Genomic DNA, 57671 nt, shown 5'->3' with positions numbered 1-57671 from the left:
CAGATACAGCCAGCCTTCATCTGTACGTAAGTCAGTGATATCTCCTGCCCATTTTTGATTCGGGCCGCTGGCGATAACGTCTCGCCTCAGCAGATTTTCAGACACTGGCAGGTCGTGCTCCCGGTAGCTGACCGGACTGAACTTCCAGGCAGCTTTTGCCCGCAGCCCCTGACGGCGCAGACTGGCAGCAATGGTTTTCACGTTATAGTGTGGCAGTTCATCTGTCAGTCGTGGGGCACCATACCACTGTTTGGCACTATTGAACGCCTTGCTGACGGCAGCATCGCAGACAAGTCGGAACTGCTGACGCGAGTTGACCTGATGACGGCACACCAAGCGATTTTGTCGTACTTTCATTACCACGCGATTCTGTCACAGTCGCTAATTACCAAGGGAAATTGACGGCTAATCAATAACCGTGCTGTGACAGAGCCTACTACAGCCTCGGTTGAAATTTATACGACATTTCAACTTAATAGAAAGCTGAATGATCCCGAATCTGGCACCATGTTTTTGCTTTGAGATGTTCCTATACGTCTGGGAATATAGAAAAATCAGTGAGTTGATGAAAATTTGAAGTACCTCAAGGTACTACCATACATGAAATTCGCGTCAGGTCCCCACCACCAAAAGTAGACGGACCACTGCCCTGCCCAATAAGATATCATGATAATAATTTCACTGTTCACATATCTTTTATTTCTGTTATGACTATCTGTTATTAATAGGCTCTATTTATTACTCCAGCTTTATAGTAAACAATCACGATGAAATCTTTCCTAACAAAAAGTAACAAAAAAACTTTATGAATTAACTAATTTTTTAACCCGGCAGAAAAAACCAGTCTAGATATATTTTTAAGTAATATTTACCTTTAATTTTTTGACGGTGATCACAGTTGTTCATTGAGCTAATAAACTCCACGTAAAAACGGATGAAAATAAAGAACCCAGAGTAAATAAAACAACAAAAAAAACATAACACATTGAATTTAATTAATTTAAATAGAAATTAGTTTCTATTTAAAAGTAGCAAACACAAATCCTTCAAGCTATCCTCTGTTATTTAAAAAATATATTTAACGCCTCATCTTGTATTGTTTATTTTTTCTGTTAACACTTAGTTCGGCTTTATAGACAAACCTTAATTTCATTTTTGTTGAAACAGCCTTTTATTACACAGGGTGTGTAGTGATAAATACCCAAAAAAATCTATATCAAGGAGAGTACACAATGAAATACCTACTGCCTTCTGCAGCCGCTGGGCTGTTGCTGCTTGCTGCCCAACCTACAATGGCTGCAAATACGGGAGGTTATGCCACCACGGACGGCGGCGACATTTCCGGTGCGGTGAAAAAGACAGCGCGTTCTCTACAAGAGATCGTCGATATCATTGAAGCTGCGAAAAAAGACTCAAGCGGTAAAGAGGTTAAAGGTGGGGCCTACCCGCTCGTCATTACCTACAACGGTAATGAAGATGCGCTAATCAAAGCCGCCGAAGCTAACATCTGCGGCCAGTGGAGCAAAGATCCACGCGGAGTGGAAATCAAAGAGTTCACCAAGGGGATCACCATCCTTGGAACCAACGGTTCTTCCGCTAACTTCGGTATCTGGATTGTAAACTCTTCCAACGTTGTCGTGCGTAACATGCGCTTCGGCTATATGCCCGGTGGCGCAAAAGATGGCGATGCCATCCGTATTGATAACTCCCCAAACACCTGGATCGATCACAACGAGATCTTCGCCAAAAACTTCGAATGCGCCGGTACGCCAGACAACGACACCACGTTTGAATCGGCTGTCGATATCAAGAAAGGGTCAACTAACGTCACAGTGTCATACAACTACATCCATGGCATTAAAAAGGTAGGATTGAGCGGCTCAAGCAATACGGATACAGGCCGTAACCTAACTTACCATCACAATATTTACAGCGATGTTAACTCACGTCTGCCGCTACAGCGTGGTGGTCAAGTGCATGCGTACAACAACCTGTATGACGGCATCAAAAGTTCAGGCTTTAACGTCCGTCAGAAAGGGATTGCGCTGATCGAAAGCAACTGGTTCGAAAATGCGCTCAACCCGGTGACCGCACGTAATGATGAATCCAACTTCGGCACTTGGGAACTCCGTAACAACAACATTACCAGTCCGTCTGATTTTACCAAATACAACATCACTTGGGGTAAACCATCCACACCACACATCAATGCGGATGACTGGAAGAGCACTGGCAAATTCCCTGCTCTCCCGTATAGCTACTCCCCGGTTTCCGCACAGTGCGTGAAGGATAAACTGGCAAGCTACGCTGGCGTAGGTAAAAACCTGGCAGTACTGACAGCCGCTAACTGTAAATAAGTGCATTAAACCCGGCACATTCACCCTGCGCCGGGTTCTCTCTGAGCGAGTCATTTAGGCTCGCTCATTTTTTAAGGAACCTGTGCAAGATTGCCAACACGACCTTCACAGTAACAGACTTCATACTCATCACTATTCTAACAATCATAAGGTATGGTCGATGAGATCTATTTTCCTATCGCGTACCGATGCGCGATATAGCAATTAGTAATAATTATTTTTTAACAAACTAAAATTCAACATAGAATTAACGCATCACGTAAATAATATTGACCACGCTTGTGATAGTATATTTTGACTTAAGATGAATTTTTACGCGCGTTGTAACAATTACCATCAGAAAAATCGCAAACTAAAATCCAATAAATAACGAAACCAGAATGAAATTATCGTCAACTCTAAAAACAACCCACTGATTTTCTAGTCTTTTAAAAGAATAGCATTTTCTATAAAACTCCAACTATTAAACCATCAGTATTACAAAATGTTTCACCACTAATACATTTAACATTTCACCCTTGAACTGATCTTATTTTTTGACCACACTCCCCTTGGTTTTTCATCAAGATTGAGATTCATTTTTGTTGAAAAATTTGTATACCCTAAATAATTCGAATTTCAGGACAAACGTTAACGTTTGAACAATGCAGAGCGTTGGCCCGCCAGAGCGAGGCCCACGCAAGTTGGCCGACGAGTAGTGCAGCCAACGCACATGCAATTTGAAGTATAACGGGTATATCTGTTACATCGGGCATATGGAGCAATAAATGCCTATGAAATTATATTCCAAGGAGACATTCATAATGAAATACCTATTGCCTACGGCAGCCGCCGGATTATTACTGTTCGCCGCTCAGCCAACCATGGCCGCAAATACAGGCGGTTATGCCACCACGGACGGTGGAGACACTTCAGGGGCCGTAAAAAAGACCGCACGCTCTCTGAAAGAAATTGTGGATATCATTGAAGCCGCAAAAGTGGATTCAAAAGGCAAGCAAGTCAAAGGCGGTGCCTATCCGCTTATCATCACCTATAACGGTAATGAAGACTCGCTCATCAAAGCAGCCGAAAACAATATCTGCGGTCAGTGGAGTAAGGACGCACGCGGTGTAGAAATCAAAGAGTTTACCAAAGGGATCACTATTCAGGGCACCAATGGCTCATCCGCCAACTTCGGGATCTGGATTATCAATTCATCCAACGTTGTTGTACGTAATATGCGCTTTGGCTACATGCCGGGCGGTGCGCAAGACGGCGATGCCATTCGTATTGATAACTCGCCGAACGTCTGGATTGACCACAATGAGATCTTTGCCAAAAACTTTGAATGTAAAGGCACACCAGACAACGACACCACGTTTGAATCGGCCGTCGATATCAAGAAAGGGTCAACTAACGTCACAGTGTCATACAACTACATCCATGGCATTAAAAAGGTAGGATTGAGCGGCTCAAGCAATACGGATACAGGCCGTAACCTGACTTACCATCACAATATCTATCGCGATGTTAACTCACGTCTGCCGCTGCAGCGTGGCGGTCTGGTTCATGCGTACAATAACCTGTATGACGGCATCACCGGTTCAGGCTTTAACGTTCGTCAGAAAGGGATTGCGCTGATCGAAAGCAACTGGTTTGAAAATGCGCTGAACCCAGTGACCGCACGTAACGACAGCTCCAACTTCGGTACCTGGGAGTTGCGTAACAACAACATCACCAAACCGGCAGACTTCTCCAAATACAAAATCACCTGGGGCAAGCCTTCCTCTCCTCATATCAATGCGGATGACTGGAAAAGCACCGGTAAGTTCCCTTCCATCTCTTATAAATACACCCCGGTTTCTGCACAGTGCGTGAAGGATAAACTGGCAAGCTATGCTGGCGTAGGCAAAAACCTGGCGGTACTGACAGCATCTGACTGTAAATAAACGCGATCAGGCTTCCGCCTTCCCCGTCATATGAATGACAGGAGGCAATGCCCTGCAACCGTGTCTCTTCACACTGAGCAACGGTTTTACCCGAGCGAGCGCTAATAGCTCGCTCATTTTTATGTAAAACTACATGTAGGTGTGGTAAGCATTTCTTAAAGAGATATAACTTATAGATCAGACTAATTATTTAATTAATCGCATTATTTCTTCATAAAAAAATGACCATTAAGGATTAAGGAATAAAGAAAACAGTGGCTCACCAACACGGGATTAATTAATAACTTGATCAACATCAACTATTTTTACACTTCCATCTCAATGAAGAAACCTTAATTATTTATTGATATATACCCTAAATAATTCGAGTTGCATGAAGGCGGAAAGCAAGAGAATTCCGATGAACTTACTCAAGTAAGCGATTCGGGTGAGTGAACGCAGCCAACGCGCATGCGGCTTGAAATATGACGAGTATAGTTCACAGTTACCATCACGTTACAAACCCTTTCATTACGCAATAAAAAACAAAATATCATTTTATTTTTAATAAAATACTCTACATAATGATTTCAAAAAAAATGAAAAAATCCGCCATTTAAAATAGAAACTTATTAACCATCAATATGATGGACGTTATTCACGCGATATATTTAATATCTAAATATTGAATTATTTTATTTTTATGGTAAGAATTAATTGGGTCTTCAATAAACTTTGTTTTCATTTTTATTGAAACACCCCAGTAATATAATCTGGGTTATGTGGATCATTTATACCCAAAAAAAATTCAATTCCAAGGAGAGTACCTTAATGAAATACCTACTGCCTTCTGCAGCCGCTGGGCTGTTATTACTTGCGGCCCAACCGACGATGGCGGCAAATACGGGCGGTTACGCCACCACTGACGGTGGTGACGTTGCCGGTGCCGTGAAAAAAACGGCACATTCCATGCAGGACATCATTGATCTCATCGAAGCCGCGAAGCTGGATTCCAATGGTAAGAAAGTCAAGGGTGGCGCTTACCCGCTCGTCATCACCTATGACGGTAATGAAGATGCGCTGATCAAAGCCGCAGAGAACGACATCTGCGGTCAGTGGAAGAAAGATGCACGTGGTGTGGAAATCAAAGAGTTTACCAAAGGGATTACCATCCTCGGCACCAACGGTTCTTCCGCTAACTTCGGGATCTGGCTGACGAAATCATCCGATGTCGTCATCCGTAACATGCGCTTTGGCTATATGCCGGGCGGCGCTCAGGACGGCGATGCGATTCGTATCGATAACACCCCGAACGTCTGGATTGACCACAACGAGATCTTCGCGAAAAACTTTGAATGCGCAGGTACAAAAGACGGTGATACCACATTCGAATCCGCGATTGATATCAAGAAAGCCTCTACCAACGTGACGGTATCGTACAACTACATTCACGGCATCAAAAAGGTGGGACTGAGCGGCTTCAGCAGCAGTGATACAGGCCGTGACCTGACTTACCATCACAATATTTATGACGATGTTAACGCTCGCCTCCCACTGCAACGTGGCGGTAAGGTTCATGCCTACAACAACCTGTACACTGGCATCACCAGCTCTGGCCTGAACGTGCGCCAGAAAGGGATTGCATTGATCGAACGTAACTGGTTCGAAAATGCGAAAAACCCGGTGACCTCACGTTACGACGGCTCCAACTTCGGTACCTGGGAGCTGCGTAATAACAACATCATGAGCCCAGCCGACTTCGCGAAATACAACATCACCTGGGATAAAGACTCCAAGGACTACGTGAACGCGGAAGATTGGAAGAGCACCGACACATTCCCTTCTGTTCCGTACAGCTACTCTACTGTTTCCCCACAGTGCGTGAAGGATAAACTGGCAAACTATGCCGGTGTAGGTAAAAACCTTGCCGTACTGACAGCAGCAAGCTGTAACTAATTACGACGTGTAAATCGTGAAGGGTAAATAAGCGAACGTCAGGCTCCGACCCTCATTATCCTGTGCTAACAGGAGCCTGCAAGCAAGCTTAACGCCCACCGGCTTACTGTTTGGTCGCAGATGAGCGAGCCATCAAGGCTCGCTCATTTTTATCGTTAATATTCAAGGAAATGAAATGAAACGTTCTCTTCTGTTCGCCGCACTGTTCAGCACTGGATTAGTATTCGGTGTCGGCATACCGATGGCTACCGCCGCCACACCGGCCGCACCAGAGTTGAAAGGATTCGGGACCGATACCGTCGCAGGTAGCGGTGGGCGTATTATTCGCGTCACAACACTGGCCTCTTCCGGTGCCGGTTCACTCCGCGAAGCTCTGGCCGTCAAAGGGCCACGCATTATTGTTTTTGAGGTTGGCGGAATTATCGATCTGAATAAAAGCGACCTCAGATTAACGGAACCGTTTGTCACCATCGCTGGCCAGACGGCCCCCTCTCCCGGCATTACCATCATTCGCGGTGGAATGGGCATTAGCACGCATGATGTGCTCATGCAGCATATCCGTTTTCGCATCGGTGATGCCGGTACGGGTAAAAAAAGCGGCTTTGAACGCGATGTTTCAATCAACGGTAAAGATGCCTACAACGTTGTGATCGACCATTCGAGCTTCGCGTGGGGTACAGACGAAAATCTGTCTATTTCTGGCCCACGCTACGACGGGCCGCAAGGCACCGCACACCGTATCACGCTCTCGAATAACATCATCGCTGAAGGCCTATATGACTCAGCCCACACCAAAGGCATCCACTCAATGGGCACGCTGGTTCACGATAACGTGACCGACGTGGCGATTGTGGGCAACCTGTACGCCCACAACAATGAGCGCAACGCCTGGTTCAAGGCCGGCTCAACGGGCGTCATGGTCAATAACCTAATCTATAACCCTGGCATTTGGGGGATTCGCGTTGGCGGAGTCAAGGAAGAATGGGAAGGAAAAACCATGCCCGCCAGCCCACGCGTCTCCGTTGCGGGTAACGTAATACATTACGGCACCAATACCAAAGCCGGTTTAGGACTCGTAGGCAGTAACAGCTCCGGCGATGTCTGGATGTCGGATAATCTCGCTTACGACACCAACGGAAAAGCCGCACCGCAAACCTCGGGCAGCGGGATTAATCTACTTAAGGTATCCTCTATTTGGCCTTCAGGCTTAACGTCAGCGCCTGCCAGCGCTACCACCAATCAGGTTCTGCAAAGTGCAGGCGCACGACCCAAAGATCGTGATACCGTCGATAAGCGCATCGTGGATAACTTCAAACAGCGCAAAGGCAGTTTCGTGAACAGCCAGGAAGAGGTTGGTGGCTATCCCGTGGCAACGGCAACCTACCGTCAGTTGAACGTGCCGAGCACCGGCGTGGATGCCTGGCTACAGCAGATGGCAAAAGCGCTCGAATAACGCAGCCGTTAGCACTTGAAGATCGAAAAAGGCCACATCAGTGGCCTTTTTCGTACTCTCAGCTCCAGTCTATCTCACCAATCAGGGCAGCACTTTCGCGGACTGAATCATAATAGGCGTGGTAGGCACATTCTGGTAAGGCCCGACGTTCTTCGTTGGCACCTGAGAGATCTTATCCACAACGTCCATACCTTTCACAACCTTACCGAACACGGCGTAGCCAAAATCACGTTGGCCGTGATCAAGGAATGCATTGTCTGCGACGTTGATAAAGAACTGGCTAGTCGCGCTATCCTTTTCTGCGGTACGCGCCATCGCAATCGTTCCGCGCTGGTTACGCAAGCCGTTGTCGGCTTCATTTTTGATCGGCGCATTCGTCGCTTTTTGGCTCATTTCGCCAGAAAAGCCACCGCCCTGCACCATAAAACCAGGGATGACACGGTGAAATGTCGTTCCGTTATAAAAACCATTGTTAACGTACTCGACAAAATTCTTTACCGAAACTGGTGCTTTTTGGTTATCTAAAGACAGTTCGATATTGCCCGCAGACGTCGTCAACAACACACGTGTGGTGGTGTTGGAAGCCGCAAAGGCCGAAGAGAATGCCGTTAGAGAAAGAAGGGCTGCCGCAGCAACCAGAGTACGTTTAAGCATGAGAATTCCTTTTTGAAGAGGCTGACTACAGAAAGCGTGATAATTGTAAGTATCCGCCCCCTTCAACGCTACCCATTTACCTTTTTTTACGTATAAAAGTCTGTTCGTAACCAACTATGAGCAAAAACCTGTACGAAAGATATAAAAAAGGCCGATTGCTCAGCCTCATCTCTGTAGAGAATGCATGGAAGACGACAACTCGTTATTTTTTAGGTAAGGCTATCTTTCAGATCGAACAAAAAACAATTCATATAAAACAAAAGCTATTCTTGACTTAGGGTATGCTCCTCAATCCAGTCAAAATTGATATCTTCTCCCAGCCCCGGACGTTGCGGCAGATGCACAAAGCCCTCGTCATCCATCGGATCGACAATGGAATTCAGATAAGCCGCAGGCTCGTCGTAATCGAGGAAAGGATGCAGCAGACCGCGCTCATACCAGCGGCAGTTTTTGATCGCCCCAACGACGTTGAGGTTTGGCGCGCCGTTGCCATGAATTTCACAATCCATCCCGAAGGATTCCGCCAGGCTAGCGACCTTCAGACACGGCCAGAGACCGCCCACGCCCTGCACACCTGCGCGTAAAATGTCACATGCACCTTCTTTCACCCAGTCAGCACGGCTGAAGTACTTACCTGACAGACTTTCCGGCCCGATGACATCGATATCCAGGCTCTTGGTCAGCCAGCTATAGGACGCCATGCTCTGTTCTTCCATCGGTTCTTCAAACCAGGTGAAATCGAGCTTTTGCAATTCACGACCGATATACAGCGCATCGCTGCGGCTGTACCAGTGGTAGCCATCCAGCATCAGGCAGATGTCCGAGCCGACGGCTTCACGTACTGCGGCACAGGCTTTCACGTCAATCTTCGGGCTGGGTGCGAACGATACTGGCGGCATCCAGGTGTGCAACTTGATGGCTTTATAGCCGCGCTGCACCAGCTTTTCTGCAAACTGGCCGTATTCCTCTGGCGTCGATAAGCCACCTTCCAGCTCATCGCCACACATGGTGCTGCCGTAGGCTGGGACTTTTTCACGGTAGCCGCCAAGCAGTTTATGCACCGGCATGTTCAGTACGCGACCTTGCAGATCCCACAGTGCGGATTCCACAATCGACAGCGCGCGATCGGTCAGTTGGTTGGCGCTACCGCGTTGCCAATGCACCAGATCCTGCCAGAGGCGTTCACGGTCGAACGGGTTCTGCCCAATCAGCACCTTGCGGAAGAAAGCATTAACAATATGAGGACGAACCACTTCCGGCGGCGCGAAAGCGTAACCTTTTTGGCCGTCATCTGCCGTGATGGTTAACAGCGCCATCCTGGCTTGATTTTCAGGTCCCGGGTGTGAATGACCCGCACTATCGGAAGCCCGGCGTGTGGGATAAGTAAAGACGGTGACATCAATTGATTCTATTTTCACGTTATTACCTGCTTTGATGTTTAACACAGCTCATGTACAAGATTTGCGAATGTAAGCCATATAAATAATTAAAGAATAACGCCACTGACTGTGTTGGGAGGAGTAGATAAAAAGCGCCTATCGCTCTCTGGTACGACCTTATCAGTCGATCACCGCAACAGAATAGAAATAGTGTGCCAATTAAAAAAAATGGTATTTTATTTTCAATAATAAAAGGTTGTTACGCCGTTAGTCATTAGGCAATTTCCTCCATATGACGAAATTATGTCGCCAATAATTGTGCAATCGCACATAAAGCTGTGAGCATTATCGATAATTAGCAGCATATTTTATTTAACTTATTGATAAATAATAAACATGTTATTTATTTTTTCTTTCCATACCCGTATCAATGAACGAGTGCAGCTTTCAGCGTTGGCCGTGCGTCAGCGGATGGCCTGCCACAGCGCAAAATGATTTTCCGTCAACCGTGGAATACCAACTAAATCGGGATCGCTGGCGGCCTCATCCTCTCTGACTTAACGGCCTTCATCGTTCAGCACCAGCGGGGTGATCTGGTCGCCATCATCGTCTACGAACAGATCGACAGTATTCAGGTCATAGTCGCGACGCGGAGGCTCTTCTGCATCCTTCATCTTGGTGCAACTGAAGATAAGCGCACCACCGTCAAGGATGACGTAAACCTTCTGTTTTATTAGGTAAGTTTCACGGATAGCGATGAAAACCCACGCGATAATGGGGCAGCACTGCGGCCCCTATTACTATCAGACGTCCGTCAGGCGTTTACGATCGACTTTACCGCTGCCGGTTTTCGGCAGCTTATCAAGCACCACAATGCGCCCCGGCACCATGTACGCCGGTAAAAACTGGTGCAGCTGTTTGCGCAGCGCCAGCTTGGTCATCTCTGAGCTGGGTTTATACTCCACGTAGCCGACCAGCACCGCGTCATCCCCTTCCCCCTGAAGTTTCACGGCCGCATCCTGTACCTGTTCGATCCGCTTCAACTGCGCCTCGATCTCTCCTAGTTCGATGCGAAATCCCCGTAATTTCACCTGATCGTCGAAACGACCAAGATACTGATAACGATCGTCCGTCAGCAGCCGGACTTTATCACCAGTGCGGTACATTCTCTGCCCAGATTCCACTTGCTGAATAAAACGATCCTGTGTCAGATCGTCACGCTGCCAGTATCCGCTGCTCAGCGCGTCACCAAGAATGCACAGTTCCCCCACCATCCCTTCCACCAGCGGATGACGATCGTCATCGATCACCAGATGCTGATAGCCCGCCAGCGTGTTCCCCAGCGCAACCGTATGCTGATTCTCTAACGCTGTGCCATCGATCTGCGCCATCTGCGACCAAATCGTCGCCTCTGTTGGCCCATAGCAATTCCACAGCGTCCTGCAACGGCTGACCAGACGCTGCGCCAGTCGCAGATCCAGCGCTTCACCGCCGCACAGCGCCACCAGATCGGGTTTACCCTGCCAGCCTGCTTTGAACATCATGCGCCAAAACGCGGGCGTGGCCTGCAAGACATTGATGTCTGGTCGAGCCTGTAAATACGCCGCGACCGCCTGCGGATCTTTGTATTCCTCATGCGTGGTCAGGTGCAACACGCCGCCGACCCACAGCGGCGCAAACACTTCCAGCATGGAGATATCGAACGCCAGCGTGGTAATCAGCAGCCAGTTGGCTTGATCCGTTAAAGCCAGCCGCTCAGTGCTGGCATGAATAAAGGTTTGCAGTGCCCGTTGACCAATCACAACACCTTTCGGTTTCCCCGTAGAACCGGAGGTAAACATCATGTAGGCCGCCGTTTCCGCGCCCCCCGTCCGTGCCACCTGTACGCTTGCGGTGGCATCGCTGGCGGCATACGGTAAATCGCCGAGGTTCAGGATCGGGCAGTCAAACGCCAGCGAACCGCCGGTGTAGCTGTCCTGCAAGACTGCGGCCAGTACCGCTTCCTGCTGAATCGCCTGTAGGCGTTCCCCCGGAAAATCCGGCTCCAGCGGCACAAACGCCACCTGAGAAAACAGGCAGGCCAGCAGCGCCGCCACGGTGTCAGGCTGACGGCTAAGGTGCAACCCCACACGCTGACCAGCCGTGATGCCCTGTGCAGCCAGTACCTGTTGAATCAGCGCTACGCGTTGCAACAGTTCCCGATAGCTGATGTCACGTTCCTGAAAGCGAATGGCTACACGGTCCTGCCGTTCTTCCTGAGTAAGACGCGCCAGCAGTTCATCGTGCAGGGTGGGCGTCGTCGTCCTGTGAGGTAGCGGTGCCACCCGCGGACTGAGGCGAATCTGCGCCAGATGCTCCCAACGCTGTGCCAGCAGCCCATCGAGTAGCTGCGTGAGATGGCGGGCAATACGCTGTAGCTGATGGTTATCGAACTGTCCGTCAGGTGCCGTCAGAATCAATCGATCGTTATGCACCAGTACGATCAGCGCCACGCTTTGCGCCGCTTTTTGTACAACCACAGGTAACGATGCCATTTCCCCCACGATCAGCAGGCTGCTAAACAGCGCATGCTGCGTGTCGGCTGCCGGAATCCCTGGTGACGACTGCGGATCGCACGACGATCCCACTGCTGCGATCCACTCGCTAACAAGACGATCGCGCTGATGAAAATATGCGATCAGCGGTCTTACGTGGTCAGGAAGATCGCACGTGACGAGCGCGGCACACACCTGCTCTTCACCGCTGTATTTGTACAGCAGCCAGCTCCATGCCGCGCTCACCAGCGACGTAGGGTATTGTCGGAGCAGTTCACTGCTGTGGCGCTGTTCACCATGCGCGGCACCTACCCGCTGCCCAAAGGCCGTGGGCTGTTGGATATCCGCCAGCGGGTTCTCCACTGCTTCATCGTTCCCTGTCATGACAGCGTTTCCTCATTGGCGGTCACCTTCGACTGTGCCAGATATCCGCTCAGCGCCTGCGGTGACGAGTAACGCTGCAAGAGCGCCACACTCACCGGATGCGCTAACGCGCGGCTCAATGTCTGTGCCAGCGCAATACGCTGGAGCGAATCAACACCACTTTCACACAGCGTCTGCGACCAGAGGCCAGATTCACTGCGTCTCAGCGCCTGCGCCCACACGCGCAGCAGCGCTTGGGCTGACGGCGTATCAGGCGAACCAGCGCGGCTATCCTGCATGGCAGCCTGCCTCATCGACGTATCCGCCACCTTATTATGTCCGACAATCTCGGCGGGCTGCTGCGGCACGCTATTCACCAGCGCCACCACTTCATCATGCCAGCGCATCAGCACCCGACGTGCCTGCGCGCTATCCAGCACATCGGCATCAAACTCGAAGCGCAGCAGCATGCAGCCCGTCTGCTCACGCACCACCAGATTCAGCGGCATCTCGACTTTTTCATAAGCAGCGGAGAATTCGGGAGATAACCGATGCGGTTCGTCAGCACGTTCACCTTGTTCCTCCTTTGCTCCGGGATAGTTTTCATAAACGAACAGGCTATTGAACAGACGCGGACGTCCGGCTGTCAGGGCAATCAGCGATTGCGTGGCATGCTGATTCAGCGCCATCAGCTCATTCTGCAACTGCACCAGATGCTCTTGCAGCGACATCGGCTGCTGCCAGCTCAGCGCCAGCGGCAGGCTGTTGATGTAGAGACCCACGCTACTCGCCACGTCCTCTACCGGACTTTCCCTGCCCGACAGCACGTTCCCGACAATGCTGACCGCATCACCGGTTGACCGCGCCAGCAGCCGGTGCCAGGCATATTGCGCAATAATGCTGTGGGTGACGCCCACCTCGCGGGCAAACGCGGTTAGCGTCGCCTGATCCTGTTCGCTCAGGCTCACACCGGTGACCTGCGGTTCAACCTGCGTCAGATGCTGGCTGAGATCGATACGTTTCCCCGCCGCCGCAAACAGCCCAGCCACATCGTTCGTCTGTGTCAGCAGCGGCTGCCGCAGTTGCCAGAAAGCCTCGACGGCAGGCTGCTGTGCAACAGCGTGTAGCGCATAATCGACATAGGCGCGATCCACCTGAATCGCTGACGCTTCACCGTGCATCAATGCTTGCCCGTTCATCAACAACTGATAGTCACGGTGCACCGCACCCAGTAGCTGCGGGCCACTCCAGCCATCAATCACGCTGTGGTGGCAGCTCAGCAGTACCCGATAATCCTGATCGCCCAAACGGAAACAGGCAATGCGCAACAGCGGTGGCTGCGACAAATCAAATCCGTTACGTAAATCCTGCTGCCGATAGCGCTCGATGACCGCGTGCGGATCGGCCTCCTGCGCCACATCCTGATAGTGGAAAGGCAGGTCTGCCTGCGCCACAATCACCTGCACGCTGGCACACTCGCTTTCCAGCGCGGCACGCAGCGCCGGGAACCGCTGAATTTGACGCCGCCATGCCTGACGATAGCCTTCCACATCCAGCGCCTGCGCATAGCGAATCGGCGTTTGCAGATGATAGGCATCATCCTGCGGACAGCGCAGGCGGTGGTACAGCATCGACTGCTGGAGCGATGACAGCGGCAACAGCGTGTCGATGTCATAACGCTGCGACAGACTGTCGAGCTGTGGCTGGCTCAGGTTGACCGCCGGGAAATCGCTGGGAGTAAAAGCGGTGCCGTAGTGTAGCTGTGCCAGACAGGCTGCCGTCAGCGTACGAATATTTTCCGTCAGCCGCAGCATCAGGCGTTCACTGTCACGCTGGTTGAGGCAGCCGACCTGACGCAGCGTTAACTGCCCACCAGCAATACCACCGTGGAGACTGATCACCTCTGCCGGTTTATTCTCCGCCGAAACACAGCAGCCCGGCGCGACGTCTACCGGACGCCACGTGCTAGCAGCCTGAACCGACAGCCCGAGATAGTTGAACACAATCGGCGACAGCGTCAGAGAATCACCCTGAGGATGGTAGTAGCGCAGCGGATTAAATCCGACGCCTTTATCCGGCACCTGACGCAGCTTCTCTTTGCTGGATTTGATCAGAGAAGCCCAATCGGATCGATCTTCCAGACATACCGGATAGGTACTGGTAAACCAGCCAACCGTGCGGCTGACATCCAGCGTCGGATCGATCGCCTCGCGCCCATGCCCTTCCAGCATGATGCGTGCTTTGTCGCCCCAGCCGAGATCGTTTAACGTGCGAGTTAGCGCCGCTAACAGCAGATCGCTCACTTCGGTATTAAAGGCACGATTGGCCTCACTCACCAGTTGGCCTGTGGTTTCCGCATCCAGCGTCAGAATCGCGGCGCTGGCATAGCCTTGTGGATCTTTCGCCGCCAGCAGCGCCGTCTGATCCACGCCGTCTTCCTGCGTCTGCCAGTACGCCAGCTGTTCCGCATGCTGTGTGGCGTAGTGATGCAGCGCCGTGCCCCACTGGCGATAGCTCGACGTTTTCGGTGCCAGCGCTTCACCGAGATACAACCGCTCCAGATCGTCAACCAGAATGCGCCAGGATACGGCGTCAATCACCAGATGGTGGAAAGCGAGGAACACCGCCGTGTCCGCCTGCGGATGGTGACGCACCAGCGCGCAGGCCATCGTTTTACCCTGCGCCGGATCGAAGTCACGCTGCAACGCGGTAAACGCCTGTTGCAGGCCGTCGTCGCCAAGCTGACGATAATCCAGCGTCGGTAGCGCAGGGCAAGACACTTCCGTCAGATAGCGCTGCCCATCGGCATCACAGGCCAGACGCAACGCGTCATGTTGTGCCATCAGCGCCTGCAACATCGTGGTCAGGCGTTCGGTATCCACGTCCGGCAGTTGAATCATCGCCGCCTGATTCCAGTGCTCTGGGCGTGCCAGCGGCTGTTCCATAAACCAGCGCTGAATCGGCAGCAGCGCAAATTCACCTTCCAGCGTGCCCTGCTCCGCGACAATGCGTGTCTCACGGTTATTCTGTGCCAGCACGCGGCACAGACGCCGCACGCTTTTCGCCTCGAAAACATCCTTCACCGTGCAGGCGTAACCCGCGCTGCGCAGGCGCGTCGTCAGTTGAATACTGAGGATGGAATCGCCGCCCAAACGGAAAAAATCATCCTCCACGCCCAGCGGCGTATTCAGCACGCTGCGCCAAATCGCCAGTACATCCGCCTCCAGCGGGTTATCGGCTTCCCCGTCGCCTTCGCTGGCTTCCAGCACTGGCGGCAGTTGTTTCGTATCGAGTTTGCCGTTTGGCGTCAGCGGCATGACTTCCAGCAAAATCAGCCGGAACGGCACCATGTACTCCGGCAGGTGCTTCGCGACATCAATCAGGACAGCGGCAGGTTCCGGCGTGCTGCTGTCGGCTTTCACCGTGCCATAGGCGACCAGCGCCGGACGGTTCCCCACTTGTGCAACGATGACTTTAACCTGTTTCAGGGACGGACATACCGCCGACAGCTGCGCCTCGATTTCACCCGGTTCAATGCGGTAGCCGCGCAGCTTGATCTGCTCATCAATACGGCCACAGTATTCATAGTCGCCGTTGTTCAGCAGTCTGGCCTTGTCGCCCGTGCGATAAATGCGCAGCGTCGCCGTGCCGTGTTCGACATTATTCACGTCATTCAGCGTGATGTGTTCAAAGCGGCTGGCCGTCATTTGTGGCTGGTTGAGGTAGCCACGCGCCAGCCCAAGCCCCGCAAGACACAGCTCTCCCGGTACGCCCGCCGGACACAGTTGCCCAGCCGCATCCAGAATCAGCGCCTGAATATGAGTAAGCGGTTTACCGATAGTGACAGGCTGGCCTTTGCGCAGACGGGTACTCAACGCCGTGACAGTACACTCCGTCGGCCCGTACATGTTGTACAGCGCCACCTTATCGGCCCAGTTTTCCACCACCGCGTTCGGGCAGGCTTCACCGCCCATGCCAATCGCCTGAATGCCGTTAACCTGCTGTGGATCGAGAATCGACATCAGCGCCGTTGGCAAGATCAGATGCGTCGCGCCCGCCTGTTCGGCCTGCACAATCGCCCGATCGTTGGGTTCGCCAAACGCCAGCGTGCCACCGCTGCTCAGCGGCAGTAGCGTCGTCATGTTACCGGCATCAAAGGAGAGCGACATGCAGTTGAACATGGTGCTTTGCGGCGTGAAACCGATGCGATCGCGATGATCGTCCAACAGATTGATCAGCGAGCCGTGTTCGATCATCACGCCCTTCGGCAAGCCAGTCGATCCCGAGGTGTAGATCACCTGTGCCAGCTGTTGTGCATGGCGCGGAATGGCTGGCGCTTCATCGCCCGGCAGATCGTGCCACTGCGCGACAACAGCCGGATCGGTCAGATCGATACACTGTTCAGCTGACCATTGCGCTAACTGTTGCCCATCGCCGCCGAGAATGACGGAAAGATTCGCATCGGTCATGATGTGGCGCAGCCGCTCCGGCGGATAGTCAGGATCCAGCGGCACATAGGCAGCCCCCGCTTTCCAGATAGCCAGAAGCGCAACGACAAAATAGCGATCGCGTTTCGCCAACACACCAACCAGCGACTGTTCTCCCAGCCCCTGACGGTGCAGCCAGTGCGCCAGCTGATTCGACTGCCTGTTCAGTTCGGCATACGTCAGCGTATCCGTGCGCTGTTCGCCATCAAAGGCTATCGCCAACTGCTGCGGATCGCGCTGGGCGATGGCTTCAATCGCGTCGGTTACCGTCAGCTGTGGCTGCGGATAGCTACGCGGCAACTGCTGACTTTCCGCCAACACGGCGGCAAAGCGATCCGCTTCCATCAGCGGCAGATGCCAGACGTCAGTTTCCGGAGCCTCAACCACGGCCTCAATCAGCCGGATAAAGCGGTCGGCATAATACTGGATCGTCTGGCGTTCAAACAATGCTGTGGCAAACAGCCAGTCCAGCCGCACTTCCCCCATCAGCTCCGTCACCTTAACCGAAATGTCCGTCTTGGCGGGCAGCACGGGTGAAGTCTCTTCCTCCGCATCGCAACCGGGAATCAGATCGTTGAAATCCACTTTAGCCTGATACACCAGCATTACCTGGAAGATCGGGTTGATCGCGGTGGTGCGATCGGAACCGATCGCCTCGCTCAGCGCTTCAAAACGATAAAGCTGATGATCGAAGGCCGACAGATCCTGCTCGCGGCAATATTGCAGGTAATCGACGAAACGCTGGCTGTCCTGCAACTGAGTGCGCAGCACGATGGTGTTGACGAAGAAGCCGACGACATCTTCGATATCCGGTCGTTCGCGGTAGGCCAGCGGCGAACCAATGACGATGTCTTTTTCACCGCTGATGCGCGCCAGCATCAGGGAGAACACCGCATGCAGGCCGATAAAGTTAGAGGTATTGTAGCGCTGGCACAGGCGCTTGAATTTATCCCACAGATCGTTGTTGATCGCGGAGAAGATCACCTCACCGCCGCTATTCTGGTGCGCCGGACGCGGTTTATCCAACGGTAGGCTGTGTACTTCGGGGATTCCCGTCAGTCGCTCAACCCAGAACGGTTTGAATTCGTTGTGGTAATCCAGAAACGAGGCGGAATTGAACCAGTGTGCGTAATCGATATAGTTAAGCTGGGTCGGCTCGACGGGGTAAGGCTGGCGATTTTGACAGGCCAGAAAAGCCGGTTTGAAATCCGCAAACATATTCTTCACCGACCAGCCATCGGAAATAATATGGTGCTGGGTGATCATCAGAACGTGCACCCGTTCGCTCATTTTCACCAGCCGCACACGAGTGAGATCGCCCGCCGTGAGATCGAACGGGCGGCTGATTTCCGCTTTCACCTGCTGCTGTAAGCGCCCTTCCCGTTCGTCTTCCGGCAATGATGAGAAATCATCATGCTGTATCACAAACGGTTGATAGGCATCGATACGCTGTTCGCCCTTGCCGTGTTCGTTGACCACAAAACGGGTACGCAGGCTGGCATGACGCTGCGCCAGCGCGTCAAAGGCAAACGCCAGTGCCGCCACATCCAGCGTGCCGGTCAGACGAAAATAGACCGGCATATTGTAGAGGTGTGATTGCTCTTCGTACTGCTCGATAAACCACAGTCCGCTCTGTGATGACGACAGCGGGCCAGACGCGGCATTCTGCGGCGTGATGGGACGTTCAAACGCCTGCTGCGCCGTCAGGCAACGCACAATGGCGTCTTTGTTTTCCTTAATCGTACGCCCAATCTCTGGCGTGATCGCGTCTTTGCTGGACTGCGAAATCAACTGCTCCTGCGCATTTAACGCCAGACGGACGCCCTGCCGCTCCAGCTGCTTTAACAGCGTTACGATATCTTTCATGACTTGTCACTCTCTCAGCAAATCAGGCCGTCAGCGTTGCCCCGCCGTCCACCACCACGTCCTGCATGGTGATGTGGCTGGCCAGATCGGAAGCCAGAAAAACTACGGTATTGGCGATCTCGTCCGGCTGAGCGATCTTGCCCAGCGGAATGCCCAGTTTGTACTGGTCAGGAAAGCCCGCGATAGTGCGCTGCTCAGCATCGGCGCTGTGCCACATGCCGCGCTGCATCGGCGTGTCCGTCGAACCCGGCGACACCAGATTGCAACGTACGCCGTAAGGCGCCAGCTCCAGACCGGCACAGTGAGACAGGCTGGTGAGTGCCGCTTTCGAGGCGCAGTACGCCGCCATCTGTAGACGGGGGACATGCGCGGCATTGGAGCCAACGCAGACGATCGCGCCGCGGCGCTGCTGCTTGAAATGCGGAACCAGTGCGTTTAACAGGTAAAACGCGCCAGAGGCGTTGACGTTGATGCACTGGTGCCAGTCGTCCACGCTCAGCGCGTCGATGTCGCCCAGGCGAAGAATCCCGGCGGCGTTGACCAGCACGTCGAGCCCCGTTTCTGCCAACTGCTGGCGACAGGCCGTCGCCACACTGTCCGGCTCGCTGATATCAAGCGTCACACAGCGAAACGGATGATCATCATGTCGGAATGCGCGGTCGAAACCGATCACGTTCGCGCCCAACGCAACGAACTGGCGGGCAATGCTTTCGCCAATGCCGCTCGCCGCACCGGTGACCCAGACGGTCTTGCCGCTGAAATCAAACTGAAGAGGTTGTGCCTTGTTCATCATTTTCCCTACCACACCATTTCCACGCTGTTTTCGTCCTGTGACAGCCTGTCGTCCAGATAGCGGCAGAAGTCGCTGAGCTGAGGATGATCGAACACATCAGACACCTTGATGCTTACGGAAAACTCGGCGGCCAGACGGTTGACGATCTGGATGGTCTGCAATGACTGTCCGCCCAGCTCGAAGAAGTTATCCCGCGATTGGATCCCCGATACGCCGAGGATCTGCTGCCAGATTGCGCTGACCCGGTTTTCGGTTTCGCTGGCTAACGCCTGCGCCGGTGCCTCGTCGTGGTATTCCGCCAGCAGACGCTTACGATCGACCTTGTTAGATCCCGTTTTCGGCAACTGGCGGAAGACACGGTAATCGGTGGGGATCATCGCTGGCGGCAGCACGCTGCCCAGACGCTGTTTCAGCGTACGAGCGTCGATCTCGCCTGCTTTATTGGCGACAAACGCCACCAGACGCCGCACGCCGTTGGGGTAAACAATGCCCTGGACGCAGGCTTCATCGACGTCCGGCTGTGCCAACAAATGGGCTTCAACTTCCCCCGGCTGGATCCGGTAGCCGCTGATTTTAAATTCGTTGTCCATGCGCCCGAGGTAGAGCAACTGCCCTTTTTCCAACCGGACTCTGTCGCCAGTGCGGTAAGCGGGAACCTCCCGATCGCCCACCGCTATTTGCGTAAATGCCGTGTGTTCTGTACCGATGTAACCCGCCGCCAGCGTTGGCCCCAACAGCACCAGTTCACCTTCCGCCGCAGGGCGATCGCCCACCGCCAGAATCAGCGCGTTGACACCAGCCAGCGGCAGACCGATAGGAAGCTGTGCCACATCGGCCGACTGTGTTTGCAGATCGCAACTGGTCGCCACCACTGTGGTTTCAGTCGGGCCATAGGTGTTAATTAAGCGCAGCGTATCCGGCGCATGACGTTGCCACTGCGCCAGTTGTTCGGGGTACACCGCTTCACCGCCGATGATGATGGCGCGCAGTGCGGAAGGCAGGGTCAGCGTGCCGGTTTTCAGCGCAACAACCCATTCATTCCAGAATGCCGTCGGCAAGTCGAGCAGCGTAATCGCCTGCTCTGCGACCTGTTCGACAAAGGTCGGAATCGACTCCAGCATCTCATCGGTGCGCAGCACCAGCGTCGCACCGCTGGTCAGCGTGGCAAAGATCTCTTCAATGCTGGCATCAAAGTTAAACGGGGCAAATTGCAACACGCGATCCGCCGCGCGCAGGCCATAGCGCTGGCGTGCCGCTGCGATGAAGTGATCCAGTGCGCTGGCACCGATCTCTACCCCCTTCGGCAATCCGGTCGATCCTGAGGTGAACATGACATAGGCAATCTGCCCGTCTCTCGCTTCCGCAGGCGGCAGAGCGGCGGCCTGTGCGTTGGATGACAGAAGATGCCCCGCCAGAACGATCTCACCGGAAAAGACCGACGCCAGCCGATGCTGGTAGTCCGCCTGCGTCACAATCGTACGCAGACTGGCAATCTGGATGATGTGTTGTTGACGTTCGTGTGGCTGTTCAGGATCGAGCGGCACATACACCGCGCCGCACTGCATCAAGGCCAGCAGGCAAATGATGGTTTCAGGGCTGCGGTTCAGCATGACACCGATGCGCTCACCGGGTTGCACGCCTCGCTCATGCAGCGCCGCAGCCGCCTGACCGCTCAGATCCAGCAGTTGCTGATAGCTGTACTGCCGATCGCGCTGCGTCAGCGCCGGATGATTCGGGTTTTTACACGCCTGCTTGGCAATCGCCGTCAGAACGGGTTCAACGAACGGCTCAGGCTCGCGACTGGTGATCAACGCCAGCTCACGCTCTTCACGCAGCCAGCGCCCCAGCAGCTCGCCGCTGGTCTGCTGCGGCTGCGCCAGCCAGCGTTGAAGCAGCGTGAACAGCGTTTCTTGCAGGCTGGCAAGCGCTTCCGCGCTGTAACAGGCTGGGTTGGCATCAAAATCCAATACCGGTGTGCCATCGGGTTTGAAATGGATCTCGATCGTCAGATCCTCTACTGGCCCGGCACTGAGATTCAGGGTGCTGGACGACAGCGATCCGTAATTGAGCGGATGATCGAACGGCATGATATTGATCAGCGGACCGAAGAGGCGCTGTTCGCCGCCGACGCGGTTCAGATCGCGCCGTAAGTGCTCATAGCGATAATGCTGATGCCGCCGCAGCGTGCGTTTGGTACGGGCAACCTGCTGCGCCAGTGTGACAAAGTCCGCCTGTTCATCTACCTGAATGCACAGCGGCACAATATTCATCTGCATGCTCGGCACCGTCAGCGAGGCGGAGCCGATACGGTTCATCACCATCATGCCGAACGTCAGTCGGTCGCTGCCGGACACCAGTTTGAGGTGCGTCGCCAGCATCGCCAGAAACAGATCCGGCCAGCTGATCTTGTTGCCTTCACACAGCGCCGTCAGCGGCTGCCAGATATCCGCTGGCAACACGCTGCTCTGACGCAAAAAGCGCGCCGCGATCGGGGCTTTCTTCTCACTGAAGCTGGCCGGTTCCGGCATCGCGTTCAGCGTTTCCAGCCAGAAACCACGCGCTTGCACCGTCTGTCCGCTGGCATCACGCTGCTGTTCCTCTTCCAACACCTCGCTGAATGGACCGAACTCAGCCACCGCCACAGGTTGCCCCGCCATCAGCGCGGTGTAGATCTGGGCGATACGCTGAAACAGCATCGTCGTCCCAAAACCATCCAGCGCAATGTGGTGAACACAACTGTAGAGAAAATCGCGCTTTTCACCGCACAGCAGCGCAAAACGGCAAGGTAACTCGTTCAGTAAATCCAGCGGCTGGGCGATCTCTTCACGCGCCCACTGGCGTATCGTCTGCTCTTCATCCTTCATCGGTGCAGGCAACAGTTCACTAATCGGCCGCACGCCGATGGGCACTGGCAGTTGTGAAGCGACAAAGCCGATCTCCGGCTGCTCGGCCTGTTCACCCGCAACCTCAACAAACTGGCAGTACAGGCACTCGCACTCCATGACCGCCTGACGGATCGCGCTCAGCATGGCTTCAATGTCGACTTTGCCATCAAACGCGATGCACTCCGCCGTGTTGAACGTCGCTTTATCATCGTTCAGGGCATGACCTAACCACAGCCCGCGCTGCGCAACGCTCAACGGCTTCATGATGCGGCTCCCTGCTGTTTTTCGATCAGCGCCCACCAGGCATTCAGGCTGGGGTTACGCGCCAAGTCGACAAAGCTCAGCGTAACCCCCTGATTGCGCCATTCGGTCAGCAGCGCCATCATGCGCACCGAATCCAGGCCGTAGTCGATCAGATTTTCATCTTCATCGAACTGATCTTCATCTTCGTCGATCAAGGTCAGCAGGTGCGCTCTCAGTCCTTGTTTTGTCAGTGCCTGTGCCATTTTTGCTCCTGTAAGTTCTGCCGTGCTAACCACCCGCCCGGCGCGCGTCGCCACATATTTCAGCGCCATCTGGTGTTCCTGAAGTGAGAAATCCGCCACCGCATCGCCGACCATGAATGGCTTGATGTCGCGCATGAAAGCATCCGTCGCGGTAATCATGCAGCCGATATGCCCATAAACGCCGCAGATAATCAGCTGATCTTTACCCATCTCTTTCATCATCGGTTCCAGCGGCGAACGGTGAAAAGCGCTGTAGCGCCACTTCACCAGCACCGTGTCATGCTCATCCGGTGCCAGCGCACTCACGACGCGCTGCTTTTCAGGGTGATTATTCAGCCCTGCGCCCCACATGTCGTTCAGCAGCGCCCGGTCGGCCGCGCTTTGTGCATTCGGCTGCGCGGTATACACCACCGGAATCCCCTGCGCTTTGCAGTAGGTTCGCAACGCCACAATGTTCTCAATCAACTGCTGCGCCAGCGGGCTGTCCGCACCATAGAAATTCACGAAATAGTCCTGCATGTCGTGAATCAGCAGCACCGCACGCTCAGGTTCAAACGCCCAGGAAACCTTGTTGTCTGGGAAATCCTGTGCGCGCGGCAGGGGATAAGAAGCAATAGAAGGGATTGCCATCACAAAATCCTTATTTGTTTTGAGTACTACGTTCGGTTTTGAGTGCTAAGTTGAGTCTGAATGCGCTGACGGAGTGATTTCTTATCAATCTTGCCGACCGGCGTAACGGGCAAGGTGTCGATCATCTCGAAGCGGTCCGGCAGTTTGAATTCAGCAATACCCTGATTGCGAAGATATTTTCTTAACGTAATGGCTTTCAGCGCGGGATCGCTGACCACCAGAAAAGCGCAGCTCTTCTCGCCCATGACCGGATCGGGCATGGACACCAGTGCGGCATGAAGAATGCCATCATGCTTGAGCAACAGATTTTCGATCTCTTCGGCAGCAATCTTTTCACCGCCGCGGTTAATCTGATCTTTTTCCCGTCCGACCACGCGCAAATAGCCGTCCTCGGTCATCTGCACCACATCGCCCGAGTGGTAAAACCCTTCACTGTCGAAGGCGCGAGCGTTATGCTCCGGGCTGCGGTAATAGCCACGGAAGGTATACGGGCCACGCGTCGCCAGCAGCCCGGCTTCGCCTCGCGGCACCGGATTGCCGTCAATGTCCAGCACCTTCACTTCATCGTCCGGGCTCATCGGGCAGCCCTGTGTCGTGAAGATATGCTCATCGCTGTCGTCCAGTCGGGTGTAGTTCACCAGCCCCTCCGCCATGCCAAGCACCTGCTGTAGCTTGCAGCCCAGCACCGCCGGAATACGACGTGCGACGGTTTCACTCAGCTTCGCCCCGCCTACCTGCAAGATCTTCAGGCTATGCAGCGCGCCACCAAACTGCTCGGCCGCCTGGATCCACAATGCGGCAGCGGGCGGCACCAGCGAGGTAATATCGATCTGGTGGCGTTCGATCAGCGGGAAACAGGTCATCGCCCCCGGATCCGGCGCCAGCACGACGCGTCCACCGGCATAAAACACGCCGAGCGAACCGGGTGAACTTAACGGGAAGTTATGCGGTGCGGGCAAGGCGCACAGGTAGCGGGTTTGTGGCGTCAGCTCACAGATTTCCACGCTGCGGCGCACGCTGTAGTAGTAATCATCGTGGGTGCGGGGAATCAGCTTCGGCGTACCAGTACTGCCGCCAGAAAGCTGGAAGAAGGCAACCTGCCCCGACGCGGAAGGCTGATACTGGCTGGCTGAAGTGCGCGGTTGCAACCAGTCTGACAGACTGTGCCCCAGCGGACTGTCGCCGAGCATCACCACCGTTTGCAGGCGGGGAACCTGCGTCTGTAGCCGATCCAGAAACTCGCCGTTGCCAAACAGCGGGTGTTCGGCCGAGGCGATCAGTAAGCGCGGTTCGATCTGCGTGGCGTATGACAGCAATTCCAGCTTGTTGTGACTGAACAGCGCGTTAACTGGCGCGACGCCCATTTTCAGCAACGCGAAAAAGGTCAGGTAAAATTCAGCCACGTTCGGCAACTGCACCAATGCCGTGTCACCACAACGCAGGCCGCTTTCCGTCAGACGCGATGCCAGCGCGGAAGCCTGCCGATCCAACTCCCGATAGCTCCACTGGCGCTCGCCGCACACCACCGCAACGGCGTCAGGTTGCGTCGTCAGATGGCGTTCCCAGGCATCCGTCAACGGCAGACCGACCCAGTACCCCTTTTCGCGGTAACGCTGCGCCAGTTCCTCTGGCCAGGGCGTAAATTCAATGCTCATAGTCCATCCACACCAGAGTTAAGCCCAAACGCATTCAGCATCGTGTTTAATTTGGCGGCGGTTTCAGCCCATTCCTCCTCGGGGACTGACGCCTCAACAATGCCCGCACCGGCAAACAGGCGAACGTTATTGTTTTTGATGGTGCCGCAGCGAATCGCTATCGCCCATTCGCCATCACCGTTGGCATCACACCAGCCGACAATGCCGCTGAATATGCCGCGATCGTGCGGTTCCAGTTCGGCGATCAGCTGGCGCGCGTCCTGCGTGGGGAAGCCGCACAGCGCAGGAGTCGGATGCAGTTGGCAGGCCACCTGAAGCGCCGTCATCTCTGGGTTAACCAGTTCACCGCTAATGGCGGTAGACAGGTGCCACATGGAGGCGGTGTGCATCAGCGCAGGCGCCGATGGCACCGTTAATGACGAGCAAAGCGGCATCAGACGTTGACGAATGTCATCCACCACCAGCTTGTGCTCGTGCTTATCTTTGCTGGAATTCAGCAAGCGCTGGCTATTCAGGTAATCCAGATGTTCATCGTTCATCCGTCGTGCCGATCCCGCCAGCGGGTTGGAGACAATGACATTGCCCTGCTTACGCAGCAGCAGTTCCGGGCTGGCGCCCAGTAAGATGGAACCATCAGGCAGCGGCAGCGAGAAGTGATAACCCCCCGCGTTCTGCACCATCAGGTTGTTGAGGATCGTTTGCGCCTTAACCGGGCCCGTCAGCTCAATGTCCAGAATGCGTGACAGTACTGCTTTGCTCAGTTCACCGCGGCGGAAACGTTCAACGGCCTCCGCCACGATAGACTTGAACTGATATTCGTCTGGAACGCTGTTCAGCGTGAGTGCGGCAGGTGCTGCTGCCGTCTGCTTACGAGCACGACTGACGAGTTCAGATTTCGTCGTAACGGTATAATTATCAGGGATATAGAGACTAGAGGGTTGTGTGGTATCAAAAGGAATCGCCCCCACCACAATAGGCAGCGACTGCCCTGCCTGACGCGCCCGCTGGAACGCCTGCGCGATTGCAGAACTCAGCCCATCATTGTGCGAGTCTGGAACGCAAACAGGGGACGAAATACGTTCAAATAAGCCGGAAGTCGAAAGGCTACGGTGTTCCGATGCATATAAAAAAGCAGTCTTTTCCGAATAAGTTAGCCCGCTAAATGTTTCAGCTTCTGTAATCAGTGTATCCACAAGGCAGCTCCTGCGCTCGCAAATTAAATACCAATGATTATTAAAATCATTATCATTTATATCAAGCGAAGTTAAATTACACTGAAGTAACGTGTTCGGTCAATCCTTCCACAGAATGCTTATTCACGCCCACTAAATAGGGGTTATATTGATGTTAATCAATTTTTTTGGTCATCTTTCATAACGGTTAATGGTTAGCAATAGGAATGTATTGATTATAAAACCCACATCACAGATGATAATGAAAATACTTATCATTCATTGTCAGGAAAATTAAGCTGCGCTAGACTGCGCGAATATTTTACTAACTGTGTCTAAATGTGAGCCCGTCATGGATGAAAGCATGTACCGCCAGCACACCCGACCCGTTGTGCATCTGGCGCTGCTCATCAACATGCTTTCCCTCGGCAGCCTGATGATGGTGATGCCGTTAGGTCCCGATTTCATCAGCGCCCTGTCTATGGATGCCAAGAACATCGGCTACATTAGCGGTGGCGCAACGTTTGCCTCCGCCATTGTCGGCTTCCTCGCCGCCCCTTATCTGGACAGATTTAACCGTAAACATGCTCTGATTATTCTGCTGACGCTGCGCTTCAGCCTGACGGCGGCCTGCATGTTTGCCAGCAGCCAAACCCATCTTTTAGTGCTGTTTATTCTGGCAGGCTGTGTGGCCGGGCCGGCCTCTGGCGTGTTGATGGCGGCAGTTGTCGATATTGTGCCGGCCAACGAGCGCGGAAAGCAGCTGGCCTACGTCGGTATGAGTTTTTCACTCGCGGCCATTATCATCATGCCGCTGTCGCTGGAACTGGCTCACCGTATTAACTGGCAAGCACCGTTTTATATTTTCGGCCTCGGCGGCCTGCTGCTGGCGCTGTTAGTGCTGTGGCTCTTTCCTTCCATGCCGCTGACGCACCGATCTCAACCAAGCGCATCTCCCAACACAGTACCCACTTCCGTATTACACGATCTGCTGGCCTCCCCGCTTTTCCTGTTGGGACTGACGGTGGTTTCGCTACAAATGTTCGGCCATTTCCTGCTGATTCCCCATTTTTCCAACTACTTTCAGTTCAATCTGGCGTTCCCACGGGATGATATTTCCCTGCTTTATCTCTGCGGCGGGCTGGCCAGCATGGTAACCATGCAGCTGTGCGGCAACTTGCTGGATCGAGGGTATGCCAGCCGGACGATCGTGGTGACAACGCTGCTGCTGGCCGTTGTGATCCTCTGTGGTTTCGTTTTGCCTTTTTCGCTTTCCCTGTATCTGGTGTTCACCCTGTTCATGGCGCTCAGCGCAGCCCGCTCCAGCAGCACGCTGGCAATTACCGCCGGCATTCCGCTGCCGCATCAGCGCGCCGCGTTTATGTCCTATCAGGGAACTGCGGCCAACGTGGCGTCGGGGCTTGCCAGCGTCGCTTCTGCTGCTTATCTGAGCACCTCGGTTGAGGGAAAAATTGATGGGTTCTCACAGCTCGCCGTCGCCAGCGCCGTATTTGCGCTGGCCGCCATGCTGCTAACCCTACGCCTGATTCCGCAGTTGGTTGAACGCAGCCGAAAGATGGCCGCACGCCAAACGGCACAGGCTACAGGGCAATAAATCGATCGATTTACTCAATGAGTGGGTCGGTAATACACGCACACAGCACGCTATTTATTTATGGGGATGTTTTTTCCACTCTTTGATGGGGTCTTTGACATGCAGCTAAAATCGGAAAATCGTTTTTCACATCATCATTTCCCACACAGCAAGGTGTATCGCGCCCTGCTGGTGACCGGGTTACTGGCACTGCCTGCACTGGCACAGGCGGAAAACGCGACAGATGAAAAAATCGTCGTGACGGCAACGCAGACGAAACACACCACGCTAAGCGCCCCCGCCAGCGTCTCTGTCATCACCCGCGCCGAGTTGGAAAAGATGTCGGTGAATAACGTTTCCGATGCGGTGAAAAAGCTGCCGGGGATTAACATCAACCCGTCGACTACCTATGGCCGTAACGAAATTAAAATCCGTGGTATGCGGGCGGACTACACACTGCTTCTGGTGAATGGTCGTCGTATTAACTCCCAAGAATCTCTCGCAACCGATATGGGGAATGATTTCGATCTGAGTTCCATTCCTATGTCGGCGATTGAACGTATCGAAGTGATTCGTGGCCCGATGTCTTCTCTGTACGGTGCCGATGCGCTGGGCGGTGTAGTCAACGTGATTCTTCGCCAGCCGGGGGAGAACGTTGCTGGTGAGATCGGCTATAACTTTCAGGCACCGACAGAAGGCTCCGGCGGCGATCATAATCGCCTGAATGGCTACGTCAGCGGGCCATTAATAGAAAATACGTTGCTGGGTAGTTTGATTGTGGACGGTGGCAAGCGCGATGCGTGGCGTACCGAACAATCCAAGAATCGCAACTCAGATGCGCTGGAAAAACGTGATAACTACAGCGTGCTGGGTAACCTGACGTGGTTGATCGATTCTCAGCAGAGCCTGGATTTTGATGCGACTTATACCAAAGATGACCGTTTCGTCGACTGGAATAACTCTGGTGCCACTGTTCATAACACACAAAAAATTGATCGCCTCGGCCTGGGGCTCACGCATAACGGTAGCTGGGACAATGTCGATACGCGGCTGCGCTACTACTACGAAAACATCGATTTAATGGATAATTCTGAGCTTAATAAAGGTATAGCCGATATTACTCAGAGTAATCAGACGGTTGACGGGCAAATTTCTGGTTACCTAGGTGACCACCTGCTGACCGGCGGCGGCGAATACCGCATCACATCACTGGAACACAGCATGAATCTGAAAGGCGGAAAAGTAGACGTCAATCAGAGTGCTCTTTTCCTACAAGATGAGTTCAAGATTGCGGATTTAGCCCTCACCTTTGGTGGTCGTGTTGACCATCATGAGGTCTACGGCACCGAATTCAGCCCACGCGCCTACGCCACGTATAGTTTAACCGACAACTGGGTGATCAAAGGCGGTGTCAATAAGGCATTTAAAGCACCAACCCTCGCTCAATTTACCCCCGGCTATATGAAGTCATCATGCCGTGGATTCTGCTATCTCGTCGGTAATCCGGATCTCAAAGCAGAAACCTCCATCAGCTATGAACTGGGTACTGCCTATGAGGCAGAACATTTCGGTACAGGTATCACCCTGTTTAATAATGATATCAAGAATATGATCCAATCTGAGGCTTGGGATAAAGACAGAACTAGGGTAGCCAATCTTCCTTATTACAACGTGGATAAAGCGCGGGTTCAGGGAATTGAAACCTCATTTTGGGTCGATCTCACAGATGACCTAAACTGGACCACTAACTGGACTATCGTCGATGCCGAAGACCGCACCACCAAGAAGCGCCTGAAAAAAAACCCAAAAAATACAGTTAACACGCAGTTGAACTGGCAAGCACTGGAGAATGTATCAACCTATATTGCTTACCAATATACGGGGAACCAATATCTGCTTGACAAAGAGTCCACCAAGACTCGCGGTTTCAATACCGTGGATATCGGTGCCACTTATACACCGGTTAAAAACGTAGATCTAAAACTGGGTGTCACTAACCTGACCAACGAAAAACGGGACTACGTTGCCACCGACAACGACTACTTCCTGTCTGGACGTACGGTGTACGGCGGCGTGAGCTATAAGTTCTAAGCCGATAAGTTCTGATCAGCAACCTCAGCCCGCTATTCGCGGGCTTTTTTAGCAGCAGATAAACGTGGTGACGTCGTACTCTCTCAGCAGATACGCGCCTTTAAAGCGGCGTCCGGCATAAAACGTCGGCGTCAGATCGGTCAGCAGTTCCAGTTCAAACTCGCGTTTGGTGATATCCAGCGCCACCAGTCTGGCATCCAGAAAATCAAAGTAGTGCCGCACCTGCGGATAAAGCGCCTTGAACAGACTCTCTTTCGCCGAGAAGCTTACCGTGAGCAAGCAGCAGAACGATTCATCACGTTCCTGAAACCACTGGTATTCCTCATCACCGATGATGCCGGGCCACAGCGATTGCGCACGTTCATCGGACATGAATCCTTCGATATCAACACCCACGCACGATAGTGTATCGCTACGCAAATGGGCAGCACAGAGTACGCTATCTTTGTTATGGCTCAGCGAACCGGCAATATTATCCGGCCACTGCGGTGAACGATCTTCCCCACTGCACAGCACAAACTCGGGGTGACCCAGTTTATTCAATACGTGTCTGGCAAGATAACGCCCGGCCAGAAACTCGGCGCGCCGTTTCGGCACAGCGCGTGCGAGCGCATCAGGAAAAGGAATATTCAACGCCGCAAACAGCGCGTCGTCATAGGCAGACACATGGAAATGGCAGCGAGCAGTAATACCTGGGTAGGTGGCACCGTCCGTTGCCCGTGGAAAAGTAATCCATTCAACATCATCAATAAAAGCAGAAAGCATGTCACTCCACTCAGGCAAGTATATCGCACCCGCATTCGGTAAACATCGCATAGACCACGCTTAAGCGCTTAGCCACAGAGTGCTTAAACGAAAAATGGGCAACTCTCGTCGCCCATTTTCTCACCACAGCGAGAACACCAGCTACATTACAGAGTCAAAAAGAACCCTGCGATACAGGCGCTCATCAGGTTAGAGAGCGTACCTGCCGCAACGGCCTTCAAACCTAAGCGGGCAATATCCTGACGCCGACTCGGCGCCATACTGCCCAAGCCTCCAATAAGGATAGCAATAGACGAAAGGTTAGCAAAGCCGCACAGCGCGAACGAAATCACAGCTTTGGTATGATCCGACAGAACCTGCATACCCGCAGCGGCAACCACGTCATCTGCTTTCAGATATTCACTGAAGTTCATGTAGGCGACAAACTCATTGACGATCAGTTTTTGCCCAATGAAGGAACCCGCAACGGTCGCCTCATGCCAAGGCACACCAATTAAGAAAGCAACCGGGGAGAATATCCAACCCAAAATCAGTTCCATCGATAGCTGTGGGTAATCAAACCAGCCACCAATGCCCCCCAGAATGCCATTGAGCAGAGCGATTAAGGCAACAAAAGCCAACAGCATCGCCCCCACATTCAGCGCCAGTTGCATACCGGAAGCGGCTCCGCTTGCTGCCGCATCAATGACATTGGCTGGGCGATCGTCTTCATCGACAAAACCGGTCATTTCATCATGATCGTGCGTTTTTTCCGTTTCCGGCACCATCAGTTTGGCAAACAGCAACCCACCGGGGGCAGCCATGAAGGATGCCGCTATGAGGTATTCCAGCGGTACACCCATCTGGGCATAGCCCGCCATCACTGAACCAGCAATGGATGCCAGACCACCGCACATCACCGCAAATAACTCTGAACGCGTCATGTTGGCAATATACGGGCGTACCACCAGCGGCGCTTCCGTTTGGCCGACAAAGATATTGGCCGTTGCCGAGAGGGATTCAGTACGAGAGGTTCCCAGCAACTTTTGCAATCCGCCGCCTAATAAACGGATGATCCACTGCATAACGCCCATGTAGTACAGCACAGCAACCAGAGAAGAGAAAAAGACGATAATTGGCAATACACGGAAGGCAAAGACAAACCCACCACCGCCAAAAACTTCAAACATTTTGTCGGAAACCAGACCGCCAAAAATGAACGAAACGCCTTGATTTCCGTAGGCGATAACGTTTGCTACACCGCCCGTCATGCCCTCCAGAATCTTGCGTCCTACTGGTACATACAGCACCAGCGCGCCGATACCAACCTGGATAATGAAAGCACCGGCTACGGTGCGCAATCTGATCGCTTTACGGTTAGTGGATAACATAACCGCGAATAACATCAGGACAAGCATGCCGATGAGACTCATAACGAGTTGCATGTGTGGTTCCCTATAACGCGTGAAAAAGTGAGAGCATAAAATTCATATCGCCAGAACGGTAAGCACGCCCTGGCGAGCTGATTATAAAGACAGGCTCGTGAAGGTCGCTAACTTATGTCACAAATACATACAACATCGAACAGTCAAAAACGCAAAAAGGTGATCTTAGTCACAATTTCATGATTGGTATATGAAATCAGAATGACTGTTTTGCCAGTTGTTACACAGAAATAGAGAAAAGCGGAAGCAAACAGGCTTCCACTTTCGGGGAATGGTTGCAGCATAACGGTCGCGACGTTATGCCGGAATGAGCCGTCCAAACAGCCTGAACGAATTCTGCCAGAGCGCCTCGGCAATCTCCTCTGGCGGTTCTGCGCGCAGCTCACACAGCGTGTGAAACGCACACGAAATGCGCTCGGGTCGGTTTGGCTGCCCCTGATAGCCGCTCATCGGCATATCGGGTGCATCCGTTTCCAGCAGCAACCGATCTAACGGCAGCTGCGCAATCGCCTGACGCGTTTTATTTGCCCTGTCATAGGTAATGGTTCCCCCGACGCCGATGTAATAGCCCAGTCGGATAAAGGCCTGCGCTTGCGCCAGACTGCCCGCAAAACCGTGAACCACACCGGTACGCGGCACGTCGATACGACGGAGCAATTGCGCCAGCCTGTCATGGCTGCGCCGCGAATGCAGGATCGTCGGGAGATCGTATTTTTTCGCCAGCCGAAGCTGAGCTTCAAGGAAGGTAAGCTGTCGCTCGAACTGTGGTTCCGGCATGTAGAGATCCAACCCAATCTCACCGACCGCGACCAGTCTGGCAGGCTGTTGCCGCAGTTCGTCTTCCAGACGGAGCAGGTCGCTCTCCTGATGTTCGGCGATATAAAGCGGGTGCAGGCCCAGTGCGGAGTAGAGCGGTGAGTAAGTGCGAGTGAGCGTCAATACGCGCTCAAAATGCTGAGAAGCCACGGCAGGAATGATGATGCGCTCAACCCCAGCGTCTTGCGCCAGACGCAAGCTTTCCGGTGCTGAATCGTAAAAGAGGGGGAAATCGAAATGGCAGTGGGTATCGATAAAACGGTATCGTTCAGCGGGCACGTCGCTTCTCTCCGTCAAGATTAAGTCCACCAAGATGAGGCAACCTAATCGACGGCCAAGAACTATCCTGCCAAAGCCTCATGGCAGAATAGGACGTGTCGTTGCGGTAACGCCTCAGTGTAGCGTGGTTTTCTCTGAGGATACCTCTTCGTGCGCCTTTCCGTAACCCTCTTGCAATACGCCGGACAAGTAATCGTTACTCCCTTCCAGCCAGGCGCAGTCGCTGTCAAACCAATCGGCCCACAGCGCCAGAAAATTCCCTTTCCACTGTTTCCATTTGCCAACAACGATATCGCTATTCATCATAAACCTCCTGATAAACTGTCGAAATGCAGCAAATACGTGAACAGTGTGCCGGTAGAATATGACAGCCGCGTGGCGCGGCTGTGTGCTCTGTATGACATTTATTCTATAAAGAATGCGCTGTGCTATGGCCGTTTCCGACCCGTGAACAAGCTAACCACAAACAGAATAATACCGACCACAAAGACGATTTTTGCCGCGCCAGCTGCTGTGCCGGCCAATCCGCCGAAACCCAGTGCTGCCGCGATCAGTGCGATAACTAAAAATATAATGCCCCAACGAAACATACGCTCTCCTTACCAGACAAAATGAAAAATCATGGTGGTCATCCTGACGCGGTACTACGTCCTGACTGCGTATCCACAGATGGTGTTTTATTATGCGGATTAGGTAAGGTTATCCGCTATCACGGATAACCTTGTGTGAAACCGCTACTTTTAATAATAGCTATGTTTGAAATAACGAGGGTTATTTTACGGTCAGGTCATTCTTGACGCTTTTCACGCCGTCAACGGCTTTGGCAACACTTTCTGCACGATCGGACTGCGCTTTGTTGTCAACCGCACCGCTCAATAGCACAACGCCGTCCTGCGTTTCGACTTTCACCTTGCGGGATGGAACGATGTCATCCGCCAGCAATTTGGCCTTAATCGTGCTGGTCACCACAGCATCATCGGCATACGCGCCAACCGATTGTGATTGATTATCTTTCACCTGCAGTTTGTCACTGACGGATTGGACGCCCTCAACCTGCGTGGCAATTTCTACCGCTCGGGTACTGAGAGCCTGACTACCGACGAAGCCGCTTAGTGTGACGACGCCTTTGGAGGTTTCGACGGAAATGTCGTTGCTGGTAATCGATTTATCTTCCAGCAACGCGCTCTTCACTTTTGCTGTGATAGCGCTGTCGCCCATGTAGTCAGATGCTTTATTAGCGGAGCTATCGATTTTTGCACCAGCGGTATCCGCGATACGATCAACTTTCTGCCCTAACGTTTCTTCAGCCATAGCACCGCCAGCCAGAATAGAACCCAGAGCAACTACGATCAGCGATTGTGTCAATGTGGTCTTTTTCATCGATGTCTTCCTTCTTATGCTTTTCTATAAACCCGAAATAAGCTATTTGGGTCACGTTAACGCCTGCACAGTCATCGGCAAATCAAGGTGATAATGACGTTACCCATGCTCCGATGATTCCCTCTTCTTGCATGAAAAACCAGAGCATTGAGTTGCAAAGACGAAAAAAATAAAAACAATGAACCAACTTAAATTACGTTAACAGTTGAACACGCTAAATCAGTTAACACGTTGTTAACTATAGCCCACAGAATGGAAAATCACAGGGGAGCAAGGGAATATGCGCAGCAATTCAGATTTGTCTGTTGCAGTGAAGCGAGAAATAACAGCAGGGAAAAAACCAGGGTAATACATTGTTTTTAAATACATTTAAAAATAAAAACACCCGGCATTATTGGCCTAAAACCAAACATAACCGGGTGATGATTATTTTAACAATGTGGTCACGATGTAAACACCACAGCCACGTTTATTGTCGTGAAACCGTGGTGTATCGAACAACATTAATGCTCACGCGTTTGGTGGAACGTCACTTCTGGATAGCGTTCCCGCGTCAGGTTCAGGTTCACCATCGTCGGTGCCACATAAGCCAGGTTATCACCGCCATCCAGCGCCAGATGCAGCTCGTTCTTACGCTTAAATTCTTCGAATTTCTTCACATCGCTGCACTCAACCCAACGCGCGGTAGAAACGTTTACCGACTCGTAAATCGCCTCAACGTTATATTCCGTTTTCAAACGGGCAACCACCACATCAAACTGTAGTACGCCGACCGCCCCCACGATAAGATCGTTGTTGGTCAATGGACGGAAGACCTGTACCGCGCCTTCTTCAGACAGCTGTACCAATCCTTTCAGCAGCTGTTTCTGCTTGAGCGGATCGCGCAGGCGGATGCGACGGAACAATTCCGGCGCAAAGTTAGGAATGCCGGTGAATTTCATGTCTTCACCCTGCGTAAACGTATCGCCAATCTGGATCGTGCCGTGGTTGTGCAACCCGATAATATCGCCCGGATAGGCTTCCTCAATGTGGGAACGGTCACCCGCCATAAAGGTCAACGCGTCTGAAATCACCATGTCTTTACCGGTACGAACCTGACGCAGCTTCATGCTTTTTTCATACTTCCCCGACACCACGCGCATAAACGCCACGCGGTCACGGTGTTTCGGATCCATATTCGCCTGAATTTTGAATACAAAACCGGTAAATTTCTCTTCCGCCGCCGTGACTTCACGGGTATCCGTTTTACGCGGCATCGGCGCAGGTGCCCAGGCAACCAGGCCATCCAGCATGTGATCAACGCCGAAGTTACCCAGCGCCGTACCAAAGAAGACCGGCGTCAGTTCACCAGCCAGAAACGCGTCCAGCTCGAATTCATGCGATGCCCCTTGCACCAGTTCCAGCTCTTCACGCAGTTGCGCAGCCAGCTCTTCGCCAACAGCGGTATCCAGCTCCGGGTTATCAAGCCCTTTAACGATACGCACTTCCTGAATCGTATGGCCTTTACCGCTCTGGTACAGATAGGTTTCGTCTTTATAAAGGTGGTATACGCCTTTGAACAACTTGCCGCAGCCAATCGGCCAGGTAATCGGCGCACAGGCAATCTTAAGCTCGCTCTCGACTTCATCCAGCACTTCCATCGGATCGCGGATGTCACGATCGAGTTTGTTCATGAACGTCAGAATCGGGGTGTCGCGCAGACGGGTGACTTCCATCAGCTTACGCGTACGATCTTCGACCCCTTTTGCGGCATCGATCACCATCAGGCAGCAGTCCACCGCCGTCAGCGTACGATAGGTATCTTCGGAGAAGTCTTCGTGCCCTGGGGTATCGAGCAGGTTAACCAGACAATCACGGTAGGGAAACTGCATCACGGACGTGGTGATGGAGATACCACGCTGCTTTTCCATCTCCATCCAGTCGGATTTTGCATGCTGGTTCGAACCACGCCCTTTTACCGTACCGGCAGTCTGGATCGCCTGTCCGAACAGCAGGACCTTTTCGGTAATCGTGGTTTTACCGGCATCGGGGTGAGAAATGATAGCGAACGTTCTTCTTTTGGAGACTTCGCGGGCGTATTCACTTGGAGACATGATTTTCAGGTTTCTTTTGTTAGCCACCCGGCGTCAGCATCAAGTCAACAACACACCGATGTCAGATCGTCAGGCAAAGCGGAAATAAACGGTAGCCGAGCATTTTCCCTGATTTAACGTGCAGACACAATCGGTGATGGCATAAACTGGTTAGGATTCCAGCTCGCATTGAAATAACCACATCGCCCTCCGAACAAACGCGACATTTGTACAGGGTGGCGGGTGGCCGTCAGACTTTTTCTTCCGCGTCCTTTTTCACTGCCGTGCTATCGTTCGGCCGCGCGTCACTCCCTGTGTCGTCCCCTTCTTCTTTCACTGGGGTACTCGCCGTAAGAAAGTAAGGCGATTGTTGCCAGCGGGTACGACGATTCTGCAACAGCGTTCGGGTCAGAATGATGCCGATAGCCAGAGAAAGCAAAATCATCAGACGCAGAATATTGGTGGTGTTGTCCACCTGTCTGGCTTCGGTCGCCAGCACATGGGTATCTAAGGTGATACGCAGGAAGCCAATCGGCCCTTCTTTCCCCTCAATCGGCTGCACCAGTTGATGGTTAAAGTAGCTGCCGACCCGATTGCCGTCCAACGCCAGTCGATCTCGCAGTTGCACCTGTTCACCAACATGCGCCACCAGCGAGCCGTCCTGCTGATACACGCCAGCATCCAGAATACGGCTGTGATCGGTAAGCTGTTTGAGGATGGTATTAATTTTTTGGCTATTATCATCCGCACTGCCCATCAGCGGAGAAAGGCTGTAAGCCACCTGTCTGGAGAGCGTACGCGCCAGATCTTCAACCTGTTCAGATCGCGCCATCTGGTGGCTCAAACTGAAATAGGACGCACCTTGCATTAATACCACCAGCAGGGCGAGACAAATCAGCACAATTGCCGTGCGGTGTAGACGAAATTTCACCCGGGCGCGAACCATGATAATCCTTACACGTTTTGGATACTTTCATGTTGCCAGAAGCGCCGACGATAGGATAGCTTGTTGCCCAGTTTTTGGAGGGATATGTTTGGTCGACGCCACATCCCTCTTTATCGCACGACTTTATCGCACTACTGCCAGCAGAGGATGTTCTCCATGTCGAATAGTCTGACCTATCGTGATCTCCCTGATGAGATCAACTGTTGGCCGGGACTGCCATTATCACTGAGCGGTGATGAAGTGATGCCGCTTGACTATCGCGCTGGCGACACCGGCTGGCTTATTTATAGCGACGTCCTCGATAAAAACCTGATTTCTCGCTACCAGCGTAAACTGGGCAGCGCAATGGTTATCGTGAGCGCCTGGAATGTGGGCGATTATCAGGTTGTGCGTTTAGCTGGCACGCTGACACCACGCGCTACCAAGCTGGCACACGAGCTGGGTATTGATGTCGCGGCCATGCGTAACGCACCGACGCTGCGTTCGCCGGGTTTACTGGTCATGGACATGGATTCCACCGCGATTCAGATCGAATGTATTGATGAAATCGCCAAGCTGGCAGGCACAGGCGAACTGGTCGCTGAAGTCACCGAACGCGCGATGCGCGGCGAGTTGGATTTCGCTGCCAGCCTGCGTCAGCGCGTGGGGACATTAAAAGGTGCCGACGCCAATATTTTAAAAACGGTACTTAAGACGCTACCACTGATGCCAGGCCTGCGTAATATGGTTAGCCAGCTTCAGGAAGCGGGCTGGCACGTTGCCATTGCGTCGGGCGGGTTTACCTACTTTGCCGATTATTTGCGTGATGAGCTAGGCCTGGTGGCCGCCGTTGCCAACGAATTAGGCATGCAAGACGGCAAGCTGACTGGCGACGTCATAGGTCAGATTGTCGATGCAAAACATAAAGCGACTACACTGCAACAGTTGGCGGAAAAGCTGGAAATCCCAATGCATCAGACCGTGGCGATTGGTGACGGCGCGAACGATCTGCCGATGATCAAGGTAGCCAGCTTAGGCATTGCCTATCACGCCAAACCGAAGGTCAATGAACAATCTGCGGTGACCATCCGTCATGCCGATCTGACCGGTGTGCTGTGCATTCTTAGCGGCAGTATGAGACACGAAAAGCGTTAAATAGTTGGAGGTAAACCGTGGCAAAAGCCGTCAAACGGGCGTTTGTATGTAATGAATGTGGAGCTGACTATCCGCGCTGGCAAGGACAGTGCAGCGCCTGCCATGCCTGGAACACCATTACTGAAGTTCGCCTGGCATCGACGTCAACGTCACGCACTGACCGCCTCACTGGCTATGCGGGTGAAAGCGCTGGCGTCAGCCGGGTACAGAAGCTTTCGGAAATCAGCCTTGAAGCCCTGCCTCGCTTTTCTACCGGCTTTCTGGAGTTTGACCGCGTTCTGGGCGGCGGCGTCGTTCCGGGCAGCGCGATTCTGATCGGCGGTAACCCCGGCGCGGGTAAAAGTACCCTGCTGCTGCAAACGCTCTGCAAGCTGTCAGAAAATATGAAAACCCTGTACGTCACCGGGGAAGAATCCTTGCAGCAGGTGGCGATGCGGGCACACCGCCTTAATCTGCCGACCCAGAATCTCAATATGCTGTCGGAAACCAGCATCGAACAGATTTGCCTGATTGCCGAGCAGGAACGGCCGAAGCTAATGGTGATCGACTCCATTCAGGTCATGCATCTCGCCGATATTCAATCGTCTCCCGGCAGCGTGGCGCAGGTGCGTGAAACCGCCGCCTATCTGACACGCTTCGCCAAAACGCGCGGCGTCGCTATCGTGATGGTCGGCCACGTCACCAAAGATGGTTCGCTCGCCGGGCCGAAAGTATTGGAACACTGCATCGACTGTTCCGTCCTGCTGGACGGCGATGCCGATTCCCGCTTCCGTACCCTGCGCAGCCATAAAAACCGTTTCGGTGCCGTTAACGAGCTGGGTGTGTTCGCGATGACGGAACAAGGGCTACGCGAGGTCAGCAATCCATCAGCGATTTTCCTCAGTCGCGGGGACGAAGTGACGTCCGGTAGTTCCGTGATGGTGGTGTGGGAAGGTACGCGCCCGCTGCTGGTCGAAATTCAGGCACTGGTGGATCAATCGATGATGTCCAACCCGCGCCGCGTGGCGGTCGGTCTGGAGCAAAACCGCCTAGCCATCCTGTTAGCAGTGCTGCATCGCCACGGCGGCTTGCAGATGTCGGATCAGGATGTGTTTGTGAATGTCGTCGGCGGCGTCAAAGTCACCGAAACCAGTGCCGATCTGGCGCTGCTGTTATCGCTGGTCTCCAGCTTCCGCGACCGCCCGCTGCCGCAGGATCTCGTCATCTTCGGCGAAGTCGGCCTGGCGGGCGAAATCCGCCCAGTTCCTAGCGGACAAGAGCGGATTACCGAAGCCGCTAAGCACGGCTTCAAACGCGCCATCGTTCCTCATGCCAATATGCCGAAGAAAGCCCCAGCCAGTATGCAGGTGTTCGGCGTGAAAAAGCTGGCCGACGCGCTGGCAATCCTCGACGATCTCTAAGCGGCCCCCAGACAGCCCTCTGCTACCTTTTTCCCCTGTTCACTCAGAGCTAACCGCGGTGTGAAAGAGTAGCGGAGGTTACCGTGTTTTATGGTACTTTGTTTAGTAAGCTAAACAAGAGTGCTGCACCATGTCATCATTTGATTACCTGAAATCCGCCATCCGCCAGAAGGGTTGCACCCTACAGCAGGTTGCCGACGCGACCGATATGACCAAAGGCTATCTCAGTCAATTACTTAATGCCAAAATCAAAAGCCCTAGCGCGCAGAAGCTGGAAGCGCTTCACCGCTTTCTTGAACTGGAATTCCCGCGCTACGAAAAGAGTATTGGCGTCGTCTTCGGCAAGTTCTATCCGCTACACACTGGCCACATTTATCTGATTCAGCGCGCGTGCAGCCAGGTCGATGAACTGCATGTGGTTTTAGGTTACGACGAACCACGCGACCGTCTGCTGTTTGAGAACAGTTCGATGTCGCAGCAGCCGACCGTCAGCGACCGCCTGCGCTGGCTCTTACAGACCTTTAAGTATCAGAAAAACATTCATATCCATGCCTTTAATGAGCAAGGAATGGAGCCTTACCCGCACGGCTGGGATGTGTGGAGTAAAGGGATTCAGGCGTTCATGCAGGAAAAAAGCATCACGCCCAATTTCGTCTACACCAGCGAAGAACAGGATGCCGCGCAATACCGTGAGCATCTGGGCATTGAGGCCGTCCTGATCGACCCACAGCGCTCCTTTATGAACATCAGCGGTTCGCAGATTCGTCACGATCCCTTCCGCTATTGGGACTATATCCCGACTGAGGTGAAACCGTTCTTTGTGCGCACGGTTGCCATTCTTGGTGGTGAATCCAGCGGCAAATCCACGCTGGTGAATAAACTGGCCAATATCTTCAACACTACCAGCGCCTGGGAATATGGCCGCGATTACGTGTTCTCTCATCTGGGGGGCGACGAGATGGCGCTGCAATATTCCGACTACGACAAGATCGCGTTGGGTCAGGCACAGTACATTGATTTTGCCGTCAAATACGCCAATAAAGTGGCCTTTATCGACACCGATTTCGTCACCACGCAGGCGTTCTGCAAGAAATATGAGGGGCGTGAACACCCGTTCGTTCAGGCGCTGATCGACGAATACCGCTTTGACCTGGTGATTTTGCTGGAAAACAACACGCCATGGGTAGCCGACGGGCTGCGCAGTTTAGGCAGCACCACCGCCCGTTCGGAGTTCCAGAACCTGCTGAAAACGATGCTGGCTGACAATAATATCCCGTACGTTTACATCAAAGAGTCGGACTACGACTCGCGCTTCCTGCACTGTGTGGAGTTGGTACAGCAGATGTTAGGCCACGATCGTTCGCCTGAACCGATCAAAGGCTAGCGCGTACTCCACTGCCAATGGCGAGAGGGGGTAATAATTTCCGGCAGCGGAATATCCCAGCTTTCCACTGGCAGTGCGTCAACCTGCTGACAATCATGGGCCAAGCCGATCGGATAAGGCCCACGGGACACCTGCTTGCGATACTGCAACGTACGGTCGTAAAAACCGCCGCCCATACCCAGCCGCTGCCCTTGATGATCAAACGCCACCAGCGGCGTCAGCAGGATATCCAGTTGCGGTAACGGCAGCACCTGACGCACGTCCAGACGCGGTTCCATAATTTTCAGACGATTGCGTACCAACTCGGTGTCCGACGCATAGCGCAGGAACAGTAGATGCCCGGCGCGAAACGGATGCAGAACCGGCAAATAAACACGCTTTCCCTGCTGCCACAGCTGTTGAATCAGCGGGGAGGTATCCAGCTCGCCATCAAAGGACAGGAATACCGCGACGCTATCTGCCCGCATGATTTTCGGGTGTGTCATGACGCGTTCACTCGCCTGTTGCGCAAAGCGCGACTGCTGCTCTGGCGTCAGCAAACGCCGACTTTGCCGCACAGCCTGACGGATCTGCTGACGTGATGATGCCGTAGAAGAAGGTATCGTATCGGGAAGTGTCGATGAATCAGAAGATGACATGGGCTGCATTCGCCACGGGTCAAGAGTGATAAAAGAAAGGGAATCTCCGAGATGCCGCCGCAGGCTGTAACCCTTGAACCCTTGGTTCAAGGTGAACATAACGTCGCAGTCTTAAGGCTTCTCGGACGAACCGAGCGTGCTCACCAACCGCAGAGCATTACATTCTGTTGGTATGAAATATCGGCTCAGGGGACTGGCCCGCTGACAAACATCTCAGAGAAATTTTATTCGTTACTCGCGATAAACCTTAGCACGTCTTATCGCGTAAAAACACCGTACTTTTGTCAAAATACGACGTTATTCAAATTGCGCACCCTGGCGTTCTGTGATCCGCCCTTGTTCCAGCAACGCCTGTTCAATGGTCTGCTGCAACATACGAATACGCTGTTCCATATTCGACGCATAATCACGGGTTTTACCCCGTTCCTGCGCCAGTTCATGGCACACATTCAGCGCGGCAATAAACACCAGTTGCTCTGTGTTTGTGACTCTAGTGCGAACTTTAAGATCTTGCAACCGCTGGTTAAGATCTTCCGCAGCCTGATTCAACGCATCCTGTTGTTCTGGCGGACAATTCACTCTTAACGAACGGCCAAAAATTTGAATATCTACTGGTTGTGCAGACATACCACCTTCCTGCCTTTTGTCGTTCTTGCGCCCGCGTGCCGCATAGCATGAGCATTACCCGTTACATCGGGTTCGTTAAAGCGGGCGCCACTATATATAGCCGAGATCTAAGATACAAGCCCTTTCTGGTATCGAAAGGGAGCTTGGTGGTAGCATAGCACGAACCAATCCAGCCAACGATGACGAATCCGCATGTCTATAGAGAATACGTTTCCCGCCTATGAAGGCCTTGACCAACTGCTTCACCAACAGCAAGTCGCGCTGACCGCAGCGGAAATGCACGGTTTGATCAGTGGGATGCTGTGTGGTGGAAACCATGACGACAGTTGGAGAACGCTGGTTTTTGAACTGACTAACGAAGGCATGGCGTTTACCCAGACGCTGTCGCAACCGCTTCAGGACCTGTATCAGGCCACGCGCGAAGCATTGGAAGATGATGGCTTTCTGTTCCAGCTTTTCCTGCCTGACGACTCACAGGATGACGTGAGCGTCTTCGATCGCGCCGACGCGCTGGCAGGTTGGGTCAACCACTTCCTGCTTGGGCTGGGCGTGGTTCAACCGCAGTTGAACAAGGCTAAAGGCGAGCTAAAAGAAGCTATCGAAGATTTACGCAACATCGCACAGCTTGGCTACGACGAAGATGAAGACCAGGAAGAACTGGAGCAATCACTGGAAGAAGTGATTGAGTATGTTCGCGTTTCTGCCATTTTGTGCCATACCGAATTTACCAGCCAGCGCGTTGTGACTGCGCCCGAACAGCAAAAGCCAACGCTGCACTAAATAATGTAGAAAGGCATGCCTCATTCAGAGCGGAAGGGACGGATAACCGCACGGACTATTTTCAGGAGCAGGTGATGAATCCACAAGAATTTCTTCGTCGTCGTCAAGGTCTGTTGGAAAAAATGGCCCCGGGCAGCGCGGCGATTATTTTTTCTGCGCCAGAAGCGCAGCGCAATGCTGACAGCGACTATCCTTATCGTCAAAATAGCGATTTCTGGTATTTCACTGGCTTCAATGAACCAGAAGCCGTTCTGCTGCTGGTAAAAAGCGATGCCAAACATCATCACAGCGTGATCTTCAACCGCGTACGCGATCTGACGGCCGAAATCTGGTTTGGTCGCCGTCTCGGTCAGGAAGCAGCCCCCGCCAAACTCGGCGTTGATCGCGCCCTGCCGTTTGGCGAAATCAGCACACAGTTGCACCTATTATTGAATGGTCTGGACGTGGTGTATCATGCGCAAGGGCAGTACGATTATGCCGACAGGCTGATCTTCGCCGCGCTGGACACGTTGCGCAACGGCACTCGTCAGGGGTTTGCAGCCCCCGCCACGCTGACTGACTGGCGTCCATGGGTACATGAGATGCGCCTGTTCAAATCGCCTGCGGAAATCAGCGTAATGCGCCGCGCCTGTGAAATTACCGCACTGGCCCACACGCGCGCCATGCAAAAATGCCGTCCCGGCATGTATGAATATCAGCTTGAAGGCGAAATTCACCACGAATTTACCCGCCACGGCGCACGCTACCCTTCTTACAACACGATCGTCGGCAGCGGTGAGAACGCCTGCATCCTGCATTACACCGAAAACGAAACGCAAATGCGCGACGGCGATCTGGTGCTGATTGACGCAGGCTGTGAATACAAAAGTTATGCTGGCGATATCACCCGAACTTTCCCCGTCAACGGCAAGTTTACCGCGCCGCAGCGCGCCATTTATGACCTCGTGCTGCGTTCGCAGTTGCGCGCGCTGGAGCTGTTTGGCCCGGGTCGCAGCATCCGCGAAGTAAACGAAGAAGTGGTGCGCATGATGGTCAGCGGGCTCATCAAACTCGGCGTAATGAAAGGCGACGTGGAAGAACGGATTGCCGAACAGGCACATCGCCAGTTCTTCATGCATGGTCTCAGTCACTGGCTGGGTCTGGACGTGCATGACGTGGGAGATTACGGCACGACCGATCGAGGCCGTCCGCTTGAGCCTGGTATGGTTCTGACCATTGAGCCGGGTCTTTACATCGCGCCGGATGCCAAGGTACCACAGCAGTATCGGGGAATCGGCGTGCGTATCGAAGATAACATCGTGATCACCGAAAACGGCAACGAAAACCTGACGGCTGGCGTAGTCAAAGATGCCGATGACATTGAAGCGCTGATGGCGCAATGGCATGACAAGCAACACTAAGCCGCACTTTCAAAGAACAATTACTTTAAAAGGACAATGGCATCATTGCAAAGGACAACAGCATGGCAGTCATGATTGTTGGTGGCGGAATGGCTGGCGCGACGCTGGCGCTGGCGATATCGCGGCTTTCACGGGGCACAATCCCGGTCGATCTTATCGAGGCACATTCGCCGCTCGACAAAGAACATCCGGGCTTTGACGCACGCGCCATCGCCTTGTCTGAAGGCACGCGCCAGCAGCTAGCGGCACTGGACATCTGGCCGTCGCTGTCCAGCCATGCAACCGCAATAACCGACATTCACGTCAGCGAACGTGGGCACGCCAGCGTAGTGAACCTGAAAGCTTCGGACTATCACGTTCAGGCATTGGGCCATGTGGTTGAGCTGCACGACGTCGGGCAACGTCTGTTTGCCCTGCTGCAACAGGCACCGGGCGTGCGCGTGCACTGCCCAGCCAAAGTGGTTACCGTCACGCGGACGCAAGAGAACGCGACGCTAACGCTGGACAACGGCACCGAGCTAACGGGTCAATTGATGGTTGCCGCCGATGGTTCTCGCTCTATGCTCTCGCACGCTTGCGGTATTCAGTGGCAACAGCATGATTATGATCAGATCGCTGTGATCGCGAATGTGACGACGGCCGAACCCCACTGTGGACGCGCGTTCGAGCGGTTCACGCCGCATGGCCCGCTGGCGCTGCTACCCATGAGCAACGGCCGTTCTTCACTCGTTTGGTGCCATGATAAACACCGTCAACATGAGGTCGATGGCTGGAGTGAAGCTGAATTTCGTCAGCAGCTACAACAGGCTTTCGGCTGGCGTCTGGGGCGATTCACTCATCTCGGCGAACGCCATAGCTATCCGCTGCGCTTACTGATAGCCAGCCAACACATCAGCCATCGGTTGGCGCTGGTGGGTAACGCGGCACAAACGCTGCACCCGATTGCCGGACAAGGCTTTAATCTGGGCATTCGCGATGTGATGTCATTGGCAGAAACGCTCGTCGAAGCGGCGAAAAATCAGCAGGATATCGGCCAGTACACGGTACTTGACTGCTATCAGCAGCGGCGTACGCCCGATCAAGACACCACGGTGGCGATCACCGATGGGCTGGTCAGACTGTTTGCCAACCGCTATACCGCGTTGGCCGTTGGTCGTAACCTCGGTCTCATCGCCATGAATAACCTGCCGCTGGTGCGCGACGCCTTTGCCCGTCGCACGCTGGGCTGGGTAGAACGTTAACTAAGCTCGCCAACAGGAAAAGACGGAAATGCAATCATTCGACGTGGTTATTGCCGGTGGCGGTATGGTCGGTCTGGCGCTAGCCTGCGGCTTACAGGGCAGCGGCCTGCGTATCGCCGTGCTGGAGAAACAGGCGGCCGAACCTCAGCCGCTCGGGAAAGACCATGCCCTGCGCGTCTCCGCCATCAATGCCGCCAGTGAATGTCTCCTGCGCCATCTCGGCGTCTGGGAAAACCTCGTGGCGCAACGCGTCAGCCCTTACAACGACATGCAGGTATGGGACAAAGACAGCTTCGGCAAAATCAGCTTTAGCGGCGAAGAATTCGGCTTTGCCCACCTTGGGCACATCATTGAAAACCCGGTGATTCAGCAGGTACTGTGGCAACGCGCCGCTCAGTTAAGCGACATCACCCTGCTCTCTCCCGCGTCGCTAAAACAGGTCGCCTGGGGCGAGAATGAAGCCTTTATTACGTTGCAGGATGACAGCATGCTCACCGCCCGACTGGTGGTGGGTGCGGACGGCGCGCACTCTTGGCTGCGCCAGCATGCGGATATTCCGCTGACCTTTTGGGATTACGGACACCACGCGCTGGTCGCCAACATTCGTACCGAACATCCGCATCAGTCTGTGGCGCGTCAGGCGTTTCACGGTGACGGGATTCTGGCCTTTCTGCCACTGGACGATCCGCACCTCTGTTCGATTGTCTGGTCGCTGTCACCGGAACAGGCTCAGGCGATGCAGAATCTGCCTGTAGAAGCATTCAATCGGCAGGTCGCGATGGCATTTGATATGCGATTGGGGCTATGTGAACTGGAAAGCGAGCGCCAGACTTTCCCGCTGACCGGACGCTACGCCCGCAGTTTCGCGGCACATCGACTGGTTCTGGTCGGCGACGCGGCGCACACCATTCATCCGCTGGCAGGACAAGGGGTTAATCTGGGCTTCATGGATGTCGCCGAGCTGATTGCCGAGCTGAAGCGTTTACAGACACAGGGCAAAGACATCGGGCAGCATCTTTACCTGCGACGCTATGAGCGCCGCCGCAAACACAGCGCCGCCGTGATGCTCGCCAGCATGCAGGGATTCCGTGAACTATTTAACGGCGATAATCCAGCGAAAAAACTGCTGCGTGATGTCGGTCTGGTGCTGGCGGATAAATTGCCCGGCATTAAACCTACGCTGGTACGTCAGGCAATGGGATTACACGATCTGCCAGACTGGCTTAGCGCCGGAAAATAGTAAAACCGGAATAAATAATACCTCTCGCCGTGTCAGCGGCGAGATATTAATAGCACATCGATTTAATTAAACACCTAACGTATTTACCCTCCTTATTTAATCCATTGCCACCCGATTACTTATCCGATGCAATATATATATACCCTAAATAATTCAAGTTTCAGGAAGGCGGCAAGAGAAGGAATCCCGATGAGCTTACTCAAGTAAGTGATTCGGGTGACTGAACGCAGCCAACACACATGCAACTTGAAGTATGACGGGTATAATCAACCTAATAATTAGACCTTGACCACAATAAATGCATATAAAAATTTACGCTATAACGCCCACAACAAGGATGGTTTAACAGGGCGTTATACGAATGGCTAATTCTATTTTTATGAAAGTCACAGAAAAAATTCAGGGCTGATCTCCGAGGGGTGTTTAAGCATCGACGCTGTAGGAAATAAATATATTTCTGGCCACGAGAATGAAATTTTTGTTTATGCCACAAATTACGACTTATCATGAGATCGACACGTCAACCATCATCCCTTTTCCGTGACTAAAGCCGTTGATAAATCGACACCGCTCCTGCTCACCAGCATCTCCAACAATGAACTTCTGGAAGTTGAATTGAGGTATTACCGTACCTCAGCCAGTGGGATGCAAGAGAATTACATGACAATCACATTAAGGGATGCGTCTATTGTCAATCTCTCTAATCAAAGACGCATCGCGATATGAGACCGTTTGAAACCCTAGGACTGCGCGATAGGTGATATAAAAGAATGGAATGACTTTATTATTCAATATATGCAAAGTATAAAAAATATGGAACATCCAGAATCACAAAATGGAAGGTAAAAGAATGACTATCCTCAAATGATAAAAAAGAGTTGCACTTGCCATTATGATGTATACAAGTCATTTATTTTAGCCTCATCAAGCTGAAGTACCAAGAGCCATAAACCAGGCTTATCTCGCCATAATAAGCCCAGTTGATAATGATGAGTTACGGCATATTTTCCTGTGGCGAGGGGATGCGAACCCGACTGGCGGACAGGTAACCCACGATAGCAATGCCGAACACGCCCCAAGGCAATAGCGAAACGATCTGGGACGATGAACCACTCAGAACATCAACGTTTCTGACCACCATAATCAGTGCCAAAAGCATAGCCACAGTGGAGATCAGCGGTGCCCATAAGCGGCTCCAGCGTGATACCGGAAGATGTATTTCTCGCTGGAAGAAACGAATAACCGCCAGCGACACCCCCACCTGAAGCAGCAAGATAGCCATCGTCGCAATCGCCGATCCTAACGCGAAAATCTGCATCATCGGGTCGAGATCCGCCACCACCATCGCACACAGCACGGCCAGCACAAAGACCGTTTGTACGATGCTCGCCACGTAAGGCGTCCCTTTGCCTTTGCTGACCATCGCCAGCCTGGAAGACAGCACGCCATCACGCCCAATGCTAAACAGGTAGCGTGAAATGTTGTTGTGAAACGCCTGTGCAGCCGCGAACAGGCTGGTGATCAGCAACAGCGATATCATCTGTTCAGACCATTTGCCAACCAGCGCAGTCGACACATTAAGGATAAAGCGTCCGGGGTCGTTAATCGCCTGCTGTCTAACCTGATCGACCCCGTAAGCCTGCACCATCATCCAACTGGTGAAGGCAAAGAACAGCATAATCAAGATCACGGCGGCCAGCGTCGCACGGGGAATAGTTTTCTCAGGATTACGACACTCTTCGCCGTAGATCGCCGTTGATTCAAAACCGATAAAGGCGGCGATACTAAAAATCAGCGCAATGCCAATGCTGCCCTGATTAATCACACTGGGTGAAAATGCCGCCAGCGTGAGCGGCGCAGTATCGTGCGATAGCAGAACCGCGATATCCACCACCAGCATGATACCCACTTCCATCAGCATCAGTACGCCCAGTACGCGTCCGCCCACCTCCACACTTTCAATCCCTAACAGGCACATTAGCAGCAACATCATCACGCTATAGAGCCACCACGGTAGCTCAATGCCCAGATGTTCCTGTAGATACATGCTGCTGAAGAAACCGAACATCGCGACCACTGCGATCTGAATGGCGAAATAGGCCAGCAGCGCGACAGATAAGGCACTAAAACCCGCGCGACGCCCCATGCCCAGCGTGATATAGCTGTAAAAAGCACCCGCGTTAGTCACATAGCGGCTCATGGCGATATAGCCAAAAGAGAAAATCAACAGTATGCCGCCAGCCATCAAATAGACCGCCGGGATCCCCGCACCGTTGCCCACGGAGATCGCGACCGGCAGGCCGCCGACCACGCCAGTCAACGGCGAAGCGGCAGCGACCACAAAAAAGACCAACGACCACAGTCCCAGACTGTTTTTCTTCAATTGATGCGTATTCATCTTGCCCCCCGGATACACAAAACGAACCCGATAGCGTGATGCCGCGCAATCGGGCCGGTGGTAAATCCCTTGCCGTCATGCCGCCTTACAGGCAGGCGCGATACAGCGATTCGATGTCCTGACGCGACGCTGAACGCGGATTCTGTTCCAGGCTCACGCCCATCGTCTGCACACAGTTATCCGCCAGCCAGGAAATGTCCTGTTCGCGTACGCCCAGATCGCGGAGCGTAAACGTCAATCCGATATTTTCCAGCAAGCGCTGTACCAGATAGACGCTATGCCTCGCCCGTTCGGCATCATCAAGATGTGTTACGCTATCGCTCATCGCACCGGTAACGGCAGCGAAACCCGCAATATTGTCATCACAGGAAAAACGCATCAGTTCGGGATACAACGCGGCAAGCCCTTCACCGTGGGTGATGTTGTACAACCCGCTCAGCGGGTGTTCCATCGCATGCGGCAGACCGCAGGCCGACATCCCTATCGCCATTCCGCCCAATGTATTCGCCCAACAGACCTGATCCCAGGCATCCAGATCGGTCACATCCCGGCAGACACGCGGTAAATAGGTGGTCAGCAGCCGAATGGCGCGTTCAGTCATGATTTCCGTCATCGGATTGCAGAATTTGCCCACCCGCGCTTCAATGTTATGACTGAGTGCGTCAAAGCCCGTTGACGCCACCATACGGGATGACTGCGTGACCATGAGCGTCGGGTCAATAATGGCGGTTTTCGCGTACAGCGCAGGCGAGAAAAACACCGGTTTATCATGGGTTTCAGGATTCGTGAAGACGGCGACGCAGTTGCCTTCGCTTCCCGTTCCCGCTGTCGTGGTTACCAGCACCAGAGGCAGTGCTTCATTGCTGGTTGTCGGCTGAAACAGATAATCCACCAGATTGCCCGTATGACATGCCATAAACGCGATGCCTTTCGCCGCGTCCATCACGCTCCCACCGCCGACGCCAAGCACCACATCACACTGTTGCTCACGCGCCAGCGCGGCGCCATCATCTACGGTGGTAGTAAGCGGGTTTGCCTCAACGCTGTCGAAGAGCACCCAGCGCACGCCGCTCTGGGTTAACAAATCGGTCAGTCGTGCAAGCAGCCCCGTTTGACGGCAACTGGTTTTTCCTGTTACCAGCAGCACACATTTCCCCCACTGCGCCACTTCCTCACCAACGCGGGTAACCTCTCCCCGGCCAATACAAAGCCTGACCGGTTGTGAATAGGTAAATGTCATCACCCTCTCCTCACACCGTCGCCGCAGAGGCACTGGCGTGCTCGACCTGCTCGACGACACTGTTCAGCGCAGATTCAAACGCATTCAGTGCATAGTCCAACTCTTCTTCACCGATCGTGAGCGGCGGCAGGAAGCGGAACACCGCCAGATTATTGATGGTGAAATTCACCTGAATACGCCATTTTTCTACCAGCAGCCCGGCAATCGCCGCCGAGTAGTATTCGCCCATGCTGGCGTGCAGTGCCTCCGGCAAGCGTCCGAACTCAAGGCCAATCATCAAACCTTTGCCGCGAACATCTTTAATTACCTGCGGATGACGCGCCTGAATCTCACGCAATCGCTGCATCATCAGCGCGCCTTTACGCTCCGCCATACCACAAAGATCGTGTTCAATGATGAACTGTAATGCCCCCAGTGCCGCCGCCGCGCTCAGGGTGTTTTCCTGATAGGTAGCGGTATGGTGATAGCAGGTTTCGATGGTGCCGTACGCCGCTTCATATAGCGCTTCCGTACAGAGATAGCCACCAAACGGCACCAGCCCGCCTGACAGCCCTTTGGCAAAGACAATACAATCCGGCACCACGTCGTCGTGTTCGCAGCACCAGAACTTACCGGTACGCGCCGCACCACACTGAATTTCATCCAGCACCAGCAGCGTGTCATAGCGGTCGCACAGTTCGCGCGCGGCCTTCAGGTAACCAACCGGCGGTACAATAATGCCGCCTTCACCCTGAATCGGTTCCACAACGAATGCTTTGTATTTTCCGGTCGCCAGCGCGCTTTCCAGCTCCGCGACGGAACCGTAGGTCACATGATCGATATTGCCCAGCGTTGGCTGCTGCCCTGCACGCCATTTATCCTTACCACCGAGCGAGACCGCGCCGGATGTCTTGCCGTGAAACGCCCCCAGCGTCGCCAACAGATGCGTTTTGTGCGCTTTATGGCGGGTGCCGAGCTTAACCAATTTGATCATCCCTTCAATCGCCTCCGCGCCCCCAGTGGCGGTGCCCATTTTGGTCAGTTTGCCCTGCGGCGAAAGCAGCGCCATGTTATGTGCCAGCGCCGCCGCCACGTTGTGATAGGAAATCGCCCCCATCATGAACAAGCGATTGTCGAAACACTTCTGTAAACAGGACCACACGAACTCATTGTTATTGCCAACGGTCACAACCCCGACGGCACCAATCATATCCAGATGCTTTTCGCCTTTATCATCGATGAAGGTGCAGCCCTCAGCACGAACAAAGTATTTGGCATGGCCGTCCAGAGATCGCATGCGGTTCAGATGGGTCAATTGCAGCGCGCGAGTAGTATCACCATCCAACGCGATCGCGTCATCAATAGTGTAAAAACCCGGTACAACGTCTTTTGCCTGTGCCATAAACATCCTCACAATATTCACAAGGGATAGCTTCACAAGAGAAACGTGCGATAGCGCACGGTGTGGAACGTTTATAGCAATGGCCTAGGCGGGGAAAATAGAATAAATCGGCACACGCCACGGTGCAGCGATAGCGTCTTTTTGGTGCACATTGCGCCAAAAAAGCAGAACAAGGCACCAAAAAAGCGGTGCAGGATAAAACGCATCGTCGCGGTGACATGACAAAGCAGGTTCAGCACTGGCGGATACGGTTCTGATAGCGCACAGCCTGTAGCCGTGCCAGATAGTGTTGTGGTGAGCAGGAAGAGAATGCCTTGAATTCGCGGAAAAAATGCGACTGGTCAGCGTATTCAAGGCGCTGCGCCAACGTAGTCAGGCTGTCGATATTTCCCTGATTGAGTAGCGCGAGCGCTCTCTGGAAGCGGATCGTGCGGCAGAATGTTTTGGGCGACATGCCGCAGTTATCATGAAACAAACGGTGGATATAACGTGCGGAATAGAGCGTTTTCCGCTCCAGCTCATACACTCGGATTTTGCCGTCATGCGCCATAATCAGGTCGATAATCTGCAATAACAGAGGCGGTGCCGAGCGGTTCGTCCAGTAGGAAAAATAGTGTAGAAACACACCAACTTGCTCGTTGAAATCCTGACTGTTTACCAGCCGCCTCAGCAGACGTGGCACATCAGGAGCCACTTCGTCGAAAGGGATTTCTTGCCCCGCCAGCTCCATCGGAGAAAGATCGAGAAAAGCAGGCATGATCCCCGGCATAAAACGCACGCCAAAATAGCGTTCTCCGGGCATCAGTCGGGTGATCTGTGCCGATGCCGTGCTGCCGCAAACGCGCCCGCAAGGCGCATCACGACAGCAGTGCAATAGGAGATCGACACTACCGTCCGGTACGGCCAACGTCATCGGTTCAGCACGATCGACCGTGAAGCTGTAAAAATGGGCAATGGGAGACTGACTGATGCTTTTCTTCAGGTAGTCTTCCGCCGCATTGATAACAAACCACGGCTGCAACGGCCGCACGCGAAACGATGCCGAATCAGGATGCATTGACCTTCTCCCCCGCAACGATAACAGGGGAGATCAGGCAATTTTTGCGCCAACTCTTTTTTCGTCAGCGCCTGTCAGGCATCCGGCCCGACCCTAACCACTAATTTACCGAAGTTGCGGCCGTGCAGCAGGCCGATAAAGGCTTCAGGAGCGTTTTCCAACCCGTCGACGATCTCTTCCCGATATTTGATCTTACCTTCTGCCACCCACGGCGACACAGCTTTCCAGAACTCATCGAAGCGATGCCCGTAATCATCAAAGATAATGAACCCCTGCATCCGAATGCGTTTCTTCAAAATAGTTCCCATCAGCAGCGATAAGCGGTCTGGCCCGTCGGGCAGCCCTGTTGCATTGTAGCCTGAGACTAACCCGCACACGGGAATACGCGCCGAGGTATTCAGCAACGGCAGCACGGCATCAAAAACTTTCCCACCGACGTTTTCAAAATAGATATCAATGCCCTGCGGGCAGGCTTGTTTCAACTGTTCTGCAAAATCATCCGTCCGGTGGTCGAGGCAAGCATCAAACCCCAGAACCTCAACCGCGTGTCGGCATTTCTCCGCCCCGCCCGCTACGCCAACCACCCGGCAGCCTTTCAGTTTCCCAATCTGGCCGACCGTAGCACCGACCGGGCCGGTCGCAGCAGCCACCACCAGCGTTTCCCCCGCTTTAGGCTGGCCGATATCCGTCAGCCCCATATACGCGGTGAAGCCAGGCATACCCAGCACGCCCAATGCGTAGGAAGGATTCGTCGGCGACTGTCCCAGATTCGTTAAACCTTTGCCGTCGGAAAGCGCATAGTCCTGCCAGCCGCTGTAGGACAATACCCAATCACCCACCTGATAATCCGGGTGTTTAGATTCCACCACGCGGCTGATGGTTCCCCCCACCATCACATCATCCAGTTCGACGGGTTTGGCATAAGAGGGGGCGTCGCTCATGCGGCCACGCATATAAGGGTCAAGAGACAGGAACACCGTACGCAGCAGGATCTGCCCTGCATCGGCCTGTGGCACAGACTGTTGTTCCAGACGGAAATTCGCTTTCGTCGGTGCGCCGTGCGGGCGCTGAGCCAGAACCACACGGCGGTTAATTTGATCGGTTTGCAACATCGTATCCTCCGTTAAACCAAGCATGTTGATAAAATCACTTCATTAACAATAGGATCGGTTTTTTCTTCTGGCTACGCAAACCGTGCGGCGTTCATTTGCTACGGTGGTAATCAATTCTTAAGCAGAATACGCCATTTGCAGAATGCACTTCCCCACCATACTTCAAGCTGCGAGTGCGCTGCTAGCGTTCAGACACCCGAATCACCTACTTGAGTAAGCTCATCGGGATTATCTCACTCGCCGTCTTCCTGAAGCTCGAATTATTTAGGGTATAGACATCAATATTTACGGCTAATTTATAGTGCGACACTGAAATAATAAGCATCGCAATACTTCACATATTTTAAGATAAAATCATAGCCTATCGTACAGCATTCAACGGAATTTCAGGGTCCGGTTCGCGAGTCATACGATTACGTAAATCACGGCGAATAATTTCAATAGACCAAAACCAAATCAGGTGCCCTACGATCTCTGATACATGTTCATACCAAGGGAGAACAAAGAGAGATGGGGTAAGGCCCATCAATGGGAATGAAATCATATGAACAAATAATTGAGCCAGCGCCCCCGCCAGCAGACCTTGCCATAATTTTATTTTAGGAAATACTTCTGCAACAACGCAGTAACCTACAGCAAAAACAATAGAGAAAATAATATGCGTCACACCAACCCAATTGAATACGTGGCCAGCAAAGGTATACACCGCAGCATTAGGATCAACAACGCCAAGCCAATCGCGTAAAAAGATGTAGGGTGGGTTAAGAAAATTACGAGAACAGTCAATTTGCTCAGCAGCTCTAATCAGTGATTCAGGCACGCAAGCACTACTAAACATATCCGTAGGGCTACGTGGAGGAAGCGGATTTTCAGCGCCCCACTTAACAAAAGATGAAACAATACCAGCAATCAAACCAATAAAAGCGGCTAATCCATAGCGTCTCCGAGATGGAGATGTTTGTTCAAAAAAGTTCATTTTTTTACCAATCCAACCATTAAAGGTTATATTCTTACATAGGTATTATAGACTGATAAAGAGGTTAATTGATATATCGAACAACTCCCCTAGTATATTTTGTTATTAGGAACACGATTTTAAATTTTATAAAAATGAAAGAAGAAATTATGCGTTGATTTTTTGTGAAACTTTTACTCAATAATTTAAAAACCAGATTCTTTAACGTATCCGAAATATCCAACCCCCAATAGAAAAATGAATAACAATTCACCAATAATATTACCAATAAGAAATAGACTGGTTGTTTTTTTGTGAAAGCACAACAATTTAATAACGTATTCTTTCACACGGCATCACACAAAAATTCTATCCGAATTTTTCACTCATATACCCTAAATAATTCGCATTTCAGGCAGGCGACAAATCGGTTCCAGACCGATTTGAACAGCACTAACGCTGGCCCAGAGGAGGAGCCTCATTTTCCTTATTCCGGTCTGAACCAACCCGGATGCCAATGCGCTTCACGCCAGAATAGTGCCGCCATTCCCCTGGACGCTCCATCCTGATGGTGTCACTGCCAAACCACACCACCGTAAATCGGAAATGTTTGGCCACAGTTGATGCGCATCAACCAACACATCGATCACTGGTAGTAATAAAAACCGCTACCACCACCAAGATTCCAAAGAAAACCTTTCAGCCTCAGCGCGAGTACAAGCCTTTCGCATATATATTTTTATGGAATTGAAAATCCACTTTTATTCTTTTACATGCATAAGACCGCCCTCTAGAGTAGCGAAAAGACCGCCGTGTATGGCCTCATGTCATTGGTAAAGGACACAGGGAATGGAAAAAAATCATCCGCAAGTTACGACTCTCGCCGCAGGGTTACTCTCGTTACTTTTCGCACTCAATCCCGGTGCTTATGCTGCACAAAGCGGTGAAAAACCGGTGTCTGGCGGTATCCTGAATGTCGGGCTGGGCAGCGATACGCCGATTATCGACCCGCACATTACGGCCTACGGCGTAACCGCGCTGATTGCGCGTAACGTGGTCGATTCGCTGGTCGGACAGGCGGAAGATAACCGCTTTACGCCCTGGCTGGCCGAAAGTTGGAAAATTAACGACAACAACACCGAATACACTTTCCATCTGCGTAAGGACGTGACGTTCAGCGATGGCACCAAGCTGGATGCCGCAGCAGTGAAATACAACATCGAGCGTATTCTCGATCCGAAAACCACCTCCAGCTACGCGAAATCACTGTTAGGCCCTATCGACAAGGTCTCGACGCCGGATGACTACACGATTGTGCTCCACTATAGCTCTCCGTTTTCGGCGCTGTTACAGGGGCTGAGCCTGCCGTATCTGGGTATCCAATCACCGACGTACCTGAAGAACACGCCAAATACCAGTAACACCGTGGTAGGTTCTGGGCCGTTTATTCTCGACTCCTTTGTAAAAGGCAGCGGCAGCAAACTGACGAAACGTCCTGATTACAACTGGGGACCGGGTTATGCGAAACACACGGGCCCAGCTTATCTGGATGGTCTGGTGTTCAAATACCTGCCGGAAGCGTCGGTCCGCCTTGGCGCACTGAGCAGCGGCCAGATTCAGGCCATTGACGCCGTGCCGCCCGCCAATTTCCCAACGGTGAAGCGCAATCCGAAGCTGGAAGTGATCACCTATGAGAATCCGGGCGTTAACCGCGTGCTCT

At 53.0% G+C, this 57671-nt stretch carries 40 protein-coding genes, 1 other RNA gene and 1 pseudogene (2 of these 42 running past the window's edge); 15 read left to right on the top strand and 27 right to left on the bottom strand.

The window, feature by feature from the left end; translation table 11 throughout:
- Window positions 1-327, bottom strand: a pseudogene (locus O1Q74_RS02385) (IS3 family transposase); its annotated part reaches 423 nt to the left of the window's first position; the annotation flags it as partial.
- 905 nt (window positions 328-1232) lie between these two features.
- Between O1Q74_RS02385 and pelA the strand changes: the two are divergent.
- The 4 genes from pelA (at window position 1233) to pelZ (ending at window position 7673) form a co-directional block, all read left to right on the top strand.
- A complete protein-coding gene (gene pelA / locus O1Q74_RS02380; RefSeq protein WP_271875934.1) occupies window positions 1233-2357 on the top strand; it encodes a pectate lyase PelA in 1125 nt (374 codons plus the stop codon).
- A gap of 803 nt (window positions 2358-3160) precedes the next feature.
- Window positions 3161-4285 carry a pectate lyase PelB gene (gene pelB / locus O1Q74_RS02375; protein WP_271875933.1) on the top strand — a complete coding sequence of 375 codons (1125 nt, stop codon included), beginning with the start codon at window positions 3161-3163 and terminating at the stop codon, window positions 4283-4285.
- A gap of 810 nt (window positions 4286-5095) precedes the next feature.
- Entirely contained in the window at window positions 5096-6220 is a 1125-nt protein-coding gene (pelC, locus tag O1Q74_RS02370) for a pectate lyase PelC (protein ID WP_271875932.1), read from the top strand.
- Between the two features lie 175 nt (window positions 6221-6395).
- Entirely contained in the window at window positions 6396-7673 is a 1278-nt protein-coding gene (pelZ, locus tag O1Q74_RS02365; RefSeq protein WP_271875931.1) for a pectate lyase PelZ, read from the top strand.
- Window positions 7674-7754: 81 nt separating this feature from the next.
- Here the strand turns inward: pelZ and ppiA are convergent, their stop codons facing one another.
- The 9 genes from ppiA to O1Q74_RS02320 form a co-directional block, all read right to left on the bottom strand.
- Window positions 7755-8327: a peptidylprolyl isomerase A gene (ppiA, locus tag O1Q74_RS02360; RefSeq protein ID WP_271875930.1), complete on the bottom strand. Its 573-nt coding sequence runs from the start codon at window positions 8325-8327 to the stop codon at window positions 7755-7757.
- 263 nt (window positions 8328-8590) lie between these two features.
- The gene (locus tag O1Q74_RS02355) at window positions 8591-9745 is read right to left on the bottom strand and encodes a mandelate racemase family protein (RefSeq protein ID WP_271875929.1); all 1155 of its coding nucleotides are present in this window, start codon (window positions 9743-9745) and stop codon (window positions 8591-8593) included.
- A gap of 764 nt (window positions 9746-10509) precedes the next feature.
- Window positions 10510-12624, bottom strand: coding sequence for an amino acid adenylation domain-containing protein (locus O1Q74_RS02350; protein ID WP_271875928.1), 2115 nt, complete (start codon window positions 12622-12624; stop codon window positions 10510-10512).
- Complete coding sequence (locus O1Q74_RS02345; RefSeq protein ID WP_271875927.1) at window positions 12621-18956, bottom strand: non-ribosomal peptide synthetase; 6336 nt, start codon at window positions 18954-18956, stop codon at window positions 12621-12623. Before O1Q74_RS02345 ends, O1Q74_RS02350 begins: the two co-directional genes overlap by 4 nt.
- Window positions 18957-18978: 22 nt before the next feature.
- A complete protein-coding gene (gene dhbA / locus O1Q74_RS02340; RefSeq protein WP_271875926.1) occupies window positions 18979-19749 on the bottom strand; it encodes a 2,3-dihydro-2,3-dihydroxybenzoate dehydrogenase in 771 nt (256 codons plus the stop codon).
- 5 nt (window positions 19750-19754) lie between these two features.
- A complete protein-coding gene (locus O1Q74_RS02335; RefSeq protein WP_271875925.1) occupies window positions 19755-22898 on the bottom strand; it encodes an amino acid adenylation domain-containing protein in 3144 nt (1047 codons plus the stop codon).
- The gene (locus O1Q74_RS02330; protein ID WP_271875924.1) at window positions 22895-23770 is read right to left on the bottom strand and encodes an isochorismatase; all 876 of its coding nucleotides are present in this window, start codon (window positions 23768-23770) and stop codon (window positions 22895-22897) included. Before O1Q74_RS02330 ends, O1Q74_RS02335 begins: the two co-directional genes overlap by 4 nt.
- Window positions 23771-23796: 26 nt before the next feature.
- Window positions 23797-25425 carry a (2,3-dihydroxybenzoyl)adenylate synthase gene (locus O1Q74_RS02325; RefSeq protein ID WP_271875923.1) on the bottom strand — a complete coding sequence of 543 codons (1629 nt, stop codon included), beginning with the start codon at window positions 25423-25425 and terminating at the stop codon, window positions 23797-23799.
- Window positions 25422-26618 (bottom strand): isochorismate synthase, encoded by a 1197-nt coding sequence (locus tag O1Q74_RS02320; RefSeq protein WP_271875922.1) that lies wholly within the window; start codon window positions 26616-26618, stop codon window positions 25422-25424. Before O1Q74_RS02320 ends, O1Q74_RS02325 begins: the two co-directional genes overlap by 4 nt.
- 331 nt (window positions 26619-26949) lie before the next feature.
- Here O1Q74_RS02320 and O1Q74_RS02315 point away from each other — a divergent pair, with 331 nt between their 5' ends.
- Window positions 26950-28212: an MFS transporter gene (locus O1Q74_RS02315; RefSeq protein WP_271875921.1), complete on the top strand. Its 1263-nt coding sequence runs from the start codon at window positions 26950-26952 to the stop codon at window positions 28210-28212.
- 99 nt (window positions 28213-28311) lie between these two features.
- A complete protein-coding gene (locus tag O1Q74_RS02310) occupies window positions 28312-30282 on the top strand; it encodes a TonB-dependent receptor domain-containing protein (RefSeq protein ID WP_271875920.1) in 1971 nt (656 codons plus the stop codon).
- Between the two features lie 48 nt (window positions 30283-30330).
- Here O1Q74_RS02310 and O1Q74_RS02305 read toward each other — a convergent pair whose 3' ends face one another.
- The 8 genes from O1Q74_RS02305 to O1Q74_RS02270 all read right to left on the bottom strand — a co-directional run bounded on the left by O1Q74_RS02305 (window position 30331) and on the right by O1Q74_RS02270 (window position 37964).
- Window positions 30331-31047, bottom strand: a complete 717-nt coding sequence (locus O1Q74_RS02305; protein ID WP_271875919.1) for a 4'-phosphopantetheinyl transferase family protein — start codon at window positions 31045-31047, stop codon at window positions 30331-30333.
- Window positions 31048-31193: 146 nt separating this feature from the next.
- Window positions 31194-32471: a NupC/NupG family nucleoside CNT transporter gene (locus O1Q74_RS02300; protein ID WP_271875918.1), complete on the bottom strand. Its 1278-nt coding sequence runs from the start codon at window positions 32469-32471 to the stop codon at window positions 31194-31196.
- 297 nt (window positions 32472-32768) lie between these two features.
- Entirely contained in the window at window positions 32769-33566 is a 798-nt protein-coding gene (locus tag O1Q74_RS02295; protein WP_271875917.1) for a TatD family hydrolase, read from the bottom strand.
- Between the two features lie 114 nt (window positions 33567-33680).
- The gene (locus tag O1Q74_RS02290; protein WP_010284712.1) at window positions 33681-33869 is read right to left on the bottom strand and encodes a CsbD family protein; all 189 of its coding nucleotides are present in this window, start codon (window positions 33867-33869) and stop codon (window positions 33681-33683) included.
- 125 nt (window positions 33870-33994) lie between these two features.
- Window positions 33995-34156, bottom strand: a complete 162-nt coding sequence (locus O1Q74_RS02285; protein ID WP_271875916.1) for a DUF1328 domain-containing protein — start codon at window positions 34154-34156, stop codon at window positions 33995-33997.
- A 181-nt stretch (window positions 34157-34337) separates the two neighbouring features.
- Window positions 34338-34946: a molecular chaperone OsmY gene (osmY, locus tag O1Q74_RS02280; protein ID WP_271875915.1), complete on the bottom strand. Its 609-nt coding sequence runs from the start codon at window positions 34944-34946 to the stop codon at window positions 34338-34340.
- Window positions 34947-35449: 503 nt separating this feature from the next.
- Window positions 35450-37039 (bottom strand): peptide chain release factor 3, encoded by a 1590-nt coding sequence (gene prfC, locus O1Q74_RS02275; RefSeq protein ID WP_271875914.1) that lies wholly within the window; start codon window positions 37037-37039, stop codon window positions 35450-35452.
- A gap of 229 nt (window positions 37040-37268) precedes the next feature.
- The gene (locus O1Q74_RS02270) at window positions 37269-37964 is read right to left on the bottom strand and encodes a YtjB family periplasmic protein (RefSeq protein WP_271875913.1); all 696 of its coding nucleotides are present in this window, start codon (window positions 37962-37964) and stop codon (window positions 37269-37271) included.
- Window positions 37965-38120: 156 nt separating this feature from the next.
- On the opposite strand from O1Q74_RS02270, the gene serB reads away from it, so the two are divergent.
- The 3 genes from serB to nadR all read left to right on the top strand — a co-directional run bounded on the left by serB (window position 38121) and on the right by nadR (window position 41882).
- Entirely contained in the window at window positions 38121-39098 is a 978-nt protein-coding gene (gene serB, locus O1Q74_RS02265; RefSeq protein ID WP_271875912.1) for a phosphoserine phosphatase, read from the top strand.
- 17 nt (window positions 39099-39115) lie between these two features.
- Window positions 39116-40498, top strand: a complete 1383-nt coding sequence (gene radA, locus O1Q74_RS02260; protein ID WP_271875911.1) for a DNA repair protein RadA — start codon at window positions 39116-39118, stop codon at window positions 40496-40498.
- Window positions 40499-40628: 130 nt separating this feature from the next.
- Window positions 40629-41882, top strand: a complete 1254-nt coding sequence (gene nadR, locus O1Q74_RS02255; RefSeq protein ID WP_271875910.1) for a multifunctional transcriptional regulator/nicotinamide-nucleotide adenylyltransferase/ribosylnicotinamide kinase NadR — start codon at window positions 40629-40631, stop codon at window positions 41880-41882.
- Here the strand turns inward: nadR and O1Q74_RS02250 are convergent.
- From O1Q74_RS02250 to zapA, 3 genes are all read right to left on the bottom strand, one after another.
- The gene (locus O1Q74_RS02250) at window positions 41879-42520 is read right to left on the bottom strand and encodes a 5-formyltetrahydrofolate cyclo-ligase (RefSeq protein ID WP_271875909.1); all 642 of its coding nucleotides are present in this window, start codon (window positions 42518-42520) and stop codon (window positions 41879-41881) included. The genes nadR and O1Q74_RS02250 overlap by 4 nt on opposite strands.
- 39 nt (window positions 42521-42559) lie before the next feature.
- A non-coding RNA gene (ssrS, locus tag O1Q74_RS02245) (6S RNA) lies at window positions 42560-42743 on the bottom strand.
- A 74-nt stretch (window positions 42744-42817) separates the two neighbouring features.
- Window positions 42818-43147, bottom strand: a complete 330-nt coding sequence (gene zapA, locus O1Q74_RS02240) for a cell division protein ZapA (RefSeq protein ID WP_012773157.1) — start codon at window positions 43145-43147, stop codon at window positions 42818-42820.
- A 192-nt stretch (window positions 43148-43339) separates the two neighbouring features.
- Here zapA and O1Q74_RS02235 point away from each other — a divergent pair, with 192 nt between their 5' ends.
- From O1Q74_RS02235 to tssD, 5 genes are all read left to right on the top strand, one after another.
- On the top strand, window positions 43340-43927 hold the full coding sequence (locus O1Q74_RS02235; protein ID WP_271875908.1) for a YecA/YgfB family protein: 588 nt from the start codon (window positions 43340-43342) through the stop codon (window positions 43925-43927).
- Window positions 43928-44001: 74 nt separating this feature from the next.
- The gene (gene pepP, locus O1Q74_RS02230) at window positions 44002-45327 is read left to right on the top strand and encodes a Xaa-Pro aminopeptidase (RefSeq protein ID WP_271875907.1); all 1326 of its coding nucleotides are present in this window, start codon (window positions 44002-44004) and stop codon (window positions 45325-45327) included.
- 62 nt (window positions 45328-45389) lie between these two features.
- Window positions 45390-46568 (top strand): 2-octaprenyl-6-methoxyphenyl hydroxylase, encoded by a 1179-nt coding sequence (gene ubiH, locus O1Q74_RS02225; protein WP_271875906.1) that lies wholly within the window; start codon window positions 45390-45392, stop codon window positions 46566-46568.
- 28 nt (window positions 46569-46596) lie between these two features.
- Window positions 46597-47808 (top strand): FAD-dependent 2-octaprenylphenol hydroxylase, encoded by a 1212-nt coding sequence (ubiI, locus tag O1Q74_RS02220; protein ID WP_271875905.1) that lies wholly within the window; start codon window positions 46597-46599, stop codon window positions 47806-47808.
- Between the two features lie 540 nt (window positions 47809-48348).
- Window positions 48349-48534 carry a type VI secretion system tube protein TssD gene (gene tssD / locus O1Q74_RS02215; RefSeq protein ID WP_271875904.1) on the top strand — a complete coding sequence of 62 codons (186 nt, stop codon included), beginning with the start codon at window positions 48349-48351 and terminating at the stop codon, window positions 48532-48534.
- Between the two features lie 268 nt (window positions 48535-48802).
- On the opposite strand, the gene O1Q74_RS02210 is transcribed toward tssD, so the two are convergent.
- The 6 genes from O1Q74_RS02210 to O1Q74_RS02185 form a co-directional block, all read right to left on the bottom strand.
- The gene (locus tag O1Q74_RS02210; protein ID WP_271875903.1) at window positions 48803-50206 is read right to left on the bottom strand and encodes an APC family permease; all 1404 of its coding nucleotides are present in this window, start codon (window positions 50204-50206) and stop codon (window positions 48803-48805) included.
- Window positions 50207-50291: 85 nt separating this feature from the next.
- Window positions 50292-51446, bottom strand: coding sequence for an iron-containing alcohol dehydrogenase (locus tag O1Q74_RS02205; protein WP_271875902.1), 1155 nt, complete (start codon window positions 51444-51446; stop codon window positions 50292-50294).
- A 10-nt stretch (window positions 51447-51456) separates the two neighbouring features.
- Window positions 51457-52827, bottom strand: coding sequence for an aspartate aminotransferase family protein (locus O1Q74_RS02200; RefSeq protein ID WP_271875901.1), 1371 nt, complete (start codon window positions 52825-52827; stop codon window positions 51457-51459).
- Between the two features lie 232 nt (window positions 52828-53059).
- On the bottom strand, window positions 53060-53884 hold the full coding sequence (locus O1Q74_RS02195) for an AraC family transcriptional regulator (RefSeq protein WP_271875900.1): 825 nt from the start codon (window positions 53882-53884) through the stop codon (window positions 53060-53062).
- A gap of 74 nt (window positions 53885-53958) precedes the next feature.
- Window positions 53959-54996 carry an NADP-dependent oxidoreductase gene (locus tag O1Q74_RS02190; protein ID WP_271875899.1) on the bottom strand — a complete coding sequence of 346 codons (1038 nt, stop codon included), beginning with the start codon at window positions 54994-54996 and terminating at the stop codon, window positions 53959-53961.
- A 361-nt stretch (window positions 54997-55357) separates the two neighbouring features.
- A complete protein-coding gene (locus O1Q74_RS02185; RefSeq protein ID WP_271875898.1) occupies window positions 55358-55972 on the bottom strand; it encodes a YagU family protein in 615 nt (204 codons plus the stop codon).
- An 828-nt stretch (window positions 55973-56800) separates the two neighbouring features.
- Here O1Q74_RS02185 and O1Q74_RS02180 point away from each other — a divergent pair.
- Window positions 56801-57671: the 5' portion of an ABC transporter substrate-binding protein gene (locus O1Q74_RS02180; RefSeq protein WP_271875897.1), read on the top strand. Its footprint extends 743 nt past the window's final position; only the first 871 of its 1614 coding nucleotides appear in the window; its start codon is at window positions 56801-56803; the stop codon falls past the right edge of the window.

It is taken from the genome of Pectobacterium sp. A5351, assembly GCF_028335745.1.
GTDB lineage: Bacteria > Pseudomonadota > Gammaproteobacteria > Enterobacterales > Enterobacteriaceae > Pectobacterium.
The sequence above is the reverse complement of the archived record's forward strand: the minus strand, read 5'-3'. Positions and strand labels throughout refer to the sequence as shown.

Bases quoted from the DNA above. Each gene is read 5' to 3' on its own strand.
- pelA (WP_271875934.1), top strand. From the start codon at position 1,233: ATGAAATACCTACTGCCTTCTGCAGCCGCTGGGCTGTTGCTGCTTGCT.
- pelB (WP_271875933.1), top strand. From the start codon at position 3,161: ATGAAATACCTATTGCCTACGGCAGCCGCCGGATTATTACTGTTCGCC.
- pelC (WP_271875932.1), top strand. From the start codon at position 5,096: ATGAAATACCTACTGCCTTCTGCAGCCGCTGGGCTGTTATTACTTGCG.
- pelZ (WP_271875931.1), top strand. From the start codon at position 6,396: ATGAAACGTTCTCTTCTGTTCGCCGCACTGTTCAGCACTGGATTAGTA.
- ppiA (WP_271875930.1), bottom strand. From the start codon at position 8,327: ATGCTTAAACGTACTCTGGTTGCTGCGGCAGCCCTTCTTTCTCTAACG.
- O1Q74_RS02350 (WP_271875928.1), bottom strand. From the start codon at position 12,624: ATGACAGGGAACGATGAAGCAGTGGAGAACCCGCTGGCGGATATCCAA.
- O1Q74_RS02345 (WP_271875927.1), bottom strand. From the start codon at position 18,956: ATGAAAGATATCGTAACGCTGTTAAAGCAGCTGGAGCGGCAGGGCGTC.
- dhbA (WP_271875926.1), bottom strand. From the start codon at position 19,749: ATGATGAACAAGGCACAACCTCTTCAGTTTGATTTCAGCGGCAAGACC.
- O1Q74_RS02335 (WP_271875925.1), bottom strand. From the start codon at position 22,898: ATGAAGCCGTTGAGCGTTGCGCAGCGCGGGCTGTGGTTAGGTCATGCC.
- O1Q74_RS02330 (WP_271875924.1), bottom strand. From the start codon at position 23,770: ATGGCAATCCCTTCTATTGCTTCTTATCCCCTGCCGCGCGCACAGGAT.
- O1Q74_RS02325 (WP_271875923.1), bottom strand. From the start codon at position 25,425: ATGAGCATTGAATTTACGCCCTGGCCAGAGGAACTGGCGCAGCGTTAC.
- O1Q74_RS02315 (WP_271875921.1), top strand. From the start codon at position 26,950: ATGGATGAAAGCATGTACCGCCAGCACACCCGACCCGTTGTGCATCTG.
- O1Q74_RS02310 (WP_271875920.1), top strand. From the start codon at position 28,312: ATGCAGCTAAAATCGGAAAATCGTTTTTCACATCATCATTTCCCACAC.
- O1Q74_RS02305 (WP_271875919.1), bottom strand. From the start codon at position 31,047: ATGCTTTCTGCTTTTATTGATGATGTTGAATGGATTACTTTTCCACGG.
- O1Q74_RS02300 (WP_271875918.1), bottom strand. From the start codon at position 32,471: ATGCAACTCGTTATGAGTCTCATCGGCATGCTTGTCCTGATGTTATTC.
- O1Q74_RS02290 (WP_010284712.1), bottom strand. From the start codon at position 33,869: ATGAATAGCGATATCGTTGTTGGCAAATGGAAACAGTGGAAAGGGAAT.
- O1Q74_RS02285 (WP_271875916.1), bottom strand. From the start codon at position 34,156: ATGTTTCGTTGGGGCATTATATTTTTAGTTATCGCACTGATCGCGGCA.
- osmY (WP_271875915.1), bottom strand. From the start codon at position 34,946: ATGAAAAAGACCACATTGACACAATCGCTGATCGTAGTTGCTCTGGGT.
- prfC (WP_271875914.1), bottom strand. From the start codon at position 37,039: ATGTCTCCAAGTGAATACGCCCGCGAAGTCTCCAAAAGAAGAACGTTC.
- O1Q74_RS02270 (WP_271875913.1), bottom strand. From the start codon at position 37,964: ATGGTTCGCGCCCGGGTGAAATTTCGTCTACACCGCACGGCAATTGTG.
- serB (WP_271875912.1), top strand. From the start codon at position 38,121: ATGTCGAATAGTCTGACCTATCGTGATCTCCCTGATGAGATCAACTGT.
- nadR (WP_271875910.1), top strand. From the start codon at position 40,629: ATGTCATCATTTGATTACCTGAAATCCGCCATCCGCCAGAAGGGTTGC.
- O1Q74_RS02250 (WP_271875909.1), bottom strand. From the start codon at position 42,520: ATGTCATCTTCTGATTCATCGACACTTCCCGATACGATACCTTCTTCT.
- zapA (WP_012773157.1), bottom strand. From the start codon at position 43,147: ATGTCTGCACAACCAGTAGATATTCAAATTTTTGGCCGTTCGTTAAGA.
- O1Q74_RS02235 (WP_271875908.1), top strand. From the start codon at position 43,340: ATGTCTATAGAGAATACGTTTCCCGCCTATGAAGGCCTTGACCAACTG.
- pepP (WP_271875907.1), top strand. From the start codon at position 44,002: ATGAATCCACAAGAATTTCTTCGTCGTCGTCAAGGTCTGTTGGAAAAA.
- ubiH (WP_271875906.1), top strand. From the start codon at position 45,390: ATGGCAGTCATGATTGTTGGTGGCGGAATGGCTGGCGCGACGCTGGCG.
- ubiI (WP_271875905.1), top strand. From the start codon at position 46,597: ATGCAATCATTCGACGTGGTTATTGCCGGTGGCGGTATGGTCGGTCTG.
- O1Q74_RS02210 (WP_271875903.1), bottom strand. From the start codon at position 50,206: ATGAATACGCATCAATTGAAGAAAAACAGTCTGGGACTGTGGTCGTTG.
- O1Q74_RS02205 (WP_271875902.1), bottom strand. From the start codon at position 51,446: ATGACATTTACCTATTCACAACCGGTCAGGCTTTGTATTGGCCGGGGA.
- O1Q74_RS02200 (WP_271875901.1), bottom strand. From the start codon at position 52,827: ATGGCACAGGCAAAAGACGTTGTACCGGGTTTTTACACTATTGATGAC.
- O1Q74_RS02195 (WP_271875900.1), bottom strand. From the start codon at position 53,884: ATGCATCCTGATTCGGCATCGTTTCGCGTGCGGCCGTTGCAGCCGTGG.
- O1Q74_RS02190 (WP_271875899.1), bottom strand. From the start codon at position 54,996: ATGTTGCAAACCGATCAAATTAACCGCCGTGTGGTTCTGGCTCAGCGC.
- O1Q74_RS02185 (WP_271875898.1), bottom strand. From the start codon at position 55,972: ATGAACTTTTTTGAACAAACATCTCCATCTCGGAGACGCTATGGATTA.